The sequence below is a fragment of the Bradyrhizobium sp. HKCCYLS2038 genome, assembly GCF_051167655.1.
In the GTDB taxonomy this organism is placed as follows: Bacteria; Pseudomonadota; Alphaproteobacteria; order Rhizobiales; family Xanthobacteraceae; genus Bradyrhizobium.
The window spans coordinates 849,113-904,120 of the sequence record NZ_JBNPTM010000001.1; the positions used below are offsets into that span (position 1 = coordinate 849,113).

Below are 55,008 nucleotides of genomic sequence, written 5' to 3' on the forward strand. Positions count from 1 at the left end.
TCCGTGCCGCGCCGAACGGCGCGCCCGTCGAGGAGAAGGATCCCGGCGAGGCGGCGGCCGAAGCCGACATGGACGACGACGAGTTCGAGAACCAGATGTCGCTCGCCGCCATCGAGGCCGAGCTCAAGCCGAAGGTGGTCGAGACCTTCGACAAGATCGCGTCCGAGTACAAGAAGCTTCGCCGCCTGCAGGAGCAGGACATCGCCAACCAGCTGCAGAGCGAGTCGCTGTCGCCCTCGCAGGAGCGCAAGTACAAGAAGCTCAAGGACGAGATCATCGTCGAGGTGAAGTCGCTGCGCCTCAACCAGGCCCGCATCGACTCGCTGGTCGAGCAGCTCTACGACATCAACAAGAAGCTGGTCTCGTTCGAGAGCCGGCTGATGCGCCTCGCCGATTCCCACGGCGTCGCCCGCGAGGATTTCCTGCGCAACTACCAGGGCTCGGAGCTCGATCCGCGCTGGCTGAACCGCGTCTCCAAGCTGTCGGCCAAGGGCTGGAAGAACTTCGTCCATTACGAGAAGGACCGCATCAAGGATCTGCGCCAGGAGGTGCAGGCGATGGCCGCCCTCACCGGCCTCGAGATCGGCGAGTTCCGCAAGATCGTGCACTCGGTGCAGAAGGGCGAGCGCGAGGCCCGTCAGGCCAAGAAGGAGATGGTGGAAGCCAACCTCCGTCTCGTGATCTCGATCGCCAAGAAGTACACCAATCGCGGCCTGCAGTTCCTCGACCTGATCCAGGAAGGCAACATCGGCCTGATGAAGGCGGTCGACAAGTTCGAGTACCGCCGCGGCTACAAGTTCTCGACCTACGCCACCTGGTGGATCCGGCAGGCGATCACCCGCTCGATCGCCGACCAGGCCCGCACCATCCGCATCCCCGTGCACATGATCGAGACGATCAACAAGATCGTCCGCACTTCGCGCCAGATGCTGAACGAGATCGGCCGCGAGCCGACCCCCGAGGAGCTCGCCGAGAAGCTAGGCATGCCCCTGGAGAAGGTGCGCAAGGTCCTCAAGATCGCCAAGGAGCCGCTGTCGCTCGAAACCCCCGTGGGCGACGAGGAGGATTCCCACCTCGGCGACTTCATCGAGGACAAGAACGCCATCCTGCCGATCGACGCCGCCATCCAGTCGAACCTGCGCGAAACCACCACCCGTGTGCTCGCCTCGCTGACCCCGCGCGAAGAACGCGTGCTCCGCATGCGCTTCGGCATCGGCATGAACACCGACCACACGCTGGAAGAAGTCGGCCAGCAGTTCTCGGTGACGAGAGAGCGTATCCGTCAGATCGAAGCCAAGGCGCTGCGGAAGCTGAAGCATCCGTCGCGGTCGCGGAAGCTGCGGTCGTTCCTCGACAACTAGTCGCATGAACTGTCATTGCCGGGCTTGACCGGCAATCCATCAGACCACGACGGCGGACCGAGAGGTCCGCCGTTTTTGTTTGAGAACAATGAAAACCGTCCGCCCGCAAATCAGGTTCGCCCGTGTCATCAAATCTCTTCGCAATCATGAGGCTGCTCGACGAACTCCGTCTCCATTTTTTCATTCAGCGGACACGTCCGGATTCCATTCGGCTGTCCGTCACATTGGTCGGCGAGCGACTGGAAATCGAGGTGTTCGAGGATGACCACATCGAATTCAGCCGCTTCCGCGGCGACGAGAGCGTGGAAAGTGGTTGTGAGGAGTTGATGCAGCTTCTGCGGTCTCAAGTAGACGTATGATCCGAACTCGCTGCGCCGCATGCCTATCTGATACTTACGGAGTGGCTCCGTCACGATCATCGACAAGACCATTCTGGTTGATTCTTAGGATCTATCAACAGACGGCGTCATTAGTAGGGTGGGCAAAGGCGTGGTGTGGTGGCCCGGCTTGCACCGTTTTTGCGTGCGCCGTGCCCACCGACCAGGAGCGATGCGCCTGATGGTGGGCACGCGCCGCCTGCCGCGTCGCTTTGCCCACGCTACGAACTAGGCGAGATCGCATGGCGCTGTTAGATGCAGCGCCCTCTCCCCTTGTGGGAGAGGGCATCTCAGGCCCATCCACGCACGCGGTTGGGTGAGGGGTCTCTCTCCGCGAATGGCATTCGTTGAGGCATACCCCTCACCCAACCGAGCTTGCGGCGCTTTCCTACATGCCCTCTCCCACAAGGGGCGAGGGCGCAGTCATGGGCACCGCGCTTGTGGTCGGGGTGACTCGTCCGACGCGCGCACCGCTGTGTCCGTACGCGTCCGCACCCCTCCGGGAGAAGGCTGAACTTTCCGCTGACGCGGCGTGAGATGGCGCTGCTACGCAAGAGGTCCTCCACCGGAAAGGTTTCCGATGCAGAACGACACAGCTTCATCATCCTCATCGAACGACGGCCCCAGCGCCGCGTCCATCTGGCCGCCTCTCCGCCCCTTCATTGCCGCCGAATCCCGCCTTGCTGCCCGTGCAGTCAAGATACCCTGGACCGCCTTCCTCTACGAATTCCTCCGCTTCGGTGTGAAGCAGGGCTGGGCCTGTCTGTTCGGCGGCATCGCGGTGGCGCTGATGCTGGCGACGTGGCGGTTCTATCCGGCCGATGCTCCGCTGGCCCGTTACGACTTCCTCTTCCTCTGCATGCTCGGCGTCCAGGCCGCGCTACTCGCGGTAAAACTCGAGACCGTCGAGGAGGCCAAGATCATCCTCATCTATCACCTCGTCGGGACGGCGATGGAGCTGTTCAAGACCGCGACCGGCTCGTGGATCTATCCCGAGCCGAGCCTGATCCGGCTCGGTGGCGTGCCGCTGTTCTCGGGCTTCATGTATTCCTGCATCGGCAGCTATCTCTGCCGGGTCTGGCGTCTGTTCGATTTCCGCTTCACCGGCCATCCGTCGCGGCGCTGGCTGATGGCCTTAAGTGCTGCGATCTATCTCAACTTCTTCACCGATCATTACGGCCTCGATCTCAGGCTCGTGCTGTTCGGCTGGGCCGCACTGCTGTTCGCGCCTGCGACCGTGCACTTCAAGGTCTGGCGCGTGCATCGCTCGATGCCGCTGCTGCTCGGGCTGTTTCTGGTGTCGCTGTTCATCTGGCTGTCGGAGAACATCGGCACGCTGTCGCGCACCTGGATCTATCCGGCGCAAGCGCATGGCTGGGCGATAGTGTCGCCGGCCAAGCTCGGCTCGTGGTTTCTGCTGCTGATCATCAGCTACACGCTGGTCAGCCTGATCAACCGGCCGCGGAAACTGGATGCGCCTGCGCTGATCGCGATCGGGGCCGAGCCGGAGCGGGACGCTGCGTAGCAGCATGGCAGGGCGGCAGCTCGCGGAGCGCCATTTGAGCCGGACCACGAGCAGTGATAGCTTCGCCTAGCCGGTGTCTCCGGAACAGCCGGGCCCGGCCAACAAATGACGCGTGAGCAGCGACGCTCGACGACGAGGCAAAGGGAGGGCCCACGATGGCCGGCATCTATGGCGATGAGTTCGAGAGGAATCTGAACGTGCTGACCGGCCCGGCAAACATCCGGGCCACCGCGGCGAAGTTCGTCGCGTTCGAGAAGGAGCACGGTACGGCCTACAGCTTCGGCATGTTCATCAAGGCGCTGATGCCGCGGCCGGCGGACTGGGCGGATCAGTATGGATCAACCCGAGGCTATGGCGGCTGGGAGAAGCACGCCGGCGCGATCCCCAAGGAGCTGCGCGAGCGGCTGACCAGCGTGACCTTTGCCAACTACCGCGCCGAGAATCCGCGCCCGGTGCGCTTCAAGATCGGCACCAATGTCGACGCCAGCTACGACGTCCAGATCAAGTATTTCATGCATGACGGCATCGAGCATATCGGCGTGCTGATCCTGTGCCCGAACCCGGAGCTGGCCGCAGCCGCGCCAGCGGCGCAAGGGCAGACCGTGCCGGCGTGAGGACGCGTGGCCGTGATGTCAGCCGGCGGCCGCTGATGGTGGTGGGCACGCGCTTGCGCGCTTTGCCCACCCCACGGCAGCTTGGCCTGTGGTGGCGTAGAGCTACTTCTTCTTCGCCCCGACGCGCTCCAGCGACTTGATCGCCAGCGGCGGGCGGCCGGACTTCTCGGCGATGTCGCGGTCCTGCTCCATGATGAAGCCGCGCGCGGGTTCGTCGCCGTCGAGGCCGCCGAGCAGCTCGGCCGGGACGCGGCGGTTGGAGCGCTGCGAGCCGTCCTCATAGGTCACGTTGAAGAAGGCGAATTCGCCTTTGGGATTGGAGCCGGGTTTTTTCGCCATGGAGGGCGCTTTACGGCGGCCGGGCGGGTCCGGTCAATGCCGGAAAATGCTTATCCGCTGCCCGAATTTGACTTTTTCGTCATATGGTTGTCGCCGGAACGGCCGCCCGCCCGGAGCCAGCGCGGGAGGCGGGGGACTGTTGGCCATCTCCTCGATTTTGCCGGATCGGGGTGCGTTATCGGCCAGGCCTTCCAATCGCGACGAATGTCTCATGTCGATGCCTCAGCTCACCATCTGGTACAACACCCGCTGCCCGGTCTGCGACGCCGGTATCGACTGGCAGCGCAACAAGCTGCTGGCGCTGGTGAAGTCGGGGCGGGTGGCGTTCAAGGACATCAACGAGCAGCCGGAGGCGCTGGCCGCGTTCGGCGCCGACGTTGACGCCGTCCGCCGCCGCCTGCACGCGACCGACGAGGAGGGCGCGCTGATCACCGGCGCCGACGTCGCGTTGCTGCTGTGGAAGTTGACGCCGGGCGAGGGCTGGCTCGCCACGCTGTTCGGCAACCGGGCCATGCGGCCGTTGACGCGATTTGGTTATGACCGGTTTGCCGATGGCCTGTTCGCCTGGAACAAGTGGAAGGGGCATTGGTGAAGGCGTGCTCGATTGCGCCGCCACCGTCACCGCAATGACGGTGAGCTCCCCTCCCCCTTGCGGGGAGGGGTCGGGGGTGGGGGTCCACGAGTCCCGCTCTCGCTGGCGAGCACTGATGTCAGCTCGGCCGTCCAAGCGCATCGGGGGGCTTCAGACTGATCTGCGCGCGTCGGACATAGTAGGGCGCATCTCACTCAGTTCATCGCCCGGAGACCCCCACCCCCGACCCCTCCCCGCAAGGGGGAGGGGAGCACACCGCCATTTTGGCGAGCGCTCGCGCTTAACGTCTGCGCACCTTCACCCGCGCAGGCGCCCGCGTGCCGCCGCGCGGCTCCTCGTCATCGCTGCTGCCGAGCGCCATGATGGCGGTGCCCATCGCGGTCGAGCCGAAGGTGACGAAGAACGAGCCGAGCAGGAGGCCGATGGCGACGCCGGGCGAATGGTCGGCGAAGATCAGGTGGCGCAGGCCCCAGGGATCGAGCAGCAGCAGGCCGCCGACCAGCGCCACGGCCATGCCGAGGCCGAGCGCGAGATTGATCGCGAGCAGGCGAAACAGCGGAACCTGGAGCAGGCGGGGCGGTCGGGGTCTGGGTTGCATCGGCGATCTCCCGGGGGATCGTGAACGACGCAGGAATCGTAGCACCGATCGTGCCCGGCTCAAGGCCGGAGCCGCCCGGTACGGACATGGCTGTGGCGCGGTGACGGCGCGTCGTTTTGGGACAGCGGGCATGAGCGATCGGCGCAGGGCAGCGGGTCGTGGTCTGAGCTCCGCATCTCGAAAGAGCTGTCATCCGCACCGGCGGATCACGCCTGCGACGCGCTCTCCTTTCGTCATTCCGGGGCGCGCGTAGCGCGAGCCCGGAATCCATAACCACGACTGTGTGTTTGGCGAATGCCGGAGCGGCAGCCGTGTCTCATCACGACCGCTCGTGGCTATGGATTCCGGGCTCGTCCTTCGGACGCCCCGGAATGACTGAGCAAGGCGAGAGCGCTCGCCCATGAATGAAGGGATCTGAACCGACCAGCGGCCGCAGTCGTGCGACCTCAGCTCTCACGCAGCCGCGCCCTCGGCTACCCCGTGCTGCTTGGCGATCACCGTCTGCCAGACGCTGGCAATGGCGCGCTGGGTTTCCGGGGCGATCAGGCAATGGCCTTCATTGTCGAAGCCGCAGAACCGCGCCGCCGCATCGTGCCTCGTCTCGATCAGCGCCTTGTTGATCAGATCGAGCGAGGCCATCACCTGGCCGACGTTCTGCAATCGGGTGTGATGCAGGATGTCGATGAGGCGGAAGATCATCACCGGCGGCTGGCCCAGCGCGACGCCCGGGCGGCCGAACTCGAAGAACACGTTGACGGCCGGCAGCACGCCCTGGATGTGCGCCAGGATGCTGGCGGCATCGTCCGTGCTGCAGGCGACGAGATGCGCGCCCTGCACCGGCAGCGCGGGCACTGGCGGCGCCTCCGGGCCGAGCCCGAGCCCCGCCAGCACCTGATGCTCGATCCAGCGCCGCACCTCTGGGGGCGCCGAGCGGATCTGGTCGGCCGACAATGTAATCCCGATCATGGCGTCGTCTCCATTTCGGCCGCGAAGTCTAGGGAGACGCGGTGGCGTCGTCTTGACCAGGATCAAGCGGGCCGCGCCTCAGGGCGCCACCAGCTCGACGCGGCGATTGAGCGCGCGGCCCGCATCGGTCGCATTGCTGCCGACCGGGGCGAGCAGGCCGACACCCGCGGTGCGCAGCCGCGCCGGGGCGATGCGGTAGCTGCGTGAAAGCTCCGCGGCGACCGCCTCGGCGCGGCGCCGCGACAGTTCGAGATTGTAGTCGTAGCTGCCCTGGTTGTCGGTGTGGCCGACGATGAAGACGTTGAGCTGCGGCTGGTTGCCGAGCAACTGCGCGATCTGCTCCAGCGTCGGCCGGCTCTCCGGCTTCATGGTCGCCTTGTCGGTGTCGAAATAGATGCCGTAGAGCGCGATGTGGCCCTTGTCGCCGAGGCCCTTGGCCATCTCGGCAGCGCTGACCATCTTGTTCTGCATCGCGCCGAGCTCGGCGATGGTGAGCTGGGCGTAGATCTGTTGATTGTTCTGGCTGACCACCACGCTGGCATAGATCTCGCGGCCATCAGCCGCCTTGCGGCCGGCGACATAGCGGTAGTCGAAACCGTCGATCCACATCTGCGGCACGGGCAGCGCATCGATCGCTTCGGTGAACGGGATGCCGCCGCAGGCATCGGTGTCGCAGGCGATCAGCGGCTCGAAGCCGACCTTGGCGAGCTGGCCTTCGAAGTTGCGCGAGACTTCGAGGATCGAGGGACCGGGCGCGGTGCGATAGGCGATCTTGACGATGCGGCCCTCCAGGCGCCGCTCGTCGCTGGCCTTGCCGTCCTTGAACGGTGCCGCCTGCAGCCGCACCGCGTCGAAATCCTTGGCGACATAGCCGGTGATCACGCTGCCGGCGAAGCGGCCGATGCCGGGATAATCCTTGGCGGCCGCGGCATCGCCGGGCTGCGCGGTCGCGGGCGCCAGCGTCGAGCAGAACAGGGCCGCGACCAGAGCGAACTGCGCCAGGGCGCCGCGCCGGAAAATCAAATTCATGGAGACCTCTCCAGACTAAAGGGCAGGGCGATCGCACATGACGATCCGCGTTTGAGTTCGGCTCTCTCCACGCCGTCATGGCCGGGCTCCGTCCCGGCCATCCACGTCGCTCGGCATCCTGAGAAGGACGTGGATGCCCGGGACGGTGCCCGGGCATGACGATGTGGAGGCAGTTTAGCGAAACACTCAGATATTCATATGCGATAGCCCTGAGGCAAAGCGGGGCCAACGCGCGTGGCGTGCAGAAGGCGCGCACGATCAACGCGCGCGGAAGGAACGCGCCTCGAACAAGGTGCGCCTTGCATATGTGCCGTCGAGGTGGCGTTGCGTTCAAAAGGGACGAAGGCGCGATGCAGATCGGGGCAATCCCTGCCGGCTGGCCTGAGGCCGCCAAATCAGGCAATGTCGGGGCACCTCGTCGCCGGCTCGCCGTCATACGCTCTCACGCAGGGATCTCTCCTCTCATGCTGCTTGTCCGCTCGCTCGTCATTGCCGCCAGCCTCGCGTTTGCGTCACCCGCTCTTGCCGCACGCTGCGGTGGCGACTTCAACACCTTCATCGCGAGCATCTCCGCGGAAGCGCAGGGCGCTGGTGTCTCGGCCGGCACGATCAGCCAGGCGCTATCCGGCGTGACGGCCGATCCGGCCGTGCTCGCCTTCGACCGCCGCCAGCGCTACACCTTCAACAAGAGTTTCGAGCAGTACGTCTCGACTCGTGTCGGTGCCGGCCGCATCAATGGCGGCCGCGCCATGCTGCAGCGGCACGCGGCGCTGCTGTCGAAGATCGAGCAGCAATACGGCGTGCCGCGGCAGATCCTGGTCGCGATCTGGGGACTGGAGACCGATTTCGGCAAGGGCGACATGGGCAAGCTGCCGGTGATCCGCACCCTGGCGACGCTCGCCCATGATTGCCGCCGCACCGAGCTGTTCCAGGGCGAGCTGATGGCGGCGCTGAAGATCGTCCAGCGCGGCGATCTCACTCTGCGCGATCTCGTTGGCGCCTTCGCCGGCGAGATCGGCCAGACCCAGTTCCTGCCGTCGTCCTACATCAAATACGGCGTCGACTTCGACGGCGACGGCCGCGTCGACCTGCGCCACTCCACCGCCGACGTGCTGGCCTCGACCGCCAACCTGCTGCACACCAACGGCTTCAAGATGGGCCAGCCCTATGACGAGGGATCAGCCAACTTCGACGCGATGCGCGAGTGGAACAGGGCGGTGATCTACCGCAAGACCATCGGCTACTATGCGGATCAGCTGATGGGGCGGTAGGGGGGCGTCTCTGGATCGCCTCGCGTGCGAACATTGTTTGTGGCACGTCATTCCGGGGCGCGCGCAGCGCGAGCCCGGAATCCATAACCACAGCCGGCTGTGGTGAGATAGGTTGTCGCTCCAGCAATCGCCAAACGACATTCCGTGGCTATGGATTCCGGGCTCGCGCTGCGCGCGCCCCGGAATGACGAACTGAGAGACGGGCACATACCCGCCATGCGCAAATTGCCCGTCGTGTTGGTTTGTCGCATTCCGTCGGGCAACTCCGGCCTTGTCTCGTCGGGCAAATCAGGCGCACATTTCCGCTCGTCCTGGCCCGCCGGAGGGGCGTTTCGCGATCGTCACGAGGCGCGGGCTTGGGGTGCGATGGGCGTAGAGCTCCGCAGCGTGGCTTTGGCCGCGCCGACGAACGGAGCGATGCGCACGCCGAAATCGTGGCGTTCCGATACCCCGACGCTGGTATCAACTCACGACGAAGCTCAGCTTCGCGGGAGGATGGTGGCCAACAAGCCCGGCGCACCAGGAAGACCACGTATAAGGCGTCAAACCGTTGCGCAGGGAGGGCCGGGTCTGTCCGGCTGAACCTGTGGTAACCGCCGCGTGCATTTTCTTTCGCACGCGGGCCGCAGGCCTCAGCCGAGGCCTGGCTCTCCCTGCGCCCTCCATCTCGATGAGGGCGGGACATCAGCAACGCTCGGACGCATCAGCGCCGCGAGAGCGATTTCGGCCGAGGTGATCGCCTCACTTGTCCTGCGCCGCCGCCTTCTCCAGCCGCTTCGCCATCACCTTCCAGTAGGTCGCGGGCATGAACCGCTGCAACAGATCCATGAAGCGGGCGTCGCCACCGATCAGGATGCGCGGCTCGTTGCGCTCGATGCCTTCGATGATGCGCAGCGCCGCGTCGCGCGGGCTGGTCCTGGCGAGCCGCTCGAAGCGCTCGATCGACTGCACGCGGCGGGCATTGTCGGTCATGCCACGGCCGGCGCGGGCGTTGCGCGCGATCGCGGTCGCGACGCCGCCGGGATGCACGACCGACAGTTTGACCGGGCTGTTGGCCATGGCGAGCTCATGACGCAGGCTCTCGGAAAATCCGCGCACCGCGAACTTGGCCGCGGCATAGGCCGACTGGCCGGGCGGGGCGATGATGCCGAAGATCGAGGACAGGTTGACGACATGCGCCTCGCGCTGTCGCGACAGCTGCGGCAGGAAGGCGCGGGTGCCGTGCACGACACCCCAGAAATTGATGTTGAACAGCCACTCGATCTCGGCCTGGTCGATCTCGTGGAAGCTGCCGAACAGCGCCACGCCGGCATTGTTGATGACGATGTTGAGGCCGGGATGAGCGCTGGTCGCATCAGTGGCGAATTGCGCGATCGCGGCGGCGTCGCTGACGTCGAGCCGGTGCGTGGTGACCTTGCGGCCGCGCGGCGCCAGTTCGGCCGCGAGGCTTGCGAGGCCGGCCTCGTCGCGATCGGCCAGCGCGAGATCGCAGCCGCGCGCCGCCAGTTCCTGCGCCAGCGCGCGCCCGATTCCGCCGGCCGCGCCGGTCACCGCCGCGGCTGCTCCCTGGATTGCCGTCATCGTTCCTTCCCCTTGCTCGCCGGATCCCGCGGCCCGTTCCAAGAGCCGGAATATCCGCCAGTTTTTTACATCGGAACCGAACCATCCCGCTGTTCCGCTTTTAACTCACATTGCGTCAGCACTGGCACATTTCATGGAGGTCGATGCATGGGACAGTCGCAGCCGTTTCGCGCCACCGCGCTGATCGTGGAGGACGATCCCAGTCAGCGGGAGATGATCGCGCTGCTGCTGGAGGAGAGCGAGTACGACGTTATCGCGTGCGAGAGCGCGGAGGCGGCGGAGCTCGTGCTCAACAAGCCCGGCCATCGCATCAGGCTGCTGATGACCGACGTCAATCTGGCGGGACGCATGAGCGGCGTCGAGCTGGCGCACATCGCCAGGGCGCGCCATCCTGACATCAACGTCGTCGTGACGTCGGGCCGGCCGCTCTCGCAGCCGCTGCCGGGCGGCACGAAGTTCTGGAGCAAGCCATGGGCGCCGATGGACGTGCTGCGCGAGGCCGAGGTGACGCTGGAGCGCGCGCCGGAGGCCGGGAGGTCGTTCAGGGAATGAGGGCCGCGGCTGCCTGATGACTTGACGGATCCAGGCGGCCTCCCCATTTCGTTAAAATCGAAGGACGGGGGCCAGAGGGAGAAGGACGGGCCGGCGGAGAGGCCGGGTGGAAGCGGCGCTCCCACCCGGGAACGCAACTACTTCTTCTTGGCGGCCTTCTTGGTCTTCTTCGCCGCTTTCTTGGTGGCCTTGGCGGCCTTCTTCGCCTTCTTCGCCATGGAATCCTCGTCAGAGTTGATGGATTGCAAACGCGACTTCGAGACCTTGCTGGCGCATTTCAGCCATGCACCGGCCTCGGGGGATGATCCCAACAGATTCGCGGAGCTCTGCCTCACGCTGTCACCACGGCGCTTGCGCTTATCCACAGCTCGCTTCGCCGCCGTCGCCGTGCAGCAAGCGCACACGCGATGGGAGCAGGGTTAACGGCAGGCAAATGGTGTCTTCATTGTTTCAAAACCAAGGCGCAATCTTGCAGGAGCGTTTGAGAAAACATTAAGGGCGCCCCGCTCATGGTGCCGCCACATGCAGGGATGGTCATGAGTGCGGTGTTGAGCGGCAGTGAGGACAGGATCGGTTGTGTCCTGTGGTCGGGATGCTGAACGTTCCGACGCTGTGGACTGCGTTCGTGGTCAACTTTCTCGCGCTGGGCCTGATCTGGGCCTACGTGATGCGCAGCTATCCCAATCTGCCATCGGCGCGCTACTGGACGGCCTCGGCGCTGATCTGCGCACCGGCGGCGGTGTTCGCGCTGGGCGGGTTCTATGTCGGCTCTTCTCTGCCGCTGCTCGTCGCGAGCTCCCTGACGACGATGGCCATCTGCCTCGCCGCCATGGGCGTCGAGCGGTTCTACGGACGGCGCGCGTCGTGGCGCCTGAGCTTTGCGATCATCGCTGCAAGCGGGGCCTCGATCGCGTTCTTTCTGCATGTCTTCGACAGCGCCCCCCTGCGGATCCTGTGCTACTCGCTCGGACAGTCGATCCCGATGGCAATGGTCGCGCGGCTGGTGCTGGATTCGACGCGCGGCCCCATCAATCCGGGCGCGAGGCTGGCCGGGCTGCTCTCGGTCGTGATCATCGCGGTGTTTGCCGCGCGTAGCATCGGCGCTTTCATCGGCGCCGACATCAACTTCAGCCACTCGACCAGCGGCCACGCGGCCGCTGTGCTGGCGCTGATGTTCTTGTCGATGTCGCTCAATTTCGGCTTCCTGCTGATGGCCGTCGAGCGCCTGCGCAATGAGGTTGCGGATCTGGCGCTGCTTGATGATCTCACCGGCGTTGCCAACCGCCGCCATCTGATGCAGCGGCTGACCGAGGAATGCGCGCGGGCCGAGCGGTCGGGGCGGCCGTTTGCGCTGCTGGTGATCGACCTCGACGGCTTCAAGCTGATCAACGACAACCATGGCCATGCAGCCGGCGATGCCTGCTTGCAGCACTTCACGCTGATGGCGCAGACCCGGCTCAGGCCGGGCGACCTGCTGGCGCGCACTGGCGGCGACGAGTTCTGCATCCTGCTGCCGGCGTCGGCGTTGCGCGAGGGCACGATGATTGCGCGGCGCATTCTGCAGGTCTGCCGCGACGATGCGGAAGCCTGCGCCGGGGCGGATGTGCCGATCGAGGTCTCGATCGGCGTGGCCGAATGGACCCCCGACGTCGGCGCGTTCCCGGACCGGGTGATGGCGCGGGCGGACCAGGCGCTGTATGCCGCCAAGAAAGACGGCAAGAACGGCTTTGCCGTCTACCAAGGCGAAGCGGACGCGCCCACCCTGGCGCCCGAGCAGATCGAGGCGATCACCGCGCACCACCCAAGCCAGGATGCCGCGGCCGAGTAAGCGGTGCTATCGTTCGGCCATGAGGCCGCTCCTGTGCTCTCTCCACGCAGCGCTTGCGCTGCTGCTTCTTCTCTCTCGACCAGCGATGGCCGAGGATCTCGCCGCGCTCGCCCGCGCCTCCGGCACACCTGACATCCCCGGCCTCAGGATCGTCTGGCTGGCGCCGTGGGGCGCGCCGGAAAGAGCGCATCCCTGGACCAACATCATCGTCCACCAGACCGAGGGGCCGGCGGGGTCGGCGAAGGCGGGGGCGATGGCGCAGGCCAAAAACCCGAAACGGCGCGGCGTCACCCTGTGGGTGGAAACCGACGGCACGGTGTATTGGGCGGTGCCGGAAACCCTGGTGACGCTGCACGGCGACGGCGCCAACCGCAACGACAACCGCTATATCGACAACGCCCCGACCTATCGCAAGGTCGTGCGCGACAATTCCATCGGCGTGGAGTTCGCCGGCAACTATCCCGACGTCACCACCCCCGCCACCGGGGCCCAGATCGCCGCGTGGCGGATTCTCTCGAAGCTGCTCCGGCTGCGCTATGGGATTCCGCGGGAGCGGATCTATGCGCACAACTGGATCGACTACAAGGACGCCCGCTATTGCGAGGGCTGTGCGCTGGCCGAACTCGCCCGCGCTGTGCCCGACTAGATCTCCTCAACAAACAAGCGTCTCTCAACAAAGAAGCCGGCGTCTCCGCCGGCTCCGATCGCATCAAAAACCACCTTAAGCCGCGCGCCTCTAGTGCGCGGCCTCCAGGGCCGCCGCCTCCTGCTTGGCGATGGTGCCCTTGACGGCGGACTGCACCTTCTCGAACGCGCGCACCTCGATCTGGCGGACGCGTTCGCGCGACACGCCGAACTCGGCCGCCAGGTCCTCGAGCGTCATCGGCTCGTCGGCCAGCCGCCGCGCCTCGAAGATGCGGCGCTCGCGCGCATTCAGCACGCCGATCGCGCCGTTCAGCGCCTGCCTGCGGTGGTCGTACTCCTCGTGCTCGGCCATGATGGCTTCCTGGTTGGGCGAGTTGTCGACCAGCCAGTCCTGCCATTCGCCCGCTTCGCCGTCGTCGCGGATCGGCGCGTTCAGCGAGGCGTCACCGCCGAGGCGGCGGTTCATGTCGACCACGTCCTGATCGGTCACGCCGAGGCGCTTCGCGATCAGCTTGACCTGATCCGGATGCAGATCGCCTTCATCCAGCGCCGAGATCTTGCTCTTGGCCTTGCGCAGGTTGAAGAACAGCTTCTTCTGGTTCGCGGTGGTGCCCATCTTCACGAGCGACCACGAACGCAGGATGTACTCTTGTATCGACGCCTTGATCCACCACATGGCGTATGTGGCGAGGCGGAAACCCTTCTCGGGCTCGAACCTCTTCACAGCCTGCATCAGGCCGACATTGCCTTCCGAAACGACTTCGGATATCGGCAAGCCGTAGCCGCGGTAGCCCATGGCGATCTTGGCCACGAGCCGGAGGTGGCTGGTCACGAGTTTATGTGCTGCGTCGCTGTCGTCATGCTCGCGCCAACGCTTGGCGAGCATGTACTCCTCCTGCGGCTCCAGCATCGGGAACTTGCGGATCTCGGAGAGGTAGCGAGCAAGTCCGGATTCTCCGTTGAGAACCGGCAAAGTGGCTGTCCGGGCCATCGAGCGCCCTCCAGTTGGTTCAGGCCCCCGATAGCGGCGGGCCAGGCAAATCGGTCGCTTTGTTAAAGCCGGCCGGTTTGCGACGTTCCATGCGTCGACCATTCGACGCAGGCGCAACATACACCAAAAATCGTCCTCCGTGGAAGGATTCCGGGGGTCACGACCCCGTGTGGCCGCATTAACATTTTGACATGCTTGCACTTTTCTGAACGGCCTGCGTCATAGCGCCGCTCGCATTGCGTCGCCCAAAAGACGAAGATCCTCCGGCAGCCCCGATTCCCAGCGCAGAATTTCTCCGGTCCGGGGGTGTTCTATTACCAAGAGATAGGCATGCAGCGCCTGCCGCCCCAGCGATTCGAGCGCCGCCCGCGCCTGCGGCCCGAGCTGGTTCGCCTTGGTCTTGAAATGCGGGCCATAGACGGAATCGCCCATCAGCGGATGGCCGAGATGGGCGAGATGCACCCGGATCTGGTGGGTGCGTCCGGTTTCGAGATGGCAGGCGATCGACGCCGCCACCGGCTTGCCGTCGCGGCCGATAAAACTCTCCTGCACCTCGTAATGCGTGATGGCCTCGCGGCCCTTGGGGCGCACCGCCATCTTGTCGCGCGCATGCGGATGCCGGTCGATCGGCGCATTGATGGTGCCATGCGGCCGGTGCGGCAGCCCCCAGGCGAACGCCAGATAGCCGCGCTCCATCGCGCCGGTGCGGCCGTGATCGGCAAACTGCGCGCTCAAGGAAGCGTGCGCCATGTCGTTCTTGGCGACCACCATCAGCCCTGTCGTGTCCTTGTCCAGCCGGTGCACGATGCCCGGCCGCTTCACCCCGCCGATTCCCGAAAGGCTGGCGCCGCAATGCGCGATCAGCGCGTTTACCAAGGTGCCGGTCTCGTGCCCGGCGGCGGGATGCACCACCAGGCCGGCCGGCTTGTCGATGACGACGATGTCGTCGTCCTCGTAGACGATATCCAGCGGGATCGCCTCGGCCGCGGGCTCGGCGGCGACAGCCTCCGGCACGTCGATTGTGATCGTGTCGCCGGCCGTGACGTGATAAGCGGGGTCCCGCACCGCGCCCGAAGCGAGGCTGACCTGGCCGGCCAGGATCAGCGCCTTCAGCCGGGACCGCGACAGCTCCGGCAGCTTGCTTGCGAGCACGCGATCGAGCCGCGGCGAGCCTTCGTCGCCGGCGACAATGACCGTCATCAGACCGTGGGATTGTGAAGTCGAGATGTCCATGAATACTACCGTTGCGCCCGAGCCGTCCTCGCCCGAGCAGGCCCAGCTGATGGCGCGGCTGCGGCGCATGATGATGATCGCGGGCGTGACCACCTCGGTCGCGATCGCAGTGCTTCTGGTCGCCATCGGCTATCGCCTTTTCCGCGGCGATGGAAGCACGGCGTCAGGCCCGGACCTCACCGCCATGCTGCCGAAGGGCGCCCGCATCGTCGCGACCGGCACCGCCGGCGACCGCCTGGCCGTGACGCTCGACGTCGGCGGCACCACCGAGATCCGCACCTTCGACGCCAAAACCCTGAAACCCACCGGCCGCCTCCGCTTCGCGGTGGAGCCGTAAGGGCAGGGCGGCGCACCGCCATCCTGGCCAGCGCCCATCATGGCCGATCCTTTCGCCCCCCCGGGCAGTCGGCTCCCCTCCCCCTTGCGGGGAGGGGGCGGGGGTGGGGGTCCACACGGGGGCAGACATTTGAGCCCCCAGCTCCCTCACAAAAATCCCATCCCCCGTCTTGCGGCGCGGCGATTTCGAGGCTATGCGGTTCACCTCACGCTCCCTTCGTCTAGCGGTTAGGACGCGGCCCTCTCAAGGCTGAAACAGGGGTTCGATTCCCCTAGGGAGCGCCAGTTCTGCCTTACCCCCTTTGATTTTCTTCGGCTTTTGGTCGGTTTTCCCAAACCGGCAGATTGCGTTTGGGGAAGGTCGTTCGCCTTGTGTCCTTCAATGCGCGCCAGAGCATCGACCGCAAGGCTCGCCTGATCAGCCTCCTCGGTGTAGCGCTCAGCCTCCGCAAGAGTGGTGTGGCCAAGGACTGACATGATCATCTTTGCCGTCGCGCCAGCCTCTGCCAGTCGGCGGCCGGTTGCCTTCCGCAGGCCGTGTGGCTGACAACCAAGCGGCAGGCCTGCGTCAGTTATCGCATCGCGCATCCATTGGCTGAAGCCGTCAACGCTGAAGGACTGGCCGTAGGCGGTCGTGATGATCGACACGTGGTCACGCTTTGCGAGCGCCAAGGCCGAAAGCAGGTCACGGTGGAGCGGAATTAACAATCGACGTCCAGTCTTCTGCTGGGCGACGGCGATTCTGTTCTCTGGCGTAATGTGGGACCACGCCATGCGGACCACGTCCGATCGTCGCTGGCCCGTATTCAGGAACAGTTCGAAAGCCAGCCGCTGTTTGGTTTCCAGAGGCCACTTCTTGCGGAAAACCTCGATCTCGTCCTCGGTCCAAGATCTGATGCGCTGAAGCTTGGGTCGCTTTATCCCGAGCGACGGATCGTGCTTGATCCATCCGATGTTGATTGCGTGACGGATCAGAATGCGAAGCTTCTTGAGTGTATCGAGAGCCGCGCCGGGACGGTCGGCGAACGGCTGAAGAATGCCGGTGATGATTCGCTCGCGAGAAAGTCCAGCTACTGTCCGATGCCCGTGCTCGATTCTGATGGCCTCGAGGCGTCTGCCGTACCCCTCCTTGCTGGTCTTTCGGGGGCCAATGTATTCCGAGCTTCGCATATAAGAGGCGATCAACGCAGAGATTGTGCCCTGAACGGGCCGCCGGAGTTGGGGGCGCGATGATCTCACCTGACCGAGAAGGGCGCTTTGGTAGGCTGACATGAACTCAGGGCTGGTCGGATCATCCGGCAGGCGAATGCGCCGACCCTTGCCGCGCCGAAATGATAGGTATGTATGCCCCTTGACGTGATTGCGCTCAACGTATGGCGGCAACCTTCGAGGCATCGACATCGCTCCACGTCTCGTCAAGGCCAGGATCATTGCCATCTGGAGGCAGCAGATCAATGGCAGTATCCAGTTCTCGGACGTCCCATGCTTTCCGGCGCTCACCTAGGAGTTTAGGCCTTGGCATGCTTCCTGCTCGCACCATTTGATCAAACACGTTGGCGGAAACGCAGATGTAGGCGGCTGCCGCCTCGCGAGTAATGAGCCGCGGCTTGAGCGATGACGGGAGGGCCGTCTGCCTTGGCATCGATCGGATACCCTTCCCGAAGCCCTGTGCACCTGCCGGAAAAACGCCGGAGGACGTGTCTAGGCTCTGGATCAGGTAAGAGTGAAGGCCTTTGCGCCCTTCGGAAGTGTCATCGCGCTATCGGAAGCAAAAGGGTCGGTTCACGGGCTCTATCGCGGGTGCTCATCGTCTGCTTGCGGAGCGTCATCCTGCTCGGACACGAGGAGCTCGGAGACGCGAGATACAGCGTCCGAGTGACTGCGAATCATCCCGCTCCACGTTCTGCTTTCCCGCGTCTCGCCCCGAAGTGGACCTCCCAAAATCGTGGTGATGAAGCCGCAGACCGGGGCGGCGGCCACGGTGCGCTCGCACGCTAAGCTTGCGACTGTAATAACCACGTTGCCATGTTCTATCGCGGTCACTGCCACGGCACGACCCTGCGAATTCGGTTCGGCGAAACGACCTTGCGACACAGAACCTCCTCTTGGGCCGATCAGGCGTTACATACTTCAGTTGATACATACTATAGTTGATAAAAACCATGCGCGCAATGGGCTGACTTCTGCCCATGGACATGCGTCGGTTGGTTGGCCGCAACGTTCTGCGGATCCGAAAGAGCAAAGAAATGACTCAGGAGCAGCTGGCGGAGATTTCTGGCTTCAGCCAGCAGTACATAAGCGGCTTGGAGAAAGGGCAGCGCAACCCAACTGTCGTGACGATTTACGAACTGTCGGTCGCCCTCGATGTGGATTATATCGAGTTACTGAAGCCCGACGCTCGGTCGAAGATTGCGAAGGAATAGCGCGCTCTGCAACCGCTCGCGGACGCCGATATGCGAAAACCCTCATAGGCGCCGTATTGGACTCACTTACCTGGCCGCGGCAAGGAACAGGGAAGGGGGTACCTTCAAGAGAGGGGAATGCGGCATCGAGCCGCGTGGCAGTCTGCGGCGACGGCATGACGACCTACTCCTCTCTGGACCTGACATGGCGGCTGATCTCGCGATCTACCGTGTCATTGTCGACGGCAACGATATCAGCAACCTCTTGAATCCCATCCTGATCACGTTGCGAGTTCACGACGCGGCGGGCACCGCGAGCGACACCGCCGATATCGAGATCGACGACACCAATGGTCGCGTCGCCTTCCCCCGCGACGGGTCGTATATGGCGATCGACCTGGGCTGGCGTTCTCGCGGGATTGCCAGGGTGTTCGAAGGCACCGTTGATGACGTGAAGTCGCGCGGCGCTCGCGGCCAGGGCCGGACGCTGCACATCACGGCCAAGAGCGCCGACACCAGAGGCAAGACCAAGCAGCACCACGAGAAGCACTGGGATAAGTCGACGCTCGGCTCGGTGATGCAGGACGCCGCAGGCCTCGCCGGCGTCCAGATGATGGTCGATCCGGCACTCGCGTCGATCGAGCGCGACTGGTGGGGCATGACCGCCGAGAGCTTCCTGCATTTCGGGCACCGGATCGCAAGAGACGTCGGCGGGAGTTTCAAGGTGTTTGGTCGGCGCGCGATCCTGGTCAAGCGCAACGCCGGCTTATCGGTCTCAGGGAGCGTGCTCTCAACCGTCACCGCGCAGTGGGGCATCAACCTGATCGACTGGGATATCGCACCCGTGGTCGGCCGCCCCCGCTACGCCAAGGTGCGAGCCCGCTGGTACGACGCCAAGGAAGCCAGGTGGAAGGAAGAGGCTGTCGACATCGAGGGCCGCCAAGCGCAGGCCGAGGCGACCGTGCGCTTCACCAGGCCGGCAAAAGATGAGGCAGCTCGCGCGGCCGAGAACGGCAAGGGCGCCTCTGAGCGCAACAGGGCGAAGGTACCGTCCGGATCCTCGGTAATGTCAACGCCCAGCCCGAAGGGCTGTGCCTCATCACGGGTGCCCGTCCTGGCATCGGCGGCCTCTACCGGATCGACGTCGTCGACCACGAACTCTCCCGCTCGGACGGCTTCATCACGACGCTGTCGCTGAAGCAGCCGCAAGGCGAGGCCGGCGCGGACAGCCGCTGAGCGGCGCCTCAGGGCGTCGCGACAGACCCTCAAGCCAACACTCCTGAAATCGCGACGCGCAGCCAATCGGCCGCGCCAGCGATGCGTCACGCCCAAAAATCTCGCACGCAGAAAGGAAGCCAATGGCCAGAGCAAACTGGGACACCTGTGAACGGCTTGTCCGCAGTCACGAGGGCGGCAACGACGACGATCCCCGCGATCCCGGCGGCCGAACCTCGCGCGGCATCATCCAGCGTGAATGGACGCAATACGTCGCCACCCATCAGGATGAACGCTTGCCGATCGATGTCTGGAAGGCGCCGGATTCCGCCATCTCCGACATCTATCGCACCAAGTACTGGCTCAAGCTGCGCTGCGATGAGCTGCCTGCTGGCGTCGATTACAGCGTCTTCGATTACGGCGTGAATTCCGGCATCAGTCGCAGCGGCAAGGTCCTGCGCCGTGTCGTCGGCCTGCCGGATAGCACGGGCGCCGTGACCGAAGAGGTGCTGGCAGCCGTCGCGCGACGCGATTCGAACGCCGTCGTTCACGCCATCAATATCGAGCGATTGGTCTTCCTCAAGGGCTTGAGGACCTGGCCGGTGTTTGGCCGCGGCTGGGCCAGGCGCGTCGACGAGGTGAACTCTGCAAGCCTTCAAATGGCTGACCGCAACGGTCCCTCGACGCGGGGCGTCGGATCGAGCTCGCCCGTGCTCCAACTTGCGCCAGTTCCGGGCAAGGGCGTCGTGCCGGCGCCAGCAGGCGTGAGGAAGCTCATCGTCGCGTCAGGTGCCGCCGCGCCCGTCGCGGCCGGCGGCGGGTTCGCTGGCTGGATCGTTGCTCATCCCGTCGAAAGCGCAGCGCTCGGCTGCGGTGTGGCGCTGCTGGTCGGCGGATCGCTCGCTGCACTCAGCAGCTGGCAGCAGCGTCGGCAGGACGCGGGCACTGCCGCGACCTCGGTCGTTCCCGAACTCGTCAATCCCTGAAGTCGAGGAGAAACCCATGTTTGCATTCGCTTTGATCGCCGTCGCTGTCATCACCGTCTGCTGGTTCTGGATCCGGCCAATCCTGCGGTCCCGCCCAGCTCTTCACGAGCTCTACCGGAAGGAGGAAAGCCTATTCGCCGGTGTGCGCGAGAAGTTTGCAGGGATCAAGCAGAAGCTTTCGACTGCGGTTGTGATCTCGGTCAGCGCCGCCGTCAGTGTCTACGATTTCTTGGGTCCTGTTGTCAGTGGCGTGGACGTGAGCCCCCTTGCCGCGCAGGTGCCATCCTGGGCTTGGCCGCTGGCGCTGATTGCAACCACGGCGCTGTTCCAGTTTCTGCGTAATCTCGCTGACCACAGGCATGATGCGGAATTGGATGCCGTGACGACATTGGGACAGGCGGGATAGCGTCGTGTGGACCTGGTTGGCCAGCCTGATCGGCGGTCCCATCATCAGCGGCCTCATCAATGCCTACAAGGCGAAGCTCGACGCCGCCAACACGCAGGATCGCATCGCGGCCGACCTTGCGGCCAAGGAAATCGAGGCCGATATCGCCGCTCGGGCACAGGCGTCAGCGATCGTCATCGCAGAACAGGGCCGGTGGTACACCGCCATCATCCGGCCGCTGCTCGCGTTCCCCATCATCATCTATTTCTGGAAGGTGATCCTCTGGGACAAGGTGCTGGGATGGGGCAGCACCGATCCCTTGAGCGGCATGATCGCTGATTGGGCGGGGATGATCCTCACGGCCTATGTCGGCGGACGCTCGATCGAAAAAGTCGCGCGGATCTTCAGGCGATAGATCCGGCTCACCGGACCGGTGACGGACCACGTCCCGGAAGTCACTCAGACGTCATTTACCTTGCGAGGCCAATCGATGATCAGCGAAGACAATTTGCCCGGGAAGCGCAAGGCGCGCTTCGACCCTACCATCAACTACGGCCACGTCCTCACCGTGGTCAGCTTCGTCATCGCAGGGGCAGGGGCGTATTCGGGATGCGTGTCGAACTTGAAGGCGTCGATCAGCGCGTTGCCAAGATCGAGAGTACGCTGCAGCAGCTCGCCAGCGTGCTGGTCGTCACCGCGCGCCAGGACGAGCGGCTGATCGCAATCGAACGGCGGGTGGATCGGCTGGAGGAGTCGCCGCCACGAAGGTGACACTGCGAAGATCGATCGGAAGTGAATCGCCGGAGCGGCTTATGGCGGGTTTTGACCCATTGCGGACGTCGCCATGAATTGGCACCATCGTGCAATGATGACCATATCGCTTGCCGACCTTCGCACATGTGCCGTCTGTTGGGCCGTTTGCTGCGCGGCTTGCACAGGCGCAGTTGCCGCCACAGCTCCCTGCATGCCAGAAGCCATGCGGGCTATCACATTCGAGCATGTGCCGATCAATATCGATGCCCCGGTCATCGTCGAAGCGACGATCCAGGACGCAACGATCCTCAGCGACGACGGAGTCAGCCGGATGGTCGTAATGAACGCGCGGATCGATCGCGTGATCAAGGGCGATATCGATGCCAGAACCTTGAAGATTGTTGTCGACCCCAAGAGATGCACCCGCGCCGGCATTGGCCACGGCATTGTCCTCGGAAGTCTGAAAGACCATCCTGTGCACGGTGCAACGTTAGAAGCAGTTCAAGACAAAGAGATGCTCGCATGGTCCAAGGATTTTGCGCAGAAGCAAAGGGATCTTCTGAATAACGCAATTTGCGTGGAGAATGAGTATGGCTTCAGGGAATGCCACTTGGCCGGTGCTGGATCGGACTCGACCAAACGATAGTAGCGCATCTGTGCTGCTGTTGGCCCATTCCGGACGTTCCAGCCGGTTCGGGCCGAGGTCTGCTCCTGCGGCTCAACCGGAAGCAGGCGTCCGGCGGCGGTCGGCCGCTTTTGACCCAGAGCAGACCTCCACCAAGCGCCAGCCGCCTGCTCTTTGGGCGTTAAGGCGTGGGCTTGGTCGCGGATCGCTTTCGGCACCGTAGGTCTACTCGACACCCCACGTTTTCGGCGACAGCAGTTCGACAGGCGGCTTGATCTCGTCCATTGTGACGGGACGCCGCGTAATGTGGATCGCGGTCCACTCCGAGGTAAGGGAGATGTCCCAAGAATTGCCTTTCCTTGAGCGCGATGCCATCTTTCGTAAGGCATGAAGAGGTACGGCCACCCGCAATTACGGGCATCATGTCAAACCAGCGACAGTTCTCGCCGAGCACTGTATCGGTCCGGTCCGGGATCAGTGGTCGAGGAAGCGCTGCCCAAAAATGTGCATCAATTCTTTCCTGCTCGGCGGAGGTGGGCACCCTTATGTCTATCCACAGACTCTGACGCGCGCCGGAGTCATCAGTCTCATACGTGGACCTTACTTGCCCGAAATCGTGTATGACATGGATCGTTCGCAGCTTGCCGGTGGTTTCCTTGGTGAACTCCCACGGGCCATGTCGGCGCACGGTGCGAATGACGCTCCCCTCTTTCCCGGGCGGCGACACGGTCTGCTCCAAGACGACCTCGTAATCCGATTTTTCCGGCGCGATTGGCGGCAGCGTATCGCGTTCGTCCGGCCAACTCGGTGCAAAGACAGAGCTCGGTGGACACGCGTCTTCCGGCGACACCGGCCGTCGCTCGATCTGCGTCGCCTCGGCTGATGAAATAACTTCGCGCGTGCTCGAGCTCAGCGACTTCTGCCAAAGCTCGATGCCGTCATCGCTGACGCAGCTCAAATGTACGGGTATGTCCCCCGTGGTCCGCGATACCTCCCAGACCGTGCAGGTTTCGCCGAGATGGGTCTGTCGTTCGCCGGTGTTGCGCGGCGCATATTTGGTGTCGGACGAGCGATACGGCCCACGCGAGAACGATCGACCGGGAGAGTCGACCAATATCGTTCCAACGTTGGTCAAGTAATATGCCACTGCCCCATACCCCGAGTCCGCCGATAACGATAACTCCGCGGTCACGGCAGCCCGGGTCCAGTCGCCGTGATGGAGCGTAATCTGGCGGCCCTTGCCGTACCATTCATGGGTCGCCATGGTCATGGCGTAGTCGGGGGGGATCACGCCAGGTGGCGTGAACGGCCCTTTGGTGGCAGCTGTCTTGGCGAGGCGGCAGACGATTGGTGACGCCAAACCCCGCAAGGCGTTCTCCCTAATGCATCGGTCATGGGTCTCCATCGTCATGGCGTAGCCGGAGAAACGCCCTTCGGCGGCAGCTGTGGTGGCGAGGAGGCAGAAGATTGCTGGCAACAATAACCGCAAGGCGTGCTCCCTCATGTATTGTAGCTACTCGACTTGTCGCGCGAATCGGCTTCGTAGCTGCAATGAAATCGTGGTTTGTCAGCGCTTCATTACAGTACAGGGCGGTCACTGAAGTGCTGGTGTTCGTATAATGCTATCACGGCCGGAGCGCTTGTGGCCCATCTCGGACCTGCCGGTCACTCCCCGCCATGTCCAGTCTCGAGGAAAAACCGGAAGTAAGCCGGCCGGAGGGCCGCTTTTTTGACCCCGAAACGGAAATCCGCCAACGCTTGTCGTTGTCCGGAGTCTATGTCTCGGCTAACGTTTACACATGCCGCTCACAAGCCCGATACGGCCTTACGATCCGAGGTGGCCGCAAGAATACGCGAACGAGGAAGCTCGCCTGCGACCTATCTTCGGCACGGCGTTGGTGGAAATCCATCACGTCGGGAGCACGGCCGTACCCGAACTGGCTGCGAAAGGTGAAATCGACATACTTGCGGTGATCAATCCCGGCGGCACGGTCGAAGATTGGACCCGATCGTTTGAAGGTTTAGGCTACCGACGCGGTGGTGACCTTTCCCAGGACCATCATTTCTTCAAACGCGATGTCGCCGGTGTGCGCACACACAAGCTCCATATCTGCCGGGAAGGTCACGCGCAAATCGCCAGAATGCTGCGTTTCCGCGAGCACCTGCGAAGACACCCAGCGTATCGGACGAGATACGAAGAACTAAAGCTTAAGCTCGAATTGGAGAATACTGGCGGCATTCAAGAATATCTCGCAGCAAAGGATCCATTCATCAGCGCAATTCTCGCTGGCCTCGACTGATGGTGGTTGGCTCTCGGAGCAAATTTGGAGGCGCCAATCCTGGAATGCGGCAAATCTCCTAATCGCAGGGGCGGGGGCGTATTTCGAGATGCGCACTGAGCTCGAGAACATCGATCAGCGCTTCGCCAAGATCGAGAACACACTGCAGCAACTTGCGAGTGTACTCGTGGCTGCCGCGCGTCAAGACGAGCGGCTGATCGCGATCGAGCCTCGGGTCGGCCGGCTGGGTTGACCGGCTGGAGGAAGCGCCGGGTAGAAAATAAGGTGTCGGCATTGGCGCCGGGAGAGTTTGGTTCGTAGGCCTCCCTCTCTCAGACCACGCGATGGGAGATTGATACTAATGGTAAAGCTCTTCTCGTTATGAGTACGCAGGGCGAGCTGAAGCCGAGGACGGGGCGGCATGTCGACAAAAATAGCGTCTGCGCTGCGCCTCTTCGCTGCGGCATCAATCGCGCTCTCCACCGCGAGTTGTTGGGGCTATGAAAGCTATCGCTACAAGCTGACACTTGCCGTCAACACGCCGGAAGGCGTCAAGCGGGCTTCGAGCGTCGTCGAGGTGATGTACGCGGATATCTGGCTCCCGGAGCGCGGCACCATGCATAAGCTCCGCGGCGAGGCCCTTTATGTTGATCTTGGTCCGGGCCGCAGGCCGCTGATTGCGCTTCTGACATGCGACCTTCATCCGCTCGACAAATCGCAGCGGCGCTGGACTCGCGATGCCGGGCCGGGCGATAATTTGCTTTCCGAACTGTATGGACCAGCGTTGCCGAACCTCCTGGAGGATGCAAAGCGTCTTTCGCGGGTGCGTGGTGCGCGACGGATTACCCCGTCCGACCTGCCGGATCTCGTGACGTTCGCCGATATCAACGATCCGAAGTCGGTGATCGAAGTCGATCCGACCGATCTGGCGGCTGTGCTCGGCCCAGACATCAGCTGGAACGAGCTGACGCTTGCGATGACCGATGAGCCGATTACGACTGGAATCGAAAGCAAATTGCCGTGGATCCCTGCTTACGAGGTCGGGATGCTCGATGGCGATCCGATCCGCATCTACAGCGAGACCTCGCTAGCAAATAAGCTGAGCGTGGCGAACTTCTATGAGTCGGTCGAAATCAAACTCAAGTGACGTGGGCGGGCAGGTCGGTCGGCTGGACGCGATTAGGCGCCGTCAGGAGCGGCTTTGCGGCTAGAGCCGGCGTTAATGCGTCACGCCACGTCTGTAATCGGTTCGGCCGCTGGTAGGGGAAGTGTTCTCTGCGGCAAAATAGCCCTGAAGGGCTCATTCACGCATCCAACATCGATGCGAAATGCGCGTCGCCGAATCTTGCTCAAGCCCCTGACACCAAAGGGTTTAGAAACCGCACTGAATCGGCGCAGTCCAGAGTCCGGAGAAAAACCGCCCGTTCGGAGAAAAATCGGCCCTTCGCCTGTTTTCGCCGTCAGAGACTAAAATGAAGAAAGCCGGCAAATTCTGGGGCTTTTTCGCCGACGACATAGCCCGGGAGAACCGGCGCCGCCGGCCATTCTGGCGGCGGGAGCGAGCCCCGATCCGAAATCTCTCTTCGCAAGCAGTCGCGTCGCCGCGCAATTGAGCGCAAACATCTCCAGCCTATGGAGTGGAGACATCGACCGTTCGCCGAACGACAGGATCGTGGAAACGATCACCAAGGTGCCGCCGTAGAGGCGGCTGATCAATTGGAATAGCAGTCAGCCGGCGGATTGAGCGAACGGCAGATAACGACCGCGGAAATCCGAGGTTTTCTGTGGGGGCCCCACTCGGCTTGTGGCGAGGTTGTGGTGTTTATGACTAAGTGGCAGCCTGCTCCTCTAACAACCGGGAACGAGTCGCCCGGCGAGTATGGTTGCCTGTACGCCCGAACAATTTGGTAGCGAAATCCAGGGCATGTTGACCGAGCTGAGCATCAAGCAAGACGTTCAGCGCGTCGACGATCGGCTTGGAGAAGGTCCTGCGTTCGGCAAGACAATAGTCAGGCGATTGGCCGCGGATGCGCGCCTCGATCGCATAGAGCTCGCCGATCCGGCGCAGGGCTTCTGTTGCCACAGGAGAAGCGGTGGCTTCTGCCACATCGTAGAACTTGCGTCGCGAGTGGCTCCAACACGTCGCGAGCGTGATGCCCTCCTTGTCGGCCAGCTGCTCGAAGCCAGCATATCCGTTGACATGCAGGATGCCCCTGAAGGCAGTAAGATGTGCGACCGGTCGCTCCGCCTTGCGATACGGAGCGAACAGGTAGATGGCAGCCGGAGGTTCGGGTCCGCTCCACGGCCGTTTCTCGCGGGCGTACACCCAAAGCCGTCCCGTCTTGGTTCGTCCGCGGCCAGGATCGAGTACCGGGATCGGGGTGTCATCGGCAAAGAGATGGTGGGAGCCGAACACGTTCTTGCACAGCCGTTCGTGCAAGGCCTCGAGCCACCAGCATGCGCCGCCAACCCAGCCGGCGAGCGTCGAGTGGCAGAGATCAACGCCATGACGGTCGAAGATCTGCGACTGCCGATAGAGCGGAAGGTGATCGCAGTATTTGCTGATCAACACGTGCGCGAGCAGCGCCAGCGTCGCCAGACCGCCAGCGATCAACCGCTCCGGCGCGCCGGCTTGCACGACCTTGTTGCAGGCTCGGCAGGCGTATTTGGGTCTGGTTGTACGCACGACGCGAAGCTGAGCTGGGACCCAATCCAGCATCTCGCTGACGCTCTCACCAATCAGATGGAGAGCGACGCCACAGCAGCTACAGACCCGGTCTTGCGCGTCGAGCAGAACGTCTTCGCGTGGCAGATGATCGGGCAGCGGACGGCGTCGCGGCGTAGATTTGGCTTCCGGAGTGGCCTTCGGTTGCGCTTCCTCGACGCGGCCAATGTCGCTGTCGAGATCCTCCAGACCGAGTGCAAGCTGGTCGGGATCGATGCGCTCGGAGCTGCGGCCGAACTGCATTCGTTGCAGCTGTTTGATGATGGATTTGAGCCGCTCGATCTCGGTGTCGCGATGGTCGATCGCAGCAGCAATGTCGCGCACCAGGCGCTGCAGAAGCTCAGGATCGGATGGGAGATTGGTGAGATCGAGCTGCATGTCCGATGGTACTCGAACACGCCGATTCGTAGAAGAATCGCAACTCAGTTCAGCACTAAATTTTGCAGATCACCCTGCAATTGCCGGCTTCCAGACACGCTCTGGCGCGCGCCAGTCGATGCCTTCGATCAGCATCGCGAGTTGCGCTGGCGAAAGCGTGATCGAGCCATCATAGCCCGCCATAACGGGCCACACGAAGCCGCCCTGGTCGATGCGTTTCGTGAACAGACAAAGCCCGTTTCCGTCCCAGAACAGGACCTTCAGGATCGATGCCTTTTTGCCGCGGAAGGCAAACAGATGACCGGAGAACGGGTCCTTCTTCAGCGTGTCCTGGACCAGCATGGCGAGCCCATCCATGCCTTTGCGCATGTCGGTGTAGCCGAGCGCCAGGTGCACCTTCACGCCTGCAGGAACGAACATCATGATGCTGTCTCTCCGCCTTCGATCTGCGCTCGCACCGCCTCCGGATCGCTGCCGGCGGGAGCGAAGACACGCCGTCCGTCTGCGAGGTCGACAGCCATCATTCCCTCTGGTGGACGCACCAGATCACGCAGGGCGCGTGCGGCGGGCATGTCGTCGGGCAGCACGACACGGGCGAGCTTGGAGCGCTTCTTTTGCGCGATGTCGAACTGCGCGCGCCAGCGGAACAGCAGCCCGGTGACGATGCCGTGCTTGCGCGCGACGGCAGAGACCTTGGCGCCTGGTAGCTCGGTTTCCTTGGCGATCGCGAGCTTTTCCTCGTCGCTGAAGAAGCGGCGGGCTGGCATTTTGCGCGCGGTCGGATCGCCGATCTCGGCGGCTGTCAAGCGGCGTTCGGGCTGTGAGTTCCTAGCACTAGTGCTAACGGCGGGACGGGCGGAGGGATGAAGATGGGCACGCCAGTCGATCGTGACCTCGCCGGCGGCCAGTCTGTCGCGCCATTTTGCGCAGCGAATGCGGCGACAGCTGCATCGCCGAGGCGTAGGCGCGGAGCTCCATTCCACTCCAGTTCAGTGCCTCGACGTGCATCGCCCAGAATGCCTGGGACGCCCGATTGCGCACATCCGAGGTGACCGTGAACCTGCGCTGCTTCTGCTTTCAGAGCGCCTTTTCCCGCTCTTCCCGGGCGCGCTCGCGGCGCAATTCCATCTGATATTTCTCGAGCTTAAGCGCAGTCTCATTGCCGGCCAGCCGCTTCAGCCAACGCCGCAGAGTGTTCTCGGTCAGACATTGTTGCTGGCAGTATTTGCGGATCCCGAGACCGCTGCGACGCCACGCTTCGATGTGCAGCGACCACCATTCGCGGCGCGCTCTGTTCTCGAAATGTTTGAATCCCACCGGAGATTCTCCACAGCAGCAGAGAACTCGAAATGGAACGACAACACACGAGGGGGAAGGCGTGCAGAGACCGGACGGTTACAGACGCCCGATTACTCCGGCAAGATAAAAGCGGCTCGCCTGTTGATCAGCAAGCCATTGACATGGCTTGCGTTCAATCGTGCCGGTCGGTCGGAGCGCGTGCCGCCATTGAGCGTTTCGCAAGCAAATTCAAAGGTTATTTCGGCACGGATCGTACTGTGGCGAGCTCCAGCGAAGAATCGGATCGACTTCCGCGTCGGAGCGACCGCCCGTCCCCCAAGTCCCAAGTGGGTGTCCACATGCTTCGCAGCCACGGCAACGAGGCGGTGCTCATCATCGCTAAGACATGGTTGGCCAGATCGGGCATCCGGCCGCGAATAACGGGCTAAAAAGATCGCTCGGTTCCAAATCCACCCTGGATGTCCGTCGACCAGCCGTTGGAGCGCGTTCGCGCAATAAGAGCTCGAAACATTCGGCTTGTATGGTGGTGATAGGCGAGCTCGCCTCCGCCATCGATAGCCGCCGCCGTCGCTTCCTGGACCCATCGGCGTGCGTCCTGCTGAGCTTCGACCGCAAGAGGCCCGAATTCGTTGATCGATTAAGAGGCTTCATCTGACGCTCACTAGCCGAAGGCCTGGCTCACCACGGCATAGCTCTTCTGCGCGCGGGTGCTGTCGGCGTTGTGCCGCAACGACATCGTCGTCACCGTGTCATGCAGCGCGAGGCCGGCGCGGGCGATGAAGGCGCGGAAGTCGTCGCCCTCACTGTGCGTGTCGATCCGCAGGAACTGGCGGGCATTGGCCGCGACGTGCGGCGCGACCACCGCGATCGCATCTTGGTCGGACGCGGCCACGACCGGTCCAATGACATGGCCGCGTCCGAACCGCCGGCACAAGGAGAAGGCGGCGAGTCGTCCGGATCGTAACAGGCCGTAGCCGGTCGATTGCCGGAACAAGGCCGTGATCAGCTCGGTCCTCGCCACGCCGTAGGCGCGCGCGTCGGCTTCGATGATCACGGGCAGCTCGAGCTCGCTCAGCCGTCGGACGTCACCGCTGTCCACTGCGGCCGCGGCAGCGCCGATGGCGCGCCCCTGGCATTGGTACAGGGTCTTGTCCCGCTTGAAGTCGAGCGACCGGTACAGCCGGTAGGCGGCGTGGGTCGCGTTCAGTCGCAGGCTGCGTTCGCCGCAGGCCGCGATCAACTGCGTCATCAGCCAATGGCCGGTGCCGAGCGCCTGCAGGCGAGGCGAGGTGATGACCATGCCGACGGCTGCGAAGCCTTCGGTGTAGGGAAACCACATTGCCGATCCGCACAGACGACCGATCTCGTCCAGGGCCACGAAGCCGCGGCCCAGGCTGCGCATCAATTGCCAGTCCTCGGCCCGATGCGGCCAGCGCACCGAAACCGACAGTGCCAGCAGCTGCGCGACATTGACTGTGGCAATGTCGGCAAGTCGCATCTCGAACACGTCGATGGCCCGAGACTCGACGCAGGGGTCATCCATGGTCGTATTCCCCGTCAGTTGCACCGGCCGTCGCCCTGGCGTCAGCTGGCCGCATCGGCGTTTTGCGGACAGATCCGCGCAACAATCCACTCAATCCTCGTCCGCATTCGGCATGGAATACGTGCTCGGCGCCGCTAGCATGGCGGATGCTGACGGAAGCCGGCTCGTGATGGTTCGGCCGGCCCGCTTTAGAATGACGGCCATGACGTTTCTCTTCAACTCCGATGCCGAGCGCGGCGCGATCTTTCGCAAGGTGCTTGCGCGCGAGCTGCCGGATCTGCCGTTCGAGATCGATCCCGCCAGGGTCGATCCCGATGCTGTCCGCTATATGATCACCTGGCTGGTGCCACCGGACCTGAGCATCTACCACAACCTCGAGATCCTGTTCTCGATCGGCGCCGGCATCGACCAGTTCAACGCCGCGGCGGTCCCCGCAGCGGTCAAGATCGTCCGCATGGTGGAGGACGGCATCATCCGGATGATGCAGGAATACGTCACGCTGGCGGTGCTGGCGCTGCACCGGAGCTGGCCGGTGTATCTCGATCAGCAGCGGCAGCAGCTGTGGCGCGCGGCGGCGCAGCCGCAGGCGCACGACCGGCGCATCGGCGTGCTCGGCTTGGGCCTGTTGGGGCAGGCGGTGCTGGAGCGGCTGAGGCCGTTCGGCTTCCCACTGGCGGGCTGGAGCCGCAGCCCGCGCGCCATCGATGGCGTGACCGCGCATCATGGCGCCGACGGTCTCGATCGGATGCTGGCGACCACCGACATTCTGGTTTGTCTGCTGCCGCTGACGGATGAAACACGCGGGCTGCTGAACGCCGAGCTGCTTGCCAGGCTGCCGCGCGGCGCCGCGCTGGTGCAGACCGGCCGAGGCGCGCAGCTCGACCAGGCGGCGCTGCTCGCGGCGCTGGACAGCGGACAGCTCTCGGGCGCCGTGCTGGATGTCACCGATCCGGAGCCGCTGCCGTCCGACCATCCGCTGTGGCGGCACCCCCGCGTGCTGATCACGCCGCATGTCGCCAGCGTCACGCAGCCGGAGACGGCGGCGCTGGCGGTGGCCGAAAACATCAGGCGGCATCGCACCGGGCTCGATCCGGTCGGTCTCGTCGATCGCAGTCGCGGCTATTGATGGCCGGCGCTTCCTCACGGCTCAGCGGATCCAGTCCAGGGTCTTGTAGTACGCGCCGACGAACGGCAGGAACCAGGGCTTGCCGAAATGGCCGGGCACGACCGGCCAGGGGGCGTCCTTCATCGGGTTGCGATCCGGACGGCCGAGCATGGCGTCGGCCATGATGGTGCCGAGATGGGTCGAGAGCTGCGCGCCGTGCCCGGAATAGCCCATCGCGTACCACACGCCGTCCTGGCGGCCGGCGCGGGGATAGCGGTCCGCAGTCATGTCCACCAGGCCGCCCCAGCAATAGTCGATAGCGACGCCCGTGAGCTGCGGGAACATCCGCAGCATCGCCGCCTGCAGGATGGCGCCGCTCCTGGCGTCCGACTGCTGATCGGAGGTGGCCGAGAAGCGCGCGCGGCCGCCGAAGATCAGGCGGTTGTCCGGCGACAGGCGGAAGTAGTTGCCGATGTTCATCGAGTTGACATAGGTGCGGTGTCCCGGCAGCACCGACGCCGCCTCGGCGGCCGTCAGCGGCCGCGTCGCGATGATGAAGCTACCGACGGCAATGATGCGGCGGCGGAAGTAGCTGAAGTGGGCCGGCGTGTATGCGCCGGTGGCGAGCAGAATCTGATCGGCATGCAACGTGCCCTTGGCCGTGGTCAGGCGGAAGCCGTTGGCGTCCCGCACCTGTTCGGTCACCGCGGCCTGTTCGACGATCACGGCGCCGCGGCGGCTCGCGGCCGTGGCGAGGCCGGCGGCAAAGCGGCCCATGTGCATCATCGCGCTCTTCTTGAACAGCATGCCGCCGTGGAAGGGCGAGCCGATCTCGGATGTCAGGTCTTGGGCGGAGAGCAAGGCGGTGTCCGGATCGACCTCGCGGTTGATGGCGTCGAAGTTCCTGGCGATCGCATCGAGATGTCCGGGTTTGGAGGCCAGCTTGAGCTTGCCGCAGCGGCGGAAATCGCAGGCGATGTTCTCCTCGCCGATCAGGCGCTCCAGCGTATCGATCGAGGCGTCGAACGCCTTGTAGAGCGCAATGGCGCGCTCGGTGCCGAGCTCGGCCTTCGCGGCGAGATAGCTGTGCGCCAGCCCGTTGTTGAGATGCCCGCCATTGCGTCCCGATGCGCCCGCGCCGACAGCATCGGCCTCGAGCACGATCACCTTGGCGCCCGCCTTGGCGAGCTGCAGTGCGGCGCCAAGCCCGGTGAAGCCGCCGCCGATCACCGCGACGTCGTAGCGCCCCTCGACAGGCCCGCTATGGCCGCCGGCAAAGGCGGTCGCCGTGTCGCGCCAGTAGGAGACGTATTTCATTGCGGCACTCTTCTCAGAGACCGAACACGCCCGGCAGGCCGGAAATGTTCTTGATCTCGGTGTAGCCGTAATAGGGATTGGCCGGCTCGTGACCGCGATTCACCCAGACCTTGCTCTTGATGCCGAGATCGTGCGCCGTCATCAGGTCGTAGCGGAACGAGGAGGAGCAGTGCGTGATGTCCTCCGGGCCGCAGCCGAGCATGTCGAACATGTATTCGAAGGCGCGCATCCGCGGCTTGTAGGCCTGTGCCTGTTCGGCCGTAAGCACCGCATGGAACGGCGCGCCGAGCTTGGCGACGTTGGAAGGAATCTGCGCGGTCATGGCGTTGGAGAGAATCACGAGCGGGATCTCCTTGGCCACCTTCGCGAGCCCCGCCGGTACGTCCGGATGCGGCCCCCAGGTCGGCACGCGCTGATAGACCATCTCGCCATGCTCCGGCTTGAACGGGATGCCGATCTTGCGGCAGCTGCGCGCCAGCGAATTACCGACGACATCGGCATAGGGCTTCCAGGGACCGAGGATCTCATCGAGGCGGTAGGCGGCAAAGACCCGGATGAACTCTGTCATCGCCGGCTCGGAGAGCAATGCGCCGTAGAGATCGCGCGCCGCCTCGGCCATCTCGAAATTGGTCAGCGTGCCGTAGCAGTCGAAGGTCACATATTTCGGGCGAAAGCGGCTCATGGATCCTCATGCCGGTCATGGTCTCGGCGTTAGATGATAGGCCGGCCGGCCAGCATAAGATGCGGCTTTGCCACGGTCCGGCGGCGGAAGATGTCGTCGGCGTCATGACCTTCAGACGATCTGCTGGGCGCGGCTCGCCCAGACTCCTGCACAAACTGGAGTGCATGACATGATGTCCGACGCCGCGAGCCTCATCGCTTTTAGCGGGGATCACCTGGACGCCGCGACGCGGCTGTCGCAGCAGGCGCGCTGGCCGCACCGCCGCGAGGATTGGCAGATGGCGCTGGCGCTGAGCCAAGGCTGTGTGGCGATCACCGGGGATGGCCGCGTGATCGGAACCGTGCTGATGACGCCGTATGGAAGCAGCGCTGGGACCATCAACATGGTCATCGTCGACGAGGCTGAGCGCGGGCGAGGGCTGGGCCGGCGGTTGATGCAGCAGGCCATGACGCTCGCCGGCGACCGGCGGCTGCAGCTCGTCGCGACTGAGGATGGCCTGCCGCTGTATGAGAAGCTCGGCTTCCGCCGGACGAGCGAGATCGTGCAGCACCAGGGGCAGCTTGCGGTTGCGGTGGCGCGGCCGCAGGGCGTGCGCGCTGCCGCGGCAGATGAGATCACCGCCATTGCTGCCCTCGATGCGGCAGCCTTCGGCGCCGTTCGCAGCGATTTGATCGCCCATGTCGCGTCGCTCGGCGCGTTCGCGCTGCTCGAACGGGGTGACCGGATGGCCGGCTTTGCCGCGCTACGCCGCTTCGGTCGTGGCCTCGTGATCGGACCTGTCGTCGCCGCCGATCTCGACGACGCCAAGGCGTTGATCACGTATTTTCTCGCCGGGCGGCAGGCCGAATTCATCCGCGTCGACACCGGCATCGAGACCGGCCTCGCGCCGTGGCTCGGCGGTCTCGGCCTCGGTCACGCCGGCGGTGGCATCGTCATGCATCGGCCGGCGGCGAACGACAGCACGCGGCGGTGCCCGACCTCATTTGCCTTGGCCAGCCAGGCGTTCGGCTGAACTGGAGATCATCATGCTCAGCAATTCGCTCATCGAGCTCGACCGCGCTCATCTCGTGCATCCGGTTGCGTCCTATCGGGGACACGAGGCCGCCGGCGCGCGCGTTCTGGCGTCTGCCAAAGGCGCCATTGTCACCGACGCCTCCGGTCATCAGCTGGTCGACGGCTTTGCTGGCCTATGGTGCGTCAATGCCGGCTATGGCCATGACAGCATCGTCGAGGCGGCGGCGCGTCAGATGCGCGAGCTGCCTTACGCCACCGGCTATTTCAGCCTTGCGTCGGAGCCAGCCATTCGGCTGGCGGCGGCGCTGGCCGAGCGGGCGCCGGGCGATCTCAACCACGTCTACTTCACGCTCGGCGGCTCCGATGCCGTCGACAGCACCGTGCGCTTCATCCACTACTATTGGCATGCCAGGGGGCAGCCGCAGCGCGACCAGTTCATCACCCTGCAGCAGGGCTATCACGGCTCCTCGACCGTCGGCGCGGGGCTGACCGCGCTGCCGGCCTTCCACACCAATTTCGGTGTGCCGCTCAACTGGCAGCACAAGATTCCCTCGCACTATTCCTACCGCAATCCTGTCGGCAGTAACGCCGATGCAATCATTGCGGCGTCACTCGCGGCACTCGATGCCAAGATCACCGAGGTCGGTGGACCGGAGCGGGTGGCCGCGTTCTACGCCGAGCCGATTCAGGGCTCCGGCGGCGTCCTGGTGCCGCCCGATGGCTGGATGAAGGCGATGCGCGAGCGCTGCCGACAGCACGGCATCCTGTTCGTCGCCGACGAGGTGATCACCGGCTTCGGCCGCACCGGACCGCTGTTCGCCTGCTCGGATGACGACATCGTTCCGGACCTGATGACGGTGGCCAAGGGACTGACGTCTGGCTACGTGCCGATGGGGGCCGTGCTGATGTCCGACCATGTCTATGGCGTGATCGCCGACGGGGCAGGGAGCTCGGCCGTGGGCCATGGCTATACCTATTCGGCGCACCCGGTGAGCGCGGCCGTCGGGCTTGCCGTGCTCGATCTCTACGAGAACGGCCTGCTGGAAAACGGCCGCCGCGCCGGGGCCCGGCTGATGGCGGGGTTGCGCGCGCTGCAGGACCATCCTCTCGTCGGCGAGGTCCGCGGTCGCGGCCTGCTGGCGGCGATCGAGCTCGTCACCGACAAGGAGAGGAAGACGCCGCTGCCCGCCAGCGCCGAGCCGGCGCGCCGAATCTTCGAGCGGGCCTGGGCGAACGGTCTCGTCATCCGCGCCTTCCCGACCGGTGTGCTCGGCTATGCGCCACCGTTGTGCTGCAGCGATTCCGATATCGACGCGATCATCGAGCGCACCGCGCGAACGCTCGACCAGACCTTGGCCGATCCGGATGTGCGCCAGGCGATGGCGTGAAAGCGGGCTCGCGCCGCTCATTGTGTGAGCGGCAGTTCCGAAATGTCGGCGCCGTCGTCTATTCGAAATTTTGTGCCGCCGTCTCCCCGCGATTCGGAAGTTTTCGCCTGACCGCGGCCTCACACTAGGACAACGAACCGGACGACCGGACCCCCAGGATGAGCAGCATGGATCTCGCCCAATTCAGGTATCTGACCTTCGACGTGGTCGGCACGCTGATCGACTTCGAAGGCGGGATCGTTGCCAGCCTCGGCGAAATCGCTGCTGAAGCGGACAAGGTGATCGATGGTGAGCAGGCGCTCAGCCTCTACCGCGCTGCACGCTATGCCGCCGACGCCGACCGTTTTCCCGACGATCTCGTGCGGGTCTATGACATTATCGCTCCCCAGCTCGGTCTGCCCAGGCAGACCGCGCTCGGCGAGCGTTTCCGGGATTCCGCAGCGCGTTGGAAAGCCTTTCCCGACAGCGCCGCAGCGCTGGCCCGCCTCGCCAAACGCTACCGGCTGATTGCGATGACCAATGCGCGGCGCTGGGCGCTGGATCATTTCGAGCGCGAGCTGGGCTCGCCCTTCCACGCCAGCTTCACGGTCGACGACACCGGGACCGAGAAGCCGGACCCCGCCTTCTTCACCCAGGTGTTCGACTTCGTCACGCGCGAGGGAGGGACGACCTCGCAGATCCTGCACGTTGCACAGAGCCAGTATCACGACATCGGCATCTCCCGGCAGCTCGGCATTGCCAACTGCTGGATCGAGCGGCGCCACGACAAGCAGGGCTATGGCGGCACTATCGCGCCGGCGTCGTTAACCAAGCCGGATTTCCATTTTCACTCCATGGCGGAGCTGGCCGACGCCGTCGACCACGTGCCTGCGACATGACGAGCCGCTGACGAGTTCATTCTGCCGGATCGCAAACAGGGGAGGGATGACATGAACGACGAGATCACCAACTGGACTGCTGATGATGATGGGCTGGTCGAGGCGGCGATCCGGCGGGGCGCGTCGCGCCGTGATCTCCTGAAGATGATGCTGGCCAACGGCGTCGCGCTCGCTGCCGGCAGCACCATTCTCGGTCGCGCCGAGCGCGCATTCGCGGCGGCCCCGAAGAAGGGCGGTTCGATCAAGGCCTCGGGCTGGTCGACCTCGACGGCCGATACGCTCGATCCGGCCAAGGCGTCGTTCTCGACCGATTATGTGCGCTGCTGCTCGTTCTACAATCGGCTGACCACGCTCGACAAGAGCGGCGCAGCACAGATGGAGCTCGCGGAATCGATCGAGTCCCAGGACGCGCAGACCTGGACCGTGAAGCTCAAGAAGGGCGTCACCTTCCATGACGGCAAGCCGCTGACGGCTGATGACGTCGTGTTCTCGCTGAAGCGGCATCTCGACAAGGCGACCGGCTCCAAGGTTGCCAAGATCGCGGCGCAGATGACCGGCTTCAAGGCGGTGGACAAGACCACCGTCGAGATCACCCTGGCGAGCCCCAACGCCGACCTGCCGATGATCCTTGCGCTGCATCACTTCATGATCGTCGCCGACGGCACCACCGACTTCTCCAAGGGCAATGGCACCGGCGCCTTCGTCCGCGAGGCGTTCGAGCCCGGCGTGCGCTCCATCGGCGTGCGCAACAAGAACTACTTCAAGGACGGTCCCTATCTCGACCAGATCGAGTTCATCGCCATCACCGAGGAGAATGCGCGCGTCAACGCGCTGCTGTCCGGCGACATCCAGCTCGCCGCCAGCATCAACCCGCGTTCGCTCCGTCTCATCGAAGGCAAAGAGGGCATTGCGCTGTCGAAGTCGACGACCGGCAACTACACCGACCTCAACATCCGCCTCGACATGGCGCCGGGTGACAAGAAGGACTTCATCGACGGGATGAAGCACCTGGTCAACCGCGAGCAGATCGTCAAATCGGTGCTGCGCGGCTTCGGCGTCGTCGGCAACGACCAACCGGTCTCGCCCGCCAACTTCTTTCACAATCCCGATTTGAAGCCCAAGCCGTTCGATCCTGACAAGGCGAAATCGCTGTTCCAGAAGGCGGGAGTGCTCGGTACCTCGATCCCGGTCGTGACCTCGGAAGCCGCGAACTCCGCGATCGAGATGGCCATGGTGATCCAGGCCTCGGCGGCGGCGATCGGCCTGACGCTCGACGTGCAGCGCGTCCCCTCCGACGGCTATTGGGACAATTACTGGCTGAAGGCGCCGGTCCACTTCGGCAACATCAATCCACGCCCGACGCCGGACATCCTGTTCTCGCTGCTCTACGCCTCCGAGGCGCCGTGGAACGAGAGCCGCTTCAAGTCCGAGAAGTTCGACAAGATGATGCTGGAGGCGCGCGGCCTGCTCGACCAGGCCAAGCGCAAGCAGATGTATGCCGAGATGCAGGTGATGATCGCGGAGGAGGCGGGCACCATCATCCCGGCCTATATCTCCAACATCGACGCCACCTCGTCCAAGCTGAAGGGCTTGGAGCCGAGCCCGCTCGGCGGCATGATGGGGTATGCCTTCGCTGAATATGTCTGGTTCGATTCGTGAATGCCCGAGGAGACGCTGGGCGCCCGCCATGAGCGGGGCGCCCCAGCGGTCGATGGTCTCTGATCAGTCTCGCGGGCGCACAGTTTGAAACATCGGATCGCCTCACTCATCCTGTCCCGGCTGGCCATCGCGCTGGTCACTGCGATCATTGTTTCATTCGCCGTGTTCTTCGCCACCGCAATGCTGCCGGGCGATACCGCAACGATCCTGCTCGGCCAGGCCGCGACCCCGGAGGCGGTCGAGGGCCTGCGCAAGGCGATGCATCTGGACGATCCCGCGATCTTTCGCTTCCTGCGCTGGCTCGCCGGGGTGGTGCATGGCGATCTCGGCGTCTCCTACGCCAACAACATGCCGGTCGCGAAGCTGATCGGCGGGCGGCTCGTGAATACGCTCAAGCTCGCCGGCCTCACCGCCATCATCTCGGTGCCGCTGGCGTTGACGCTGGGCATCACCGCGGCGATGCTGCGCAACACGCTGTATGACCGCTGCCTTACCATCGGGACCATCGGCGTCGTCTCGGTCCCGGAGTTCATGATCGCGACACTGGCCGTGCTTCTGTTCGCGGTCTACCTCAACTGGCTGCCGGCAGTGTCCTTCACCAGCGACATCCGCACCGCCTATGATTTCGCACGGGCCTATGCGATGCCGGTCGTGACGCTCACCATCGTGATCTCGGCACAGATGATCCGGATGAGCCGGGCGGCTTTGGTCGAGACCCTGAACACGCCCTATGTCGAGATGGCCCTTCTCAAGGGCGCCTCGCGCGGCAGGCTCGTGCTCCGTCACGCGTTGCCCAATGCGCTCGGTCCGATCGTGAACGCGGTTGCGCTGTCACTGTCCTATCTGCTGGGCGGGGTGATCATTGTCGAAACCATCTTCAACTATCCCGGGATCGCCAAGCTCATGGTCGATGCGGTGTCGACCCGCGACCTGCCGCTGATCCAGAGCTGCGCCATCATCTTCTGCTTCGGCTATCTTCTCTTGACCACCACGGCCGACATCATCGCCATCCTGTCCAATCCGAGGCTGCGATGACCGGCGTCGCGAAATCTGTCGTCCGCAGGTCCAGGCTCGGCTATCGCATCAATGCCGTCGGCGTTGCGGGGACGCTGATCGTCCTGGCCTGGATCGTGGTCGCGCTTGCCGCGCCTTACATCGTTCCATATCCGGTCGGGGACATCGTCGACACCGACTATTTTGGTCCCATGAGCCGCGAGCTATGGCTGGGCTCCGATTATCTCGGCCGCGACATGACCTCGCGCATCCTGATGGGCGCGCGCTACACGCTCGGGATTTCCATCGCTTCCGTCATCATCGCCGGCGTATCGGGCGTCACGCTCGGCATGATCGCGGCGATCACCGGTGGCGTGGTCGACATGCTGCTCAGCCGGCTTCTTGACGCGCTGAACTCGATTCCGAGCAAGCTGTTCAGCCTCGTCGTGGTCGCCGCCGTCGGCTCGTCGATCCCCGTTCTCATCGTGACCATGGCCGTGATCTACATTCCCGGCGCCTATCGCTTCGCCCGCGCCCTCGCGGTCAACATCAACACCATGGATTTCGTCGTGGTCGCCCGCATCCGCGGCGAGAGCCTGTTCTATCTGATCCGCGCGGAGATCCTGCCCAACATCATCGGCCCGGTGCTGGTCGATCTCGGCCTGCGCTTCGTCTTCATCGTGCTGTTGTTGTCGGGGTTGTCCTTCCTCGGCCTGGGCGTCAAGCCGCCTTATGCCGACTGGGGCGCGCTGGTGCGCGAGAACATCGGCGGGCTTCCCTATGCCGCGCCGGCCGTGATCTTTCCGTCTCTGGCGATTGCAAGCCTGACCATCGCGGTGAATCTGCTGATCGACAATCTGCCGAGCAAGATCCGCGACCGGGAGGCGTCGTAGATGACGAGCCTGGTCCAGATCCGCGATCTTCGCGTCGAGGCCACCACCGATTCCGGCCGCACCATCGAGATCATCAAGGGCGTGGATATCGATATCGCCGAGGGCGAGATCGTCGCGCTGATCGGCGAGAGCGGCTCCGGCAAGACCACCATCGCGATGACCCTGATGGGCTACGCGCGCGCGGGCTGCAGGATCGTCGGCGGCTCGGTCGCGATCGACGGTGTCGACCTGATCGGGCTGTCCGAGAAGGAGAAGGCGGCCGTGCGTGGCGCGAAGATCGCCTACGTGCCGCAGAGCGCGGCTGCCGCGTTCAATCCCGCGATCCGCATCATGGAGCAGGTCATCGAGGTCGTGCGCATCCACGGCATGATGCCGCTCGAGGAGGCGCGCACCAAGGCTGTGGCGCTGTTCCGCGCGCTGTCGCTGCCCAACCCCGACACGATCGGCGAGCGCTATCCGCACCAGGTCTCCGGTGGCCAATTGCAGCGTCTTGCTGCAGCCATGGCGCTGATCGCGAGCCCCAAGGTGCTGATCTTCGACGAGCCGACCACGGCGCTCGACGTGACGACCCAGGTCGAGGTGCTGCGCGCCTTCAAGTCCGTGATCTCGGCGCACCGTATCGCCGGCATCTATGTGTCGCATGATCTAGCGGTCGTCGCCCAGATCGCCGACCGCATCGTCGTGCTGAGGAATGGGGAAGTGCAGGAGACCGGCACGACCGCCGACATTCTCGAGCGCCCCCGGCATCCCTACACGCAGCAGCTGCTCGCCGCAGTCGCGCCGCAGCATCAGCCACGACCGGATGCCGTCGATCCCGCCGCGGCCGAGGCGTTGCTCGAGGTCCACGAGGTCTCCGTCGGCTACGGCCCGCTGCGCTCGGACGGCCAGCCGGCCATCGTGGCGGTGGACGGCGTCAGCCTGCGCGTGGCGCGCGGACGCAATCTCGGCATCATCGGTGAATCCGGCTGTGGTAAGTCGACGCTCGCGCGCGCCATCGCCGGCATCCTGCCGCCGTTCGCTGGCGGCGTCGTGTTCGACGGGCTTGAGCTCGGGCGCAGCGCGCGCAGTCGCAGCCCGGATCAACTGCGCCAGGTGCAGATTGTGTTCCAGCATGCCGACACCGCGCTCAATCCGGCGCATACGGTCGAGGACATTCTGGGGCGGCCGCTCACCTTCTATCACCGCATGCAGCGCAAGCAGCGCGCTGTCCGCATCGACCAGTTGCTCGACATGGTGAAGCTGCCGCGGAGCTTGCGGCTGCGCCGCCCGGCCGAGCTGTCCGGCGGACAGAAGCAGCGCGTCAATTTCGCCCGTGCGCTGGCCGCCGATCCCAAGCTGATCGTGTGCGACGAGATCACCTCGGCGCTCGACACCGTGGTCGCAGCGGCGGTCATCGATCTCCTCAAGGAGCTGCAGCGTGAGCTCGATCTCGCCTATGTCTTCATCAGCCACGATCTGTCGGTGGTCGAGGCGATCTGCGACGACATCGTCGTGATGTATCGCGGCCGCAAGATCGAGCAGATCACGCCCGAGGCCATGGCGCGGCCGGAGCATCCCTACACCCAGCTGCTGCTGTCCTCGGTCCCGAAGCTCGATCCGGCATGGCTCGACAATCTGCGGCAGGATCCTGAGCAGGTCCGCGCCTATTGTCAACGCTGAGCGGGCACCGCCGCAGCCTACACGTCGAACAGGCTGGTCAGCGGCAGATAGGGCTTGACGATCGGCGACTTCAGCACGACGAAGCTGAAATATTTCTCGATGCCGATGTCCATGTCGGTCAACCGCTCCATGATGGTCTGATACTCGCCGATCCCCGCGGTGACGAACTTCATCATGTAGTCGTAGCCGCCGGAGACGAGGTGGCACTCGATCACCTGGTCGATCTTCTCGACCGCGGCGAGGAAGCGGGCGAAGTCGATCTGGCGGTGGTTCTTCAGGGTGACCTCGGTGAACACGGTCAGCGTCTGGCCGAGCTTCGAGACGCAGATCTGCGCCGAATAGCCTTCGATGTAGCCTTCCGCCTGCAGCTTCTTCACCCGCATCAGGCACGGGCTCGGCGACAGGTTGACCAGCTCGGCAAGCTCCACATTGGTGACGCGGCCGTTCTTCTGCAGTTCGTGCAGGATCTTGATGTCGATGCGATCGAGCTTCATGAAGCCAGGGTCCCGAGTGACGACGCGTCCTGTCCGCATTACAGCAGAAAATTCTGCCGCTGTGCTCATCGAACTTCGCCAAAGCAAGAATGAGGCCGCATGAGGCTGATTTATGCAATGCAAAACAATACGCCGAAGGCGCGGTGGCTCGTAGCATCAAATGCTGCCCGACTACCAAATCCGGCGTCTCCCGCGCCCGATACCGTTCTAGCCTGATGCTGCCGAACGTTGGAGAGACCGCATGCCCGCCCCGCTGATGCACGTTGAAACATCGCCAACGCTGCCCGGGCGCGCAGATGCCGTGATCATCGGCGGCGGCATCGTCGGGGTGTTCGCCGCCTATTACCTGGCGCGGCGCGGGCTTGCGGTGGCGCTGATCGAAAAGGGGCGGATCGGCGCCGAGCAGTCGAGCCGCAACTGGGGCTGGTGCCGGCAGCAGAACCGCGATGCGCGCGAGCTGCCGATGGCGACCCTGAGCCTCGATCTGTGGGAGCGCTTCACGAGAGAGGCCGGCGATGCAACCGGCTTCTCCCGTTGCGGACTGTTCTATCTCAGCAACGACGAGGCGGAGCTTGCCGGCTGGGCGCGCTGGGGCGAATTCGCCAAGACCGCCGGCGTCACCACGCACATGCTGGACAGTCGGCAGGCCAGCGAGCGCGGCGCGGCCACCGGGCGCAGCTGGAAGGGCGGCGTCTTCTCGCCGACCGACGGCACCGCCAGCCCCGCCGATGCCGCGCCGGCCGTGGCGCGCGCGATCATGACGCAGGGCGGCACGGTGCATCAGATGTGCGCCGTGCGCGGCGTCGAGACCAGCGGCGGCCGCCTGTCGGCCGTGGTCACCGAGCGCGGCACTATCCGCACGCCGCTGGCGGTGCTCGCGGCCGGCGCCTGGACTTCGTCATTCTGCCATCAGCTCGGCGTTGCGCTTCCGATCGCCTCGATCCGTGCCTCGGCGCTCGCACTGTCGCCGTCGGCAGAGCCTCTGCCGCCGGCGCTGCATACCGCAGCCGTCTCGATCACGCGGCGCGGCGATGGCGGCCATACGCTCGCGATCAGCGGGCGCGGCCGCGTCGATCCCACCTTGCAGCAGCTGCGCTTCGCACGGCACTTCCTGCCGATGTTCGCCAAGCGCTGGTGCAGTTTGCTGCCGGGCGGCCTCGAGGGGCTGCGAGCGGGTCATGAAACTGTCACGCGCTGGCGGCTCGACAGGCCTACGCCGATGGAGCGCAACCGGATCCTCGATCCAGCGCCTGACATGGCGAGCATCCGTCTCACTCATGCGCGCGCGCTCGAGCTGTTGCCGGCGCTGCGCCGCACCCAGATCACAGCGAGCTGGGCGGGCTATATCGACTCCACGCCCGACGGCGTGCCCGCGATCGGCGAGCTGACGCAGCTGCCCGGTCTCATCGTGGCCGCGGGCTTCAGCGGTCACGGCTTCGGCATCGGCCCCGGCGCCGGGCATCTCATCGCTGACCTCGTCTCCGGCCGCGCGCCGACCATCGATCCCGCGCCTTATGCGCCTGGCCGTTTCGCTGACCACGGCGCCACCAAGGTTGCGGACTTCTGACGGACTCCGGCGAGCCCCGTCCGTTGTCAGCCACCAACAAACTAATAACCGGACTGATGATGACCGGCGTGTCCGAAATCCGGTGTCCTGTCCTTGCTTCGTCAAGTCTCGCGCGAAGCCGTCGCCCAGCGAAATCAGCGCAATGTCGCACATCGACGCAGCCGAGCTGATTGTGGCTGCGATGAGCGGCTGCTCAAGCGTTCCTCAGGCGGATGATGCAGAGTTGTGCGATTGCATCGCGCTGATGCAGGCGAGCCGAAGCATTAGCGGCGCTTATATCCGGAATTTTTGCTTCCAATTTTACTTCGCAGAATCCCGTCGATAGCCTCGCGTCAAGATCGAAACGCAAGCGGGCCGACAGCCAACGAAGGATGTCGCGCCGCCTTGTAACCAGCGGGGGTTGCTATGCGCGACAACGAGAAACGCACATCAAAGGGTGAGATTGTGAAGAAGGCGCCGAACGACAAACTGAGCCGGCGCTCCTTGCTGAAGGGCGCGGCCGCGTTCGCGAGCGCCGCGGTCGGCTCGGAAATCGTGGGTGCCCCGACGATCTGGGCCCAGGAAATCAAGGATATCGAGTTGCGCCACGTCGGCGTGTCCTATTCGGTGGTGAAGGCGATAGGTGACCAGGCCGCGAAGGATCTCGGCTTCAAGGTCACGATGCAGAACCTCGACACGTCGGCCGCGATCAACCGCTTCATCAGCCAGCCGAACAGCGTCGACATCGCCGATCTCGAGGGCTGGCAGGCCAAGCTCGCCGCCAAGCGCGGCGTGATCCAGGGCATCGAGGTCAAGAAGATCAAGGAGTTCGACAACATCCTGCCGATCTTCACCAAGGGCGAGATCAACGGCCACAAGATCCCGCGCCAGGGCATCTCGCCTTATGAGGCGATGTACATTTCCAAGCCGGACTCCACCGATCTGCATGACGGCGTCACCGAATGGGCGACCTTCCTGCCGCAGGTCTACAACGCCGACTCGATCGGCTACCGCCCCGACCTGGTCGGCCACGAAGTGACCGAGTGGAAGGACCTGATCGATCCGAAGTTCAAGGGCAAGGCCGCGATCCTCGACGTTCCCGCGATCGGCATCATGGACGCCGCGCTGTGCTTCGAGAGCGCCGGACTGATCAAGTACGGCAACAAGGGCAACATGACCAAGGAGGAGATCGACTTCACCTGCAACAAGCTGATCGAGCTGAAGAAGCAGGGGCAGTTCCGCGCCACCTGGACCACCTTCGACCAGTCGGTGCAGCTGATGGCGGCGGGAGAGGTGGTGATACAGTCGATGTGGTCGCCGGCCGTGGCTGCGGTGCGCGTGAAGGAGATCCCCTGCGTCTACGCGCCGGTCAACATCAAGAACGGCAAGGAAGGCTATCGCGGCTGGTGCAACGGCATGGGCCTGATGAAGCACCTCACCGGCAAGAAGCTCGACGCCGCCTATGAGTATCTCAACTGGTACCTGTCCGGCTGGCAGGGCGGCTTCGTCGCGCGCTACGGCTACTACAGCCCGGTGCCGTCGACGGCGAAGAAATTCCTCACATCAGCCGAATGGGAGTTCTGGTACGAGGGCAAGCCCGCGCCGGAGGTCGTCAACGACCCCTATGGCGTGCCGATGGAGAAGGCCGGCACCAAGCGCGACGGCGGCTCCTTCCTCGACCGCGTCACCAACATCTCCTGCTGGAATACGCTGATGGACGAGGCCGCCTACATGAACAAGCGCTGGAACGACTTCAAGGTGGCCTAAATCCTGCCTCTCTCAACGGCCGCCGGCACGATTTTCGTGCCGGCGCAGGCGACAGCGAAGTAGCTCACAAGATGATGCCGAGTCCTCCTTCAACCTCTCGTTCGGGCCTGACCGGCTGGCTCTACGTGTCGCCGCTGGTCGCTGTGCTTGTGCCGTTCTTCCTGGCGCCGATCCTGGTGGTGCTGGCGGCGAGCTTCTTCGGCTCGGACGGTTTCGGCGGGCTCACGCCCGACTTCACGCTCGCCAATTATGTCGAGGTGCTGCACTCGGCGCTCACTCTGAAGCTCTATCTGGCGACGATCAAGTTCACGGTGCTGACCTGGATCTTCACGCTTCTGATCGGCTTCTTCGTCGCCTATTTCCTGGTCTTCCACGTCCGCAACCAGCTGCTGGCGATCGGGCTGTTCCTGTTGTGCACGGTGCCGTTCTGGACCTCGAACATCATCCGCATGATCTCGTGGATCCCGCTGCTCGGCAAGGAAGGGCTGATCAATGCGGCGCTGCTGTCGACCGGCGTGATCCGCCAGCCGCTCGAAGTGCTGCTGTTCTCCGATCTCGCCGTCGTCATCGCCTATGTGCACCAGCTGACCATTTTCATGATCGTGCCGATCTTCAACGCGATGGCCCGCATCGACAAGCGGCTGATCGAGGCGGCGGTGGACGCCGGCGCCAGCCGCTTCGATATCCTGCGCCTGATCGTTGTGCCGATGGCCAAGAGCGGCATCGCGCTCGGCTCGATCTTCGTGGTGTCGATCGTGATGGGCGACTTCTTCGTCGTGAAGGTCATGTCCGGCGGCGGCTCGGCCTCGGTGGTCAGCGCCTTCTATGAGGATGTCGGTGTGCTGCAATATCCGACGGCGGCGGCCAGCGCCGTGCTGCTGACCCTCGTGCTGCTCGGCATGGTCACGCTGATCCTGCGCACCGTCGACATCCGGCGGGAGATCGCCCGATGAGCGCCATGGTCGTCGACACGCCTGAGAAGGACACGGTCTCGCGCAAGGCGATCGCGCCGAGCCGCGGCCGGCGGCCCTGGACGTTCTATGTCCTGGCCTCGCTGTTCGCGGCCTATGTGATCGCGCTGTATGGCCCGATGTTCTGCATCTACGTCCTGTCGTTCCAGGACATCCGCGGCGGCCTGGTGTTTCCGATGAAGGGGCGCTCGCTGCACTGGTTCGTCGACCTGTTCACCCAGGTACGGACCGGCGACGTCAAGGGCTCGTTCGACCGCTCGATCAAGCTTGCGGTCATGGTCACGGTCATCACGGTGGTGATCTCGTTCCTTGCCGGCCTCGGCTTCCGCCGCCGCTTCAAGGGCGACAGCATCGTGTTCTACATGATGATCGGCAGCCTCGTGGCGCCGGGGCTCGTGCTCGGCCTGGGGACGGGCCTGCTGTTCCAGGCGCTGGGACTGAGCCCGGCCTGGTACTCCTCGGCGCTTGGGGCGCAACTGTCCTGGACGCTGCCGTTCGGCGTGCTCGTGATGTTCGCGGTGATGTCGCGCTTCAACAATGCCTGGGACGAGGCGGCGCGCGATCTCGGCGCCAGCCGCTGGCAGGCGATCCGGCTGGTGATGATCCCGGTGCTGGCGCCTGGCCTGGTCGCGGTCGCGCTGTTCGGCTTCACGCTGTCCTATGACGAATTCGCCCGCACCTTGCAGACGGCGGGCTCGCTCAACACGCTGCCGCTGGAGATCTGGAGCATGACGTTGAACGTCACCTCGCCCTCGCTCTATGCGCTCGGCACGGTGACCACCATCGTGTCCTTCATCGTGATCGGCGTCAGCCTGGGGAGCATCGTGCTGATCCAGAAGCGGCGCGGCGCGCAGAAGATCAAGGGATAAGGCTGTCACCGATGCGGATCGAACGAGGCGATATCGAGCTTGCGGGTGTCTGCAAGAGCTATGACGGCGTCGTCAATGCCGTCGACGGCGTCAACCTGCGGATTGCCGACGGCGCCTATTGCTGCTTCATCGGCCCGTCCGGCTGCGGCAAGACGACCATCCTGCGCATGATCGCGGGACACGAGGACCCGACCGCGGGCGAGATCGTGATCGGCGGCCACAACGTGGTCGGCCTGCCGCCGGTGCAGCGGCGCACGGCGATGATGTTCCAGTCCTACGCGCTGTTTCCGCATCTGACGGTGCGGGAGAACATCGCCTTCGCGCTGCAGGTTCGGGGCCAGTCCAAGGCGGAGCGGCTGCGCGCGGCGGATGCGATGATCGAGAAGGTGCGGCTGACGCAATTCGCCGACCGGCTGCCGGCGCAATTGTCCGGCGGGCAGCAGCAGCGCGTGGCACTGGCGCGCGCCGCGATCACCGAGCCGCGCGTGCTGCTGCTCGACGAGCCCTTGTCGGCGCTGGACGAGCAGCTCCGTGTCCAGATGCGGCAGGAGCTGCGGCGGATGCAGCGCGAGCTCGGCATCACCTTCATCCACGTCACCCACACCCAGCTCGAGGCGATCGCGCTCGCTGATCTCGTCGTGGTGATGGAGCAGGGGAAGATCAAGCAGGCCGGGCCGGCGCGCGAGGTCTATGCCAATCCGCGCGACCGCTATGTCGCCGAGTTCATGGGCGGTCAGAACGTGCTGTCCGGCCGGGTCGAGAAGGTCAATGGCGAGAGCCTGGTGCTGAAGCAGAGCACGCAGCAGGCGATCGAGCTGCCGCTGCCGCCGCAGCGCGCGAGCATCGGCGTCGGTGACACCATCGACATCGCCGTGCGGCGCGACGACATCGCGCTGGTCCGTCCCGGCGCGACGTTGCCGCCCGGTTGCGGCACGGCGCTGCCGAGCCGCGTCACCGCAATCGAGTACCAGGGCTATTTCGTCAAGGTTATGCTCGACACCGTGCCCGACGACGAGTTCGTCGCCTACGTGCCCGAGAAGACCTACTTCGCAGATCCCTTCAACGTCGGCGACGTTGTCCTGGCCACTTGGGTGGCGGACCGCGCTCGCCCGCTCGCCTGATTTCATTTCGACAACGGAGAGTAGACCGTGCAGATCTCCTTCACCCTCAATGGCCGTGCGACCACGGTCGACGCGGATCCGGCAACGCTGGTCAGCGATCTCCTGCGCGAGCAGTTGAACCTGACCGGCACGCATGTCGGCTGCGATACCAGCCAATGCGGCGCCTGCGTCGTGCATCTCGACGGCGTCCCGGTGAAGAGCTGCACTCTGCTCGCGCCGGCACTCGATGGCGCGACCCTGCTGACGATCGAGGGGCTCGGCGCTACCGCGGGATCCAACGGGCTGCATCCGATGCAGGAGGCGTTCCGCGAGCATCACGGGCTGCAATGCGGCTTCTGCACGCCGGGCATGGTGATGACCGCGACCGCGCTGGCCGCTGCCAATCCGACGCCGACCGAGGCCGAGGTGCGCCACGGGCTCGAAGGCAACATCTGCCGGTGCACCGGCTATCAGAACATCGTCATCGCGGTCATGGCTGGCGCTGCCGCCATGCACGCCACGCCAGCGGGAGAGTGACCATGGGGCAAGTGATCGGGATCGGCGCGGCGCCGAAGCGCAAGGAAGATCAGCGCTTCCTCACCGGACGCGGCAACTACGTGTCCGACATCAAGCGGCCGGGGATGACCTTCGGCGTGTTCGTGCGCTCACCGCATGCGCATGCCGTGCTGCGCGGCATCGACAAGTCCGCGGCGCTGGCGGTGCCCGGCGTCGTCGCGGTGCTGACCGGCGAGGACGTCGCCGCCGATGGGCTCGGCTCGCTGCCCTGCGGCTGGGGCATCTCGGACGCCAAGGGCGTGCCGATGAAGGAGCCGCCATTCCCGATGCTGGCACAGGGCAAGGTGCGCTTCGTCGGCGACATGGTGGCCTTCGTGATCGCGGAGACCTTGGAGCAGGCGAAATCGGCGGCGGAGCTTGTGAGCGTCGACTACGAGGTGCTGCCGTCAGTGGTCGGCGTGCTCGACGCCGTCGGGCCGAACGCGCCGCAATTGTTCGACGACGTGCCGAACAATGTCTGCTGCGACTGGGAGCTCGGCGACAAGGCGGCGGTGGAGACGGCGTTCCGCAAGGCGGCGCATGTCGCCAAGCTCAGCCTGGTCAACAACCGGCTGATCGGCAATCCGATGGAGCCCAGAGCCGCGATCGCCGAATATGATCCGGGCAGGAGCCACCACACGCTGTGGACGACGAGCCAGTTTCCGCATGTCGTGCGCTTCCTGATGAGCGCGCTGGTGCTGAAGCTGCCGGAGCACAAGGTGCGCGTCGTGGCCCCGGATGTCGGCGGCGGCTTCGGCGTCAAGCAGTTCCACTATGGCGAGGAGGCCGTCATCACCTGGGCGGCCAAGCGCGTGCTGCGCCCGGTGAAATGGGTGGCGGATCGCTCAGAAGGCTATCTGTCGGACCGTCATGGCCGCGACCACGTCACCGAGGCGGAGCTGGCGCTCGATGAAAACGGCAAGTTCCTGGCGCTGCGGGTCAAGACGCTCGCCAACATGGGCGGCTATCTCTCGACCTTTGGTCCGAACATCCCGACCAATCTCTACGGCCCGCTGCTCGGCGGCGTCTACACGACGCCGGCGATCTACTGCAACGTCAAGGTCGTGTTCACCAACACGGTGCCGGTGGACGCGTATCGCGGCGCAGGCCGCCCCGAGGCGACCTTCGTCGTCGAACGCATCGTCGATGTCGCGGCGGCCGAGATGGGGATCGACCGCGTCGAGCTGCGCCGTCGCAACATGATCCCGAAAGAAGCCTATCCGTATCAGACGCCGGTGCTGGTGCAGTACGATTCCGGCGATCCGATGGGCTGCCTCGACGGCGCGCTGGTCGCCGCCGACGTCAAGAACTTCGGCGTGCGCAAGGCGGAGTCGGCACGCAACGGCAGATTCCGGGGCATGGGCTTCTCGACTTATGTGGAAGCCTGCGGCCTCGCGCCGTCGCGCTTCGCCGGCCGGCTCGGCGCGCGCGGCGGCCTCTACGAGAGCGCCACGGTGCGCGTGCATCCGGCGGGCCAGGTCACCGTGATGATCGGGACACACAATCACGGCCAGGGCCACGAGACGACGTTTGCGCAGATCGTGTGCGAGAAGCTCGGCGTTCCCTTCGAGAACGTCGACATCGTGTTCGGCGACACCGACCGCGTCCAGTTCGGCATGGGCACCTATGGCTCGCGCTCGCTGGTGGTGGGCGGCGCGGCGCTGTCGAAGGCAGCCGACAAGGTGATCGTCAAGGGCAAGAAGATTGCCGCGCATCTGCTCGAGGCGAGCGAGCAGGATATCCATTTCGAGGCTGGCAAGTTCTCGGTCGCCGGCACCGACCGCATCAAGACCATCGAGGAGATCGCCGGGGCGGCCTATGTGCCTCACAACTATCCGCTGGAGATTCTCGAGCCCGGGCTGGAGGAGCAGGCCTATTACGACCCGGTCAACTTCACTTATCCCGGCGGCTGCCACATCGCCGAGGTCGAGATCGATCCGGAGACCGGCATCGTGACGCTCGTCAACTACACGGCGGTCGACGATGTCGGCACCGTCATCAATCCGATGATCGTCGAGGGCCAGCTGCATGGCGGCATCGTGCAGGGCATCGGCCAGGCGCTCTACGAGAACGCGGTCTATGACGACAGCTCCGGGCAACTGGTCTCGGGCTCGCTTATGGATTATTGCGTCCCGCGCGCCGATCATCTGCCGATGATGAAGGTGGCGACGCACTCCACGCTGTGCACGCATACGCCGATGGGCGTGAAGGGCTGCGGAGAGGTCGGCACCATCGGTTCGCCGGCGGCCGTCATCAACGCGGTGGTCGATGCGTTGTCGCATCTTGGCGTCACCCATGTCGACATGCCGGCGACGCCGAACCGGATCTGGCGCCTGCTGCAGAACGCCTCGCTGCCGGTGGCGGCGGAATAGGGGGAAGACATGAGAGCATTTGCCTATCATCAGCCGAGCGAGATCTCGGACGCCGTGAAGCTCCTGACCTCGGTCGAGGACAGCAAGGTGCTCGGCGGCGGCATGACCCTGATCCCCACCCTGAAGCAACGCCTCGCAGCGCCCACGGCGGTGGTCGACCTCGCCAAGCTGCCGGCGCTGAAGGGCATCAGCGACGATGGCGCGACCGTGACGATCGGGGCGATGACGCCGCATGCGGTGGTCGCGGCGTCGCCGATCGTGCAGGCGCGGATCCCGGCGCTGGCGCATCTCGCCTCCGAGATCGGCGATCCGGCCGTCCGCAACCGCGGTACGCTCGGCGGCTCTGTCGCCAACAACGATCCCTCGGCGGACTATCCGGCCGCTGTGCTCGGCCTCGGCGCCACCATCATCACCAGCGCGCGCGAGATCGCGGCGGACGAGTACTTCCTTGGCCTGTTCGAGACAGCGTTGCAGCCGGGCGAGATCATCACCGCGATCCGTTTTCCGGTGCCGCTTGCTGCTGGCTACGCCAAGTTCAAGGCGCCGGCGTCGCGCTATGCGCTGGTCGGCGTGTTTGTCGCGAGGTTCGCGAGCGGCGTGCGCGTGGCCGTGACCGGCGCTGGCGCCGGCGTGTTCCGCGTCGCGTCGATGGAGCAGGCGCTGAGCGAGACATTCGAGCCCACCAGCATCGCCTCGATCAAGATCGACGCTGCCGGCCTCACATCCGACATCCATGCGGAGGCCGACTACCGTGCGCATCTCGTGACGGTGATGGCCAAGCGCGCCGTCGCGGCGGCCTCAGGTTAGCGCGCGATCTGCAAACGGCCACCGGTTCTCCCAACACACGATGCGATGGAGCGCCGTCGTATCTGATCCAGCCTTCAGGACTCCATATGACAGCCTTGTCTGCCCACGCGGCCGCCGCGGACGCGCCGTCCGATCTCGCTCGCCTGTCCGCCACCGCTCTCCTGGCGGGATACCGGCGCAAGCGCTTCACGCCGATCGACGTGGTCGAGGACGTCATCGCCGCGCTCGAAGCGACCAATGCGCGCTGCAACGTCGTCGTGACCGCGATGTATGAGCAGGCGAGGGCGGACGCGACGCGCATCACCGCGGCGATGCGGGCAGGTGAGCCTTGCGGTCCGCTGGCCGGCATCCCCGTCACCATCAAGGACCTGGTGTTCGTCGCCGGCGTGCCGGCTCATGCCGGCTCGCCGATGAACAAGAGCTTCGTCCCCGATGCAGATGCAGCGGTCGTGTCGGCGCTGAAGGCGGCGGGCGCAATCCTCACCTGCAAAACGACGACCTGCGAGTCCGGCTACAAGCTGACCGCGGACAGCCCGGTGACGGGACTGACGCGCAATCCATGGAATCCGGCGCACACCAGCGGCGGGTCGAGCGGCGGTGCGGCGGCCGCGGTCGCGGCCGGTTGCGGTCCGATCGCGATCGGTACCGACGGCGTCGGCTCGATCCGGGTGCCGTCGTCTTTCTGTGGCGTGTTCGGCCTCAAGCCGACCTTCGGCCTGGTGCCGCGTTCGCCTGGCTTCGCGCCGCCATCCTGGGCCTCGCTCGCCCACACCGGCCCGATCACGCGGACGGTCGCCGACGCCGCGCTCGCGCTGGAGACGATCGCCCTGCACGACCTGCGCGATGCCGCCAGTCTGGCGGTGTCGCAACGCCGCTTCGATGCGAGCCCGCGGCCACTGACGGGGCTGCGCATCGGCGCCAGCACCGATCTCGGCTATGCCGCAGTCAGCCCCGATGTCCGCGCGGTCTTCGCCAAGGCGCTTGCCGTACTGGAAGGCTGTGGCGCGCGCATCAGCTCCGATCATCCAGGCATCGATCCCCGCATTCTGGAGCGCACGCTGAAGCCGATCGCCTTTATCGAGCAGGCCGCGGCGGTGGCGCACAAGACCGGCGAGGAACTCGCCGATTGCGACACGGATTATCGCGACGTCGTTTCGGCCGGGCGCAGCTATAGCGGCGTCGATTACGTCGAGGCCGGCTATCGCCGCACGCAGATGCGGGCGGGCTTCGTCAATCTGTTCTCGCGTGTCGACGCGCTGGTCACGCCGACGGTGGCGGTGACCGCCTTCGAGGCCGGTCAGCTCGGCGTCGCCAGCATCGACGGGACTCCAGTGGATCCGCATCTCGGCTGGTCGCCATTCTCCTGGCCGATCAATCTTGCGGGCCTGCCGGCGGCGACCGTGCCGTGCGGCTTCGATCGCGACGGGCTGCCGATCGGCCTGCAGATCATCGCCCCCTGGCTCGACGAGCCGACCATCTTCAAGATCGCAGCCGCCTTCGAGGAGGCGCAGCCTTGGGTCGCAACGTGGCCGACGATGGGCGGTTAGTTGCTGCGCGGATCGTGCGACGCATGACACTGCCGCAGGGTGGGCAAAGCAGCTGCCCGCAGGGCGACAGCGCGCCCACCGTCGCGCAGCGAACTGATGAGCAAGACGGTGGGCACGGCGCCACCGCCGCCTCCCGTGTGGAAACAGCGCAGCAGCGCCTTTGCATACCTGCAAGAGCGCGCCCTGTTGCGCGGCCGTAAGGACGACGGTGCGCTGCCGCGTGCTTTCAGCTCAGCGCGATCGGTGCTCCCGTTTCGCCGTGCTGATCGCCGAGGCGCAGATAGTGCGCGAGATAGTCGTGCAACGCTGTCGCGGCTTTCGACGACGCGCCGCTCGATTTATACAGCAGCAGTTCGACATGCGGCAGCGCTGGTAGTTCGTCGGCGGGGCCGAGCTCGCGCATGCCGGCGACCAGCGCGCTGCGGCCGAGCACGGTGACTGCCATGCCAGCGAACGCCGCCGCTTGAAGGCCGCCGACGCTCTCGCTCTGGCAGGCGATGCGCCAGCGCAGGTTGGCCGATTCCAGCGCCGCGATGGCGTGGTCGCGGTAGATGTTGCCCTGGGGCAGCAGCGCCAGCGGGATCGGCCGCTCCTGATGCGCCGACGACTGCTCTCCGGTCATCCACACCAACTGCTCGCGCCGCACCACCTGGCCGCCGGTGAAATCGTTCATCCGAGTCACCAGCGCGATGTCGACCTCGCTGCGCTTCACGAGCTCGACCAGCGGCGTGGAAAGCGCGCAGTTCAGCTCGACCTGGATGCGCGGGAAGGATTTGCGGAACACGCTGAGGATCGAGGGCAGCATGAACGCGGCATAGAGATCGGGCGTGCCGAGCACGACCTGGCCCTCGATCTCCTGCGAGGCCAGCTGCGAGATCAACTCGTCATGCAGCCGCAGGATCGAGCGCGCATAGGTCAGCACGATGCCGCCGTCCTCGGTCAGCGTCAGCCGCCGCCCGCCATG

General features: G+C 64.7%; 54 protein-coding genes, 1 tRNA gene and 2 pseudogenes (2 of these 57 only partly in view). 37 read left to right on the forward strand and 20 right to left on the reverse strand.

Annotated features, from left to right (window positions below):
• Nucleotides 1–1,361, forward strand: the 3' portion of a protein-coding gene (gene rpoD, locus ACQR1I_RS03865) for an RNA polymerase sigma factor RpoD (protein WP_434865844.1). Its footprint begins 748 nt before the window's first position; only the last 1,361 of its 2,109 coding nucleotides appear in the window; its start codon lies beyond the left edge, outside the window; the stop codon is at nt 1,359–1,361.
• A gap of 128 nt (nt 1,362–1,489) precedes the next feature.
• On the opposite strand, the gene ACQR1I_RS03870 is transcribed toward rpoD, so the two are convergent.
• A complete protein-coding gene (locus ACQR1I_RS03870; RefSeq protein ID WP_434888704.1) occupies nt 1,490–1,792 on the reverse strand; it encodes a hypothetical protein in 303 nt (100 codons plus the stop codon).
• A gap of 526 nt (nt 1,793–2,318) precedes the next feature.
• Between ACQR1I_RS03870 and ACQR1I_RS03875 the strand changes: the two genes are divergently transcribed.
• Both ACQR1I_RS03875 and ACQR1I_RS03880 read left to right on the forward strand, forming a co-directional pair.
• Nucleotides 2,319–3,263: a DUF817 domain-containing protein gene (locus ACQR1I_RS03875; protein ID WP_434865846.1), complete on the forward strand. Its 945-nt coding sequence runs from the start codon at nt 2,319–2,321 to the stop codon at nt 3,261–3,263.
• Between the two features lie 155 nt (nt 3,264–3,418).
• Nucleotides 3,419–3,877: a hypothetical protein gene (locus tag ACQR1I_RS03880; protein WP_434865847.1), complete on the forward strand. Its 459-nt coding sequence runs from the start codon at nt 3,419–3,421 to the stop codon at nt 3,875–3,877.
• 102 nt (nt 3,878–3,979) lie between these two features.
• Here the strand turns inward: ACQR1I_RS03880 and ACQR1I_RS03885 are convergent, their stop codons facing one another.
• The gene (locus ACQR1I_RS03885) at nt 3,980–4,216 is read right to left on the reverse strand and encodes a hypothetical protein (protein WP_006613601.1); all 237 of its coding nucleotides are present in this window, start codon (nt 4,214–4,216) and stop codon (nt 3,980–3,982) included.
• A gap of 217 nt (nt 4,217–4,433) precedes the next feature.
• Between ACQR1I_RS03885 and ACQR1I_RS03890 the strand changes: the two genes are divergently transcribed.
• Entirely contained in the window at nt 4,434–4,808 is a 375-nt protein-coding gene (locus ACQR1I_RS03890) for a thiol-disulfide oxidoreductase DCC family protein (RefSeq protein WP_434865909.1), read from the forward strand.
• A 280-nt stretch (nt 4,809–5,088) separates the two neighbouring features.
• On the opposite strand, the gene ACQR1I_RS03895 is transcribed toward ACQR1I_RS03890, so the two are convergent.
• The 3 genes from ACQR1I_RS03895 to ACQR1I_RS03905 all read right to left on the reverse strand — a co-directional run bounded on the left by ACQR1I_RS03895 (nt 5,089) and on the right by ACQR1I_RS03905 (nt 7,401).
• On the reverse strand, nt 5,089–5,406 hold the full coding sequence (locus tag ACQR1I_RS03895; protein ID WP_434865848.1) for a hypothetical protein: 318 nt from the start codon (nt 5,404–5,406) through the stop codon (nt 5,089–5,091).
• A 453-nt stretch (nt 5,407–5,859) separates the two neighbouring features.
• Nucleotides 5,860–6,372: a hypothetical protein gene (locus ACQR1I_RS03900; protein ID WP_434865849.1), complete on the reverse strand. Its 513-nt coding sequence runs from the start codon at nt 6,370–6,372 to the stop codon at nt 5,860–5,862.
• Nucleotides 6,373–6,450: 78 nt separating this feature from the next.
• Entirely contained in the window at nt 6,451–7,401 is a 951-nt protein-coding gene (locus ACQR1I_RS03905) for an OmpA family protein (RefSeq protein ID WP_434865850.1), read from the reverse strand.
• 464 nt (nt 7,402–7,865) lie between these two features.
• On the opposite strand from ACQR1I_RS03905, the gene ACQR1I_RS03910 reads away from it, so the two are divergent.
• Nucleotides 7,866–8,672, forward strand: a complete 807-nt coding sequence (locus ACQR1I_RS03910; protein ID WP_434865851.1) for a lytic murein transglycosylase — start codon at nt 7,866–7,868, stop codon at nt 8,670–8,672.
• 741 nt (nt 8,673–9,413) lie between these two features.
• Here the strand turns inward: ACQR1I_RS03910 and ACQR1I_RS03915 are convergent.
• Nucleotides 9,414–10,253, reverse strand: coding sequence for an SDR family NAD(P)-dependent oxidoreductase (locus tag ACQR1I_RS03915; protein ID WP_434865852.1), 840 nt, complete (start codon nt 10,251–10,253; stop codon nt 9,414–9,416).
• Nucleotides 10,254–10,400: 147 nt separating this feature from the next.
• Between ACQR1I_RS03915 and ACQR1I_RS03920 the strand changes: the two genes are divergently transcribed.
• A complete protein-coding gene (locus ACQR1I_RS03920) occupies nt 10,401–10,805 on the forward strand; it encodes a response regulator (RefSeq protein ID WP_434865853.1) in 405 nt (134 codons plus the stop codon).
• Nucleotides 10,806–10,942: 137 nt separating this feature from the next.
• Here ACQR1I_RS03920 and ACQR1I_RS03925 read toward each other — a convergent pair whose 3' ends face one another.
• Complete coding sequence (locus tag ACQR1I_RS03925; protein ID WP_434865854.1) at nt 10,943–11,140, reverse strand: hypothetical protein; 198 nt, start codon at nt 11,138–11,140, stop codon at nt 10,943–10,945.
• A gap of 257 nt (nt 11,141–11,397) precedes the next feature.
• On the opposite strand from ACQR1I_RS03925, the gene ACQR1I_RS03930 reads away from it, so the two are divergent.
• Both ACQR1I_RS03930 and ACQR1I_RS03935 read left to right on the forward strand, forming a co-directional pair.
• Entirely contained in the window at nt 11,398–12,633 is a 1,236-nt protein-coding gene (locus tag ACQR1I_RS03930; protein WP_434865855.1) for a GGDEF domain-containing protein, read from the forward strand.
• 19 nt (nt 12,634–12,652) lie between these two features.
• Nucleotides 12,653–13,279, forward strand: coding sequence for a peptidoglycan recognition protein family protein (locus ACQR1I_RS03935; RefSeq protein ID WP_434865856.1), 627 nt, complete (start codon nt 12,653–12,655; stop codon nt 13,277–13,279).
• A 90-nt stretch (nt 13,280–13,369) separates the two neighbouring features.
• Here the strand turns inward: ACQR1I_RS03935 and rpoH are convergent, their stop codons facing one another.
• Entirely contained in the window at nt 13,370–14,269 is a 900-nt protein-coding gene (gene rpoH / locus ACQR1I_RS03940; protein WP_434865910.1) for an RNA polymerase sigma factor RpoH, read from the reverse strand.
• 219 nt (nt 14,270–14,488) lie between these two features.
• The gene (locus ACQR1I_RS03945) at nt 14,489–15,469 is read right to left on the reverse strand and encodes an RluA family pseudouridine synthase (protein WP_434865857.1); all 981 of its coding nucleotides are present in this window, start codon (nt 15,467–15,469) and stop codon (nt 14,489–14,491) included.
• Between the two features lie 31 nt (nt 15,470–15,500).
• Here ACQR1I_RS03945 and ACQR1I_RS03950 point away from each other — a divergent pair, with 31 nt between their 5' ends.
• Nucleotides 15,501–15,839, forward strand: coding sequence for a hypothetical protein (locus ACQR1I_RS03950; protein WP_434865858.1), 339 nt, complete (start codon nt 15,501–15,503; stop codon nt 15,837–15,839).
• A gap of 209 nt (nt 15,840–16,048) precedes the next feature.
• Nucleotides 16,049–16,123: transfer RNA gene (locus tag ACQR1I_RS03955), tRNA-Glu, on the forward strand.
• A gap of 141 nt (nt 16,124–16,264) precedes the next feature.
• Here the strand turns inward: ACQR1I_RS03955 and ACQR1I_RS03960 are convergent.
• A pseudogene (locus tag ACQR1I_RS03960) lies at nt 16,265–17,275 on the reverse strand (tyrosine-type recombinase/integrase); the annotation flags it as partial.
• A 752-nt stretch (nt 17,276–18,027) separates the two neighbouring features.
• Here ACQR1I_RS03960 and ACQR1I_RS03965 point away from each other — a divergent pair.
• From ACQR1I_RS03965 to ACQR1I_RS03995, 7 genes are all read left to right on the forward strand, one after another.
• On the forward strand, nt 18,028–18,261 hold the full coding sequence (locus ACQR1I_RS03965; protein ID WP_434865859.1) for a helix-turn-helix domain-containing protein: 234 nt from the start codon (nt 18,028–18,030) through the stop codon (nt 18,259–18,261).
• A gap of 184 nt (nt 18,262–18,445) precedes the next feature.
• Complete coding sequence (locus tag ACQR1I_RS03970) at nt 18,446–19,438, forward strand: phage late control D family protein (RefSeq protein ID WP_434865860.1); 993 nt, start codon at nt 18,446–18,448, stop codon at nt 19,436–19,438.
• A 160-nt stretch (nt 19,439–19,598) separates the two neighbouring features.
• The gene (locus ACQR1I_RS03975; protein WP_434865861.1) at nt 19,599–20,441 is read left to right on the forward strand and encodes a glycoside hydrolase family 108 protein; all 843 of its coding nucleotides are present in this window, start codon (nt 19,599–19,601) and stop codon (nt 20,439–20,441) included.
• A gap of 16 nt (nt 20,442–20,457) precedes the next feature.
• Complete coding sequence (locus ACQR1I_RS03980; protein WP_434865862.1) at nt 20,458–20,847, forward strand: hypothetical protein; 390 nt, start codon at nt 20,458–20,460, stop codon at nt 20,845–20,847.
• Between the two features lie 4 nt (nt 20,848–20,851).
• Nucleotides 20,852–21,241, forward strand: coding sequence for a hypothetical protein (locus ACQR1I_RS03985; RefSeq protein WP_434865863.1), 390 nt, complete (start codon nt 20,852–20,854; stop codon nt 21,239–21,241).
• 194 nt (nt 21,242–21,435) lie between these two features.
• On the forward strand, nt 21,436–21,597 hold the full coding sequence (locus ACQR1I_RS03990) for a hypothetical protein (protein ID WP_434865864.1): 162 nt from the start codon (nt 21,436–21,438) through the stop codon (nt 21,595–21,597).
• Between the two features lie 193 nt (nt 21,598–21,790).
• Nucleotides 21,791–22,225 carry a hypothetical protein gene (locus ACQR1I_RS03995; RefSeq protein WP_434865865.1) on the forward strand — a complete coding sequence of 145 codons (435 nt, stop codon included), beginning with the start codon at nt 21,791–21,793 and terminating at the stop codon, nt 22,223–22,225.
• A gap of 160 nt (nt 22,226–22,385) precedes the next feature.
• Here ACQR1I_RS03995 and ACQR1I_RS04000 read toward each other — a convergent pair whose 3' ends face one another.
• Entirely contained in the window at nt 22,386–23,693 is a 1,308-nt protein-coding gene (locus ACQR1I_RS04000; protein WP_434865866.1) for a hypothetical protein, read from the reverse strand.
• Nucleotides 23,694–24,003: 310 nt separating this feature from the next.
• On the opposite strand from ACQR1I_RS04000, the gene ACQR1I_RS04005 reads away from it, so the two are divergent.
• The 3 genes from ACQR1I_RS04005 to ACQR1I_RS04015 all read left to right on the forward strand — a co-directional run bounded on the left by ACQR1I_RS04005 (nt 24,004) and on the right by ACQR1I_RS04015 (nt 25,630).
• Nucleotides 24,004–24,504 carry a GrpB family protein gene (locus ACQR1I_RS04005; RefSeq protein WP_434865867.1) on the forward strand — a complete coding sequence of 167 codons (501 nt, stop codon included), beginning with the start codon at nt 24,004–24,006 and terminating at the stop codon, nt 24,502–24,504.
• An 88-nt stretch (nt 24,505–24,592) separates the two neighbouring features.
• The gene (locus ACQR1I_RS04010; protein ID WP_434865868.1) at nt 24,593–24,736 is read left to right on the forward strand and encodes a hypothetical protein; all 144 of its coding nucleotides are present in this window, start codon (nt 24,593–24,595) and stop codon (nt 24,734–24,736) included.
• Between the two features lie 168 nt (nt 24,737–24,904).
• Complete coding sequence (locus tag ACQR1I_RS04015) at nt 24,905–25,630, forward strand: hypothetical protein (RefSeq protein ID WP_434865869.1); 726 nt, start codon at nt 24,905–24,907, stop codon at nt 25,628–25,630.
• 786 nt (nt 25,631–26,416) lie between these two features.
• Here ACQR1I_RS04015 and tnpC read toward each other — a convergent pair.
• From tnpC to ACQR1I_RS04040, 5 genes and pseudogenes are all read right to left on the reverse strand, one after another.
• Nucleotides 26,417–27,586, reverse strand: a pseudogene (tnpC, locus tag ACQR1I_RS04020) (IS66 family transposase); the annotation flags it as partial.
• Nucleotides 27,587–27,655: 69 nt separating this feature from the next.
• Complete coding sequence (tnpB, locus tag ACQR1I_RS04025) at nt 27,656–28,009, reverse strand: IS66 family insertion sequence element accessory protein TnpB (protein WP_434867912.1); 354 nt, start codon at nt 28,007–28,009, stop codon at nt 27,656–27,658.
• Nucleotides 28,006–28,392, reverse strand: a complete 387-nt coding sequence (gene tnpA, locus ACQR1I_RS04030) for an IS66-like element accessory protein TnpA (RefSeq protein ID WP_434867911.1) — start codon at nt 28,390–28,392, stop codon at nt 28,006–28,008. Before tnpA (ACQR1I_RS04030) ends, tnpB begins: the two co-directional genes overlap by 4 nt.
• Before the next feature lie 271 nt (nt 28,393–28,663).
• Nucleotides 28,664–28,903, reverse strand: coding sequence for an IS66 family insertion sequence element accessory protein TnpA (gene tnpA / locus ACQR1I_RS04035; RefSeq protein ID WP_434867910.1), 240 nt, complete (start codon nt 28,901–28,903; stop codon nt 28,664–28,666).
• A 643-nt stretch (nt 28,904–29,546) separates the two neighbouring features.
• The gene (locus tag ACQR1I_RS04040) at nt 29,547–30,428 is read right to left on the reverse strand and encodes a GNAT family N-acetyltransferase (protein ID WP_434867909.1); all 882 of its coding nucleotides are present in this window, start codon (nt 30,426–30,428) and stop codon (nt 29,547–29,549) included.
• 202 nt (nt 30,429–30,630) lie between these two features.
• Between ACQR1I_RS04040 and ACQR1I_RS04045 the strand changes: the two genes are divergently transcribed.
• Nucleotides 30,631–31,554, forward strand: a complete 924-nt coding sequence (locus ACQR1I_RS04045; RefSeq protein ID WP_434867936.1) for a 2-hydroxyacid dehydrogenase — start codon at nt 30,631–30,633, stop codon at nt 31,552–31,554.
• Nucleotides 31,555–31,575: 21 nt separating this feature from the next.
• Here the strand turns inward: ACQR1I_RS04045 and ACQR1I_RS04050 are convergent, their stop codons facing one another.
• Together ACQR1I_RS04050 and ACQR1I_RS04055 are read right to left on the reverse strand one after the other, a co-directional pair.
• Complete coding sequence (locus ACQR1I_RS04050) at nt 31,576–32,850, reverse strand: NAD(P)/FAD-dependent oxidoreductase (RefSeq protein ID WP_434867908.1); 1,275 nt, start codon at nt 32,848–32,850, stop codon at nt 31,576–31,578.
• A gap of 13 nt (nt 32,851–32,863) precedes the next feature.
• Nucleotides 32,864–33,532, reverse strand: a complete 669-nt coding sequence (locus ACQR1I_RS04055; protein ID WP_434867907.1) for a haloacid dehalogenase type II — start codon at nt 33,530–33,532, stop codon at nt 32,864–32,866.
• Nucleotides 33,533–33,701: 169 nt separating this feature from the next.
• On the opposite strand from ACQR1I_RS04055, the gene ACQR1I_RS04060 reads away from it, so the two are divergent.
• The 7 genes from ACQR1I_RS04060 to ACQR1I_RS04090 all read left to right on the forward strand — a co-directional run bounded on the left by ACQR1I_RS04060 (nt 33,702) and on the right by ACQR1I_RS04090 (nt 42,016).
• A complete protein-coding gene (locus ACQR1I_RS04060) occupies nt 33,702–34,544 on the forward strand; it encodes a GNAT family N-acetyltransferase (protein WP_434867906.1) in 843 nt (280 codons plus the stop codon).
• Nucleotides 34,545–34,557: 13 nt separating this feature from the next.
• Nucleotides 34,558–35,934 carry an aspartate aminotransferase family protein gene (locus ACQR1I_RS04065; RefSeq protein WP_434867905.1) on the forward strand — a complete coding sequence of 459 codons (1,377 nt, stop codon included), beginning with the start codon at nt 34,558–34,560 and terminating at the stop codon, nt 35,932–35,934.
• A 158-nt stretch (nt 35,935–36,092) separates the two neighbouring features.
• Nucleotides 36,093–36,812: an HAD-IA family hydrolase gene (locus ACQR1I_RS04070; RefSeq protein ID WP_434867904.1), complete on the forward strand. Its 720-nt coding sequence runs from the start codon at nt 36,093–36,095 to the stop codon at nt 36,810–36,812.
• A 51-nt stretch (nt 36,813–36,863) separates the two neighbouring features.
• Nucleotides 36,864–38,471, forward strand: coding sequence for an ABC transporter substrate-binding protein (locus ACQR1I_RS04075; RefSeq protein WP_434867903.1), 1,608 nt, complete (start codon nt 36,864–36,866; stop codon nt 38,469–38,471).
• An 84-nt stretch (nt 38,472–38,555) separates the two neighbouring features.
• Nucleotides 38,556–39,506 carry an ABC transporter permease gene (locus ACQR1I_RS04080; RefSeq protein WP_434867902.1) on the forward strand — a complete coding sequence of 317 codons (951 nt, stop codon included), beginning with the start codon at nt 38,556–38,558 and terminating at the stop codon, nt 39,504–39,506.
• Nucleotides 39,503–40,357 carry an ABC transporter permease gene (locus tag ACQR1I_RS04085; protein WP_434867901.1) on the forward strand — a complete coding sequence of 285 codons (855 nt, stop codon included), beginning with the start codon at nt 39,503–39,505 and terminating at the stop codon, nt 40,355–40,357. Before ACQR1I_RS04080 ends, ACQR1I_RS04085 begins: the two co-directional genes overlap by 4 nt.
• Entirely contained in the window at nt 40,358–42,016 is a 1,659-nt protein-coding gene (locus ACQR1I_RS04090) for an ABC transporter ATP-binding protein (protein ID WP_434867900.1), read from the forward strand.
• A gap of 17 nt (nt 42,017–42,033) precedes the next feature.
• Here ACQR1I_RS04090 and ACQR1I_RS04095 read toward each other — a convergent pair whose 3' ends face one another.
• Nucleotides 42,034–42,510 (reverse strand): Lrp/AsnC family transcriptional regulator, encoded by a 477-nt coding sequence (locus ACQR1I_RS04095; protein WP_434867899.1) that lies wholly within the window; start codon nt 42,508–42,510, stop codon nt 42,034–42,036.
• 241 nt (nt 42,511–42,751) lie between these two features.
• On the opposite strand from ACQR1I_RS04095, the gene ACQR1I_RS04100 reads away from it, so the two are divergent.
• The 9 genes from ACQR1I_RS04100 to ACQR1I_RS04140 all read left to right on the forward strand — a co-directional run bounded on the left by ACQR1I_RS04100 (nt 42,752) and on the right by ACQR1I_RS04140 (nt 54,044).
• Nucleotides 42,752–44,077, forward strand: a complete 1,326-nt coding sequence (locus ACQR1I_RS04100; protein ID WP_434867898.1) for an NAD(P)/FAD-dependent oxidoreductase — start codon at nt 42,752–42,754, stop codon at nt 44,075–44,077.
• A gap of 405 nt (nt 44,078–44,482) precedes the next feature.
• Nucleotides 44,483–45,823 carry an ABC transporter substrate-binding protein gene (locus ACQR1I_RS04105; protein ID WP_434867897.1) on the forward strand — a complete coding sequence of 447 codons (1,341 nt, stop codon included), beginning with the start codon at nt 44,483–44,485 and terminating at the stop codon, nt 45,821–45,823.
• A gap of 71 nt (nt 45,824–45,894) precedes the next feature.
• Nucleotides 45,895–46,776: an ABC transporter permease gene (locus ACQR1I_RS04110; protein ID WP_434867896.1), complete on the forward strand. Its 882-nt coding sequence runs from the start codon at nt 45,895–45,897 to the stop codon at nt 46,774–46,776.
• Nucleotides 46,773–47,663: an ABC transporter permease gene (locus tag ACQR1I_RS04115; protein ID WP_434867895.1), complete on the forward strand. Its 891-nt coding sequence runs from the start codon at nt 46,773–46,775 to the stop codon at nt 47,661–47,663. The genes ACQR1I_RS04110 and ACQR1I_RS04115 overlap by 4 nt, the downstream gene beginning before the upstream one ends.
• An 11-nt stretch (nt 47,664–47,674) precedes the next feature.
• Nucleotides 47,675–48,784 carry an ABC transporter ATP-binding protein gene (locus tag ACQR1I_RS04120; RefSeq protein WP_434867894.1) on the forward strand — a complete coding sequence of 370 codons (1,110 nt, stop codon included), beginning with the start codon at nt 47,675–47,677 and terminating at the stop codon, nt 48,782–48,784.
• Between the two features lie 27 nt (nt 48,785–48,811).
• Nucleotides 48,812–49,300, forward strand: a complete 489-nt coding sequence (locus ACQR1I_RS04125) for a (2Fe-2S)-binding protein (protein WP_434867893.1) — start codon at nt 48,812–48,814, stop codon at nt 49,298–49,300.
• A 2-nt stretch (nt 49,301–49,302) separates the two neighbouring features.
• Nucleotides 49,303–51,690, forward strand: coding sequence for a xanthine dehydrogenase family protein molybdopterin-binding subunit (locus ACQR1I_RS04130; protein WP_434867892.1), 2,388 nt, complete (start codon nt 49,303–49,305; stop codon nt 51,688–51,690).
• Nucleotides 51,691–51,699: 9 nt separating this feature from the next.
• Complete coding sequence (locus ACQR1I_RS04135; protein WP_434867891.1) at nt 51,700–52,497, forward strand: FAD binding domain-containing protein; 798 nt, start codon at nt 51,700–51,702, stop codon at nt 52,495–52,497.
• 86 nt (nt 52,498–52,583) lie between these two features.
• On the forward strand, nt 52,584–54,044 hold the full coding sequence (locus tag ACQR1I_RS04140) for an amidase (RefSeq protein ID WP_434867890.1): 1,461 nt from the start codon (nt 52,584–52,586) through the stop codon (nt 54,042–54,044).
• A 226-nt stretch (nt 54,045–54,270) separates the two neighbouring features.
• On the opposite strand, the gene ACQR1I_RS04145 is transcribed toward ACQR1I_RS04140, so the two are convergent.
• Nucleotides 54,271–55,008 carry the 3' portion of a LysR substrate-binding domain-containing protein gene (locus tag ACQR1I_RS04145; RefSeq protein WP_434867889.1) on the reverse strand. Its footprint extends 162 nt past the window's final position, so 738 of the gene's 900 nt are visible here — the last part of the coding sequence; the start codon falls outside the window, past its right edge; its stop codon occupies nt 54,271–54,273.

What these genes read in the sequence shown, in the direction of transcription:
- ACQR1I_RS04055 (WP_434867907.1), bottom strand. Translation starts at nt 33,532, where the DNA reads ATGAGCCGCTTTCGCCCGAAATATGTGACCTTCGACTGCTACGGCACG.
- ACQR1I_RS04060 (WP_434867906.1), top strand. Translation starts at nt 33,702, where the DNA reads ATGATGTCCGACGCCGCGAGCCTCATCGCTTTTAGCGGGGATCACCTG.
- ACQR1I_RS03870 (WP_434888704.1), bottom strand. Translation starts at nt 1,792, where the DNA reads ATGGTCTTGTCGATGATCGTGACGGAGCCACTCCGTAAGTATCAGATA.
- ACQR1I_RS03950 (WP_434865858.1), top strand. Translation starts at nt 15,501, where the DNA reads ATGAATACTACCGTTGCGCCCGAGCCGTCCTCGCCCGAGCAGGCCCAG.
- ACQR1I_RS03970 (WP_434865860.1), top strand. Translation starts at nt 18,446, where the DNA reads ATGGCGGCTGATCTCGCGATCTACCGTGTCATTGTCGACGGCAACGAT.
- ACQR1I_RS04105 (WP_434867897.1), top strand. Translation starts at nt 44,483, where the DNA reads ATGCGCGACAACGAGAAACGCACATCAAAGGGTGAGATTGTGAAGAAG.
- ACQR1I_RS04130 (WP_434867892.1), top strand. Translation starts at nt 49,303, where the DNA reads ATGGGGCAAGTGATCGGGATCGGCGCGGCGCCGAAGCGCAAGGAAGAT.
- ACQR1I_RS03880 (WP_434865847.1), top strand. Translation starts at nt 3,419, where the DNA reads ATGGCCGGCATCTATGGCGATGAGTTCGAGAGGAATCTGAACGTGCTG.
- ACQR1I_RS04095 (WP_434867899.1), bottom strand. Translation starts at nt 42,510, where the DNA reads ATGAAGCTCGATCGCATCGACATCAAGATCCTGCACGAACTGCAGAAG.
- ACQR1I_RS04085 (WP_434867901.1), top strand. Translation starts at nt 39,503, where the DNA reads ATGACCGGCGTCGCGAAATCTGTCGTCCGCAGGTCCAGGCTCGGCTAT.
- ACQR1I_RS04110 (WP_434867896.1), top strand. Translation starts at nt 45,895, where the DNA reads ATGATGCCGAGTCCTCCTTCAACCTCTCGTTCGGGCCTGACCGGCTGG.
- ACQR1I_RS04090 (WP_434867900.1), top strand. Translation starts at nt 40,358, where the DNA reads ATGACGAGCCTGGTCCAGATCCGCGATCTTCGCGTCGAGGCCACCACC.
- ACQR1I_RS04075 (WP_434867903.1), top strand. Translation starts at nt 36,864, where the DNA reads ATGAACGACGAGATCACCAACTGGACTGCTGATGATGATGGGCTGGTC.
- ACQR1I_RS04140 (WP_434867890.1), top strand. Translation starts at nt 52,584, where the DNA reads ATGACAGCCTTGTCTGCCCACGCGGCCGCCGCGGACGCGCCGTCCGAT.
- ACQR1I_RS03930 (WP_434865855.1), top strand. Translation starts at nt 11,398, where the DNA reads ATGCTGAACGTTCCGACGCTGTGGACTGCGTTCGTGGTCAACTTTCTC.
- ACQR1I_RS04040 (WP_434867909.1), bottom strand. Translation starts at nt 30,428, where the DNA reads ATGGATGACCCCTGCGTCGAGTCTCGGGCCATCGACGTGTTCGAGATG.
- ACQR1I_RS03935 (WP_434865856.1), top strand. Translation starts at nt 12,653, where the DNA reads ATGAGGCCGCTCCTGTGCTCTCTCCACGCAGCGCTTGCGCTGCTGCTT.
- ACQR1I_RS03900 (WP_434865849.1), bottom strand. Translation starts at nt 6,372, where the DNA reads ATGATCGGGATTACATTGTCGGCCGACCAGATCCGCTCGGCGCCCCCA.
- ACQR1I_RS03975 (WP_434865861.1), top strand. Translation starts at nt 19,599, where the DNA reads ATGGCCAGAGCAAACTGGGACACCTGTGAACGGCTTGTCCGCAGTCAC.
- ACQR1I_RS03945 (WP_434865857.1), bottom strand. Translation starts at nt 15,469, where the DNA reads ATGACGGTCATTGTCGCCGGCGACGAAGGCTCGCCGCGGCTCGATCGC.
- rpoH (WP_434865910.1), bottom strand. Translation starts at nt 14,269, where the DNA reads ATGGCCCGGACAGCCACTTTGCCGGTTCTCAACGGAGAATCCGGACTT.
- ACQR1I_RS03910 (WP_434865851.1), top strand. Translation starts at nt 7,866, where the DNA reads ATGCTGCTTGTCCGCTCGCTCGTCATTGCCGCCAGCCTCGCGTTTGCG.
- ACQR1I_RS03995 (WP_434865865.1), top strand. Translation starts at nt 21,791, where the DNA reads ATGCCAGAAGCCATGCGGGCTATCACATTCGAGCATGTGCCGATCAAT.
- ACQR1I_RS03965 (WP_434865859.1), top strand. Translation starts at nt 18,028, where the DNA reads ATGGACATGCGTCGGTTGGTTGGCCGCAACGTTCTGCGGATCCGAAAG.
- ACQR1I_RS03890 (WP_434865909.1), top strand. Translation starts at nt 4,434, where the DNA reads ATGCCTCAGCTCACCATCTGGTACAACACCCGCTGCCCGGTCTGCGAC.
- ACQR1I_RS03990 (WP_434865864.1), top strand. Translation starts at nt 21,436, where the DNA reads ATGCGTGTCGAACTTGAAGGCGTCGATCAGCGCGTTGCCAAGATCGAG.
- tnpB (WP_434867912.1), bottom strand. Translation starts at nt 28,009, where the DNA reads ATGATGTTCGTTCCTGCAGGCGTGAAGGTGCACCTGGCGCTCGGCTAC.
- ACQR1I_RS03905 (WP_434865850.1), bottom strand. Translation starts at nt 7,401, where the DNA reads ATGAATTTGATTTTCCGGCGCGGCGCCCTGGCGCAGTTCGCTCTGGTC.
- ACQR1I_RS04015 (WP_434865869.1), top strand. Translation starts at nt 24,905, where the DNA reads ATGTCGACAAAAATAGCGTCTGCGCTGCGCCTCTTCGCTGCGGCATCA.
- ACQR1I_RS03885 (WP_006613601.1), bottom strand. Translation starts at nt 4,216, where the DNA reads ATGGCGAAAAAACCCGGCTCCAATCCCAAAGGCGAATTCGCCTTCTTC.
- ACQR1I_RS04045 (WP_434867936.1), top strand. Translation starts at nt 30,631, where the DNA reads ATGACGTTTCTCTTCAACTCCGATGCCGAGCGCGGCGCGATCTTTCGC.
- ACQR1I_RS04050 (WP_434867908.1), bottom strand. Translation starts at nt 32,850, where the DNA reads ATGAAATACGTCTCCTACTGGCGCGACACGGCGACCGCCTTTGCCGGC.
- ACQR1I_RS04120 (WP_434867894.1), top strand. Translation starts at nt 47,675, where the DNA reads ATGCGGATCGAACGAGGCGATATCGAGCTTGCGGGTGTCTGCAAGAGC.
- ACQR1I_RS03875 (WP_434865846.1), top strand. Translation starts at nt 2,319, where the DNA reads ATGCAGAACGACACAGCTTCATCATCCTCATCGAACGACGGCCCCAGC.
- ACQR1I_RS03980 (WP_434865862.1), top strand. Translation starts at nt 20,458, where the DNA reads ATGTTTGCATTCGCTTTGATCGCCGTCGCTGTCATCACCGTCTGCTGG.
- ACQR1I_RS04065 (WP_434867905.1), top strand. Translation starts at nt 34,558, where the DNA reads ATGCTCAGCAATTCGCTCATCGAGCTCGACCGCGCTCATCTCGTGCAT.
- ACQR1I_RS03920 (WP_434865853.1), top strand. Translation starts at nt 10,401, where the DNA reads ATGGGACAGTCGCAGCCGTTTCGCGCCACCGCGCTGATCGTGGAGGAC.
- ACQR1I_RS04100 (WP_434867898.1), top strand. Translation starts at nt 42,752, where the DNA reads ATGCCCGCCCCGCTGATGCACGTTGAAACATCGCCAACGCTGCCCGGG.
- ACQR1I_RS04115 (WP_434867895.1), top strand. Translation starts at nt 46,773, where the DNA reads ATGAGCGCCATGGTCGTCGACACGCCTGAGAAGGACACGGTCTCGCGC.
- ACQR1I_RS03915 (WP_434865852.1), bottom strand. Translation starts at nt 10,253, where the DNA reads ATGACGGCAATCCAGGGAGCAGCCGCGGCGGTGACCGGCGCGGCCGGC.
- ACQR1I_RS04135 (WP_434867891.1), top strand. Translation starts at nt 51,700, where the DNA reads ATGAGAGCATTTGCCTATCATCAGCCGAGCGAGATCTCGGACGCCGTG.
- ACQR1I_RS04005 (WP_434865867.1), top strand. Translation starts at nt 24,004, where the DNA reads ATGCCGCTCACAAGCCCGATACGGCCTTACGATCCGAGGTGGCCGCAA.
- ACQR1I_RS04070 (WP_434867904.1), top strand. Translation starts at nt 36,093, where the DNA reads ATGAGCAGCATGGATCTCGCCCAATTCAGGTATCTGACCTTCGACGTG.
- ACQR1I_RS03895 (WP_434865848.1), bottom strand. Translation starts at nt 5,406, where the DNA reads ATGCAACCCAGACCCCGACCGCCCCGCCTGCTCCAGGTTCCGCTGTTT.
- ACQR1I_RS04010 (WP_434865868.1), top strand. Translation starts at nt 24,593, where the DNA reads ATGCGCACTGAGCTCGAGAACATCGATCAGCGCTTCGCCAAGATCGAG.